The organism is Defluviimonas sp. D31, from assembly GCF_033436765.1.
Taxonomy (GTDB): domain Bacteria; phylum Pseudomonadota; class Alphaproteobacteria; order Rhodobacterales; family Rhodobacteraceae; genus Albidovulum.
Genome location: NZ_JAWQFN010000007.1, coordinates 109,483 through 163,538, shown reverse-complemented (window position 1 = coordinate 163,538; position 54,056 = coordinate 109,483). Strand labels below are relative to the sequence as shown.

The following is a 54,056-nucleotide window of genomic DNA, read 5'->3' as shown; positions in this document are numbered from 1 at the left end:
CTCTATTTCAAGCTGCCGATCATCCAGGAGGTGGTGCGCTACGACGACCGCATCCTCGGGCTTGACGTCGATCCCCTGGAGATCACGCCGCTCGACGACCGCCGGCTGGTCGTCGACGCCTTCGCGCGCTACCGGATCGCCGATGTGCGGCGCTTCCGCCAGGCCGTCGGCGCCTCGGGCGTGACGCTCGCGGAGAACCGCATCGACACCATCCTGCGGGCCCAGACCCGCGAGGTGCTGGGTTCGGTCACCTCGTCCGAGATCCTTTCGGCCGACCGCGCCGCGCTTGCCGCCTCGATCCGCGACGCCTCGCGCTTCGAGGCAAACTCGCTTGGCGTCGAGATCATCGACGTGCGGCTGAAGCGCACCGATCTGCCCGAGCAGAACCTCGACGCGACCTTCGCGCGTATGCGCGCAGAGCGCGAGCGCGAGGCCGCCGACGAGGTGGCGCGCGGCAACGAGGCGGCGCAGCGCGTGCGCGCCCAGGCCGACCGGACCAAGGTGGAGCTTGTCTCGGACTCGCAGCGCCAGGCGGAGATCATCCGAGGCGAGGCCGACGCGGAGAGGAACGCGATCTTCGCCCAGGCTTACGGCGCGGATCCGGAGTTCTTCGACTTCTACCGCTCGCTCGCGGCCTACCGGCAGTCGCTGCTGGAAGGCAACTCGACGATGGTCATGGCGCCGGACAGCGAGTTCTTCGACTACCTGAAGTCGGCCGAGCGCAAGTAGGCGATGTCGGGCCTCGCGCTTATCCTGCTGGCCCTCGGGCTGGTCCTGACGCTGGAGGGGCTGGTGCTTGCACTGGCCCCTTCGCGTATAGACGAGCTCCTCGAGCTGATCCGGCGGATGCCGGTCGAGACGCGGCGCAATCTCGGTCTCGCCGCCTTGGCGCTGGGCCTCGCGCTCATTTGGCTTGCGAGCGGGCTGTCCGGCTGAGAGAATTGTCATTGGCAGCCGGCCGGGGGCGATCACGATCAGTTGAGCCGCCGCGAGCGGGTTTGAATTTGGGCGTGTGCTACATAGCTGAATGATGCGCACGGGTCGGACGGGGCGGTGCATCGTCCCGGCCGCAAGAAGCACAAGGGAGTTTGGAGTGGAACCTCAGGCGATGACTCTTCAGCCGTCCGGAACGCGGCCGTGGACGGCGGCAGGAATGATCTGGGCCACGGTGCTTGCGGTCGCGCTGGCCGCCGGCCCGGTCGGACCAGTGGAGGCGCGCGGCGCGCCGGAAAGCTTTGCCGAACTGGCCGAGCAGGTGAGCCCCTCGGTGGTGAACATCACCACCTCGACGACGATCGCGGCGCCGACGGATGGCGGGCCGATCGTGCCCGAAGGCTCTCCCTTCGAGGATTTCTTCCGCGAGTTCGGCAACCCGAACGGGCCGCGCGGGCCGCAGCGGTCGAATGCGCTCGGCTCGGGCTTCGTGATCTCGGCGGATGGTTACATCGTCACCAACAACCACGTCATCGAGGGCGCCGACGAGATCTCGGTCGAGTTCTTCTCGGGCGGAAAGCTCGACGCGACGCTGGTCGGCACCGACCCCAAGACCGACATCGCGCTTCTCAAGGTCGAGAGCGACGAGCCCCTGGCCTTCGTGAACTTCGGCGATTCCGACGTGATGCGGGTCGGCGACTGGGTGATGGCGATGGGCAACCCCTTGGGACAGGGCTTCTCTGTCTCTGCCGGCATCGTCTCGGCCCGCAACCGCGAGCTGTCGGGCACCTATGACGACTTCATCCAGACCGACGCGGCGATCAACCGCGGCAACTCGGGCGGCCCGCTCTTCAACATGGACGGCGAGGTGATCGGCGTGAACACCGCGATCCTGTCGCCCAACGGCGGCTCGATCGGGATCGGTTTCTCGATGGCCGCGAACGTGGTGTCGAAGGTCGTGGGCCAGCTCCAGGAATTCGGCGAGACCCGGCGCGGCTGGCTCGGCGTCCGGATCCAGGACGTGACCCCGGACGTGGCCGAGGCGATGGGCCTTGCCGATGCCAAGGGCGCGCTCGTCACCGATGTGCCGGACGGCCCGGCCAAGGACGGCGGCATCCAGTCCGGCGATGTGATCACCGCCTTCGATGGTGCGGATGTCACCGATACCCGCGAACTCGTGCGGCGCGTGGCCGATGCAGATGTCGGCAAGGCGGTGAGCGTCGTGGTGCTGCGCGACGGCGAGAGCCACGAGCTTTCGGTCACGCTCGGCCGCCGCGAGCTTGCAGAGGGCGAGCCGGTGCCGGCGGTGGCGGGCAAGGAAGAACCGGCCGAGAAGGACATGCTCGGCATGACGCTCGGCGTGCTGACGGACGAGCAGCGCGACCAGATGGGGCTCGCGGCGGATGCGGCGGGGCTTCTCGTCTCCGATATCGACCAGACCAGCGAGGCCTACGAGAAGGGCCTGCGCGCCGGCGACCTCATCACCGAGGCGGGCCAGCAGAAGGTGGCGTCGATCGAGGATTTCGAGGCCCGGATCGCCGAGGCGAAGGAGGCGGGGCGCAAGTCGCTGCTCTTGCTGATCCGCCGTGAAGGTGACCCGCGCTTCGTGGCGCTGTCGGTCGAGTGAGCCGAGCGGATCCGGGAAACGAGGGAAGGGCGCCGGCGGGCGCCCTTTTTTGTCTCTGACCTTCAGCGGGGGACGGAGGTGCTGCGGGCCACAGTGAGGATGTAGAGCGCGAGGCTCACCACGACGATGACGCCGCCGAGGATCATTGGCGGCGTCATCGCCTCACCCGCGCCGATCCAGACCCAGGCGGGGCCGAGCACGGTTTCGAGCAGCATCAGTAGGCTCACGTTCGCTGGCGCCGTGTGGCGCGTGGCATGGGTCAGGGCGAGGAAGGAGGCGGGCAGGATCACCGCGCCGGTGACCGCGACCGCCCAGATCTCTCCGCTCAGGAGCGATCCGGCCGGCGCGGCGGCGATGCCGATCGAGCCGGCGAGCAGCGCGCCGCAGCCGACCAGCGGCATGATCGGCAGGCCGTGCGCCCGGCGGATGATCGCGAAGGCCAAGGCAAGGAGCGCCGCGACCCCGAGGCCCGCCGCCGCCCCGACGAGCGCGGCGCGGTCGAACCTGAGGCCCTCGCCGTCCCCGAAGACCGCGATGCCGATCCCGGCGAGCACCGCGACGGTCGCGACCCAGGTGGCGGCGCGGGTGGGCTCGTCGCCGAGGAGACGGCCGAGGACGGCCGAGAAGATCGGCATTGTGGCGATACCGAAGAGGACGACGGCCACCGGCGCGTGGCCGATGCCGAGGCTGAAGAGCGTCGCGTTGAGGCCGTGGCAGAGGATGACGCCAAGGCCGGAGAGGCTGAGGATGGCCCGGATGTCCGCGCGGCGGCGGCCACCGGCCGAGATCAGCCAGAGGCCGAGCAGAAGGGTGCCCATCAGCATCCCGCGCCAGGCCACCATCGGAAAGCCCGACATCCCCGACCAGCGCATGAAGAGCGTGTCCGGGGTCAGGACAAGAGCGCCGAAGGCGGCGAGGCCGATACCGAAGAGCGGGTGGCGGGACATGCGGGTTCCGGGCCTGACTGTACCATGGCTAGGCGAGCGGGCACCTACTGTCCATCGCCGCGGCGTTATTGCGCCGCCGTGAGCGGCGGCTGCGAGACCGCCGGAGCTGCGGATTCGGCAAGGATCTCGCCGAAGAGCCATTCGCGGAAGGCGAGGATGCGCGCATCCTTGGCGCGGCGACGCTCGTAGGCAAGCGAATAGATGGTCCTCACCGGCGATAGAATGTCGAAGAGCTGGACGAGGTCGCCGTCCCGCAGAAGGTCGATCAGAAGTTCTCGGTAAGCCAGTTCGACACCCGCATCACTCAGGGCGGCGGTCGTCGAAAGTTCGCAGTGTGAGAAGACTGGCCCGCCTTCCGGGCAGTATGTCGGCAAGCCGGCGACACCGAACCACTCCGCCCAGCCGTCATCGGTCTCGTCACGCAGAAGAACGTGGCGGGCAAGGTCGCGCGGCGCTTTGAGGTCGGGATGCGCCGCGAGATAGGCGGGGCTGCAGACCGGTGTGCGGGTCGAGGCGAAGAAAGGCTCAATCACCGCGCCCTCGACCGGCGCATCGCCCCAGTGGATGATCACGTCAAGCGCGCCGTGGCGGAAATCGGTGGGCGGCAACCCGGTCTCGATCTGCACTTCCAGCCCGGGGCAGGCCCGCATGAATCGTGGCAGCCGCGGGATCAGCCAGCGTTTCGCGAACCATTCGGTCATCCTCAACCGGATCACGCCCTGCGCCGCCTCGCCCGTGATCGCGCGGGTGCTGGCGTCCAGTTCGTCGAGCAGCGGTCCGATACGCGCGAGGTACCGCTCTCCGGCCCGCGTCAGACGCACCGCCTGCGGTCCGCGCGTGAACATCGGCCGGTCAAGGTAACTCTCGAGCAACCGGATCTGGTGGCTGATCGCGGAGGCGGAGACGCAGAGTTCCTCGGCCGCTGCCTTGAAGCTGCCGAGTCGGGCCGCGGCTTCGAAGGCACGCAACGCGGGGAACGGGGGCAGCTTGCGTCTCATCCGGGTGAATTTACCTCACATGCAGGTGAAATCTCTTCGTTTGGAGGCGTTCCGCAACTGATCCTATCCTTTCCGCTCGGATATCGCAAAACGGGAGGGAAGGTCATGGCTGTGCGGACCATTCAAGAGCGATGGCGCATCGGTATCGCCCCGGCGGTCGCGTTGACGCTTTTCGGAGCCCTCGCCGGGATGGCGGTGGCGCGGATGTCGGGGCCGACAGAGCACAAGGGCCTGACGATCGGGAAGCTCGGCGTGATCGAGGAGGAGATGCTGCGGCGCCAGATTGGCCTCGAGGGATATTTCATGCAGCTCCGCGCGATCACCATCGCGCCGGGCGGCCAGATCGCCGAGCACTCGCATGAAAAAAGACCGGGGCTCGTAAAGGTCATCGACGGGGAGGCTATCGAGGGCCGCGCGTCGGGCGAGACGGTCTTCGCAGGGGAGGGTGCCGAGGCGATCATCGAGGACGGCGACACGGTGCACTGGTTCTACAACCGGACGGACGCGCCCGCGACGGCGATCGTCTGCGACCTGACGCCGGTCTCCTGATTGCCGCGGTCACGGTCGCCCGTCGGCCCGCGCCGCCTCGGCCCGGAGGGCCGGCGCGCCGGGCGGGGCGAGCAGCTCGTCGAGCATCGGCGTGATGTCCTCGATCGCCTCGGCCACGACATGGACCACCTCGGCCTCGCGCTGCAGCCGCCCGGTCACGCGCAGGAGCCGCCCGGCGATCACCGCGCGGCGGAAGCGCTGGAAGACCTTGGCCCAGACGACGACATTGGCGACGCCCGTCTCGTCCTCGAGCGTGAGGAAGACCACCCCCTTCGCGGTGCCGGGCCGCTGCCGCACCAGCACCAGCCCGGCCACCGTCACCCGCGCGTCGGCGGGCGGCTCGTTGAGCCGCGCATGGGGCAGGGCGGCGGGGGGACGCGGCCAGTCCTCTAGCGGGTGGTAATCGGTGAGCATAGGAACAAAGATAGAACATTCGCCCAGTCCCGGCAAGGGCCGCTCAACTTCCGGGACGGTTTCCGAACCGGCTGTGGAACTCCGTCGTCCGGTTGCGGTGGGGATAGGGCTCGGACGGCACCGCGACGCCGAGATGGGCGCAGAGCGGCGCCCAGCCGTCGCCGATCCGGTGGACGAGAAGCCGGCCCGGCGGCACCGTCGCCATCACCTCGGCGACATGCGCCTCGTAGGTGGCGATCGCATGGGCGCGGTCGTCCGGCCGGCCGCCGAAAACCTGCTCGGCAATCAGCGCCACGCCGAGCGAGTCGGGATCCTCCGAACTGCGGATCACGTCGAGGATCGTCCGCTCGAAACTCGCCCACCAGCTCTCGGCGCTGCGCCAGGTCAGGAGCACCCGCGCCTCGGGATAGGCGGCGATGATTTCGCGCCAGTAGGCGGCCGAGGGCCAGTCCACGCAGGAGCCGAAACCGGAGAAAAGGCGCGGCCAGTCCGGCGCCGCGCCACATGCCAGGGCGCGCCAGAGCCGCTTCTGTTCAGGGTCGTTCAGAACCTCCGCCATGTGGTGGCAGGGACCCGCGCCGAGGCGGTTGAGCGCCTCACGCATCGAATCAGTTCCGGTGCGTCCGAATCCGGTGCCGATGACCCTGAGCATCCCGACCTCCCCGGCGGCTGACATGCCACCAAGTCTACATGGATTCGCGCAAGGGGTGGAGCCGGACGGCATGAGCCGCTAGAAGCGCAGAAACGCTCTCTTTCATGGACCGAGTCGATGGCGAAGATCACCTATGTCGAATTCAACGGAACCGAGCATGTCGTGGACGTGGCCAAGGGGCTGACGGTCATGGAAGGCGCACGCGACAACGGCATTCCCGGGATCGAGGCCGATTGCGGCGGCGCCTGCGCCTGCTCGACCTGCCATGTCTATGTCGATGCCGCCTGGGTCGAAAAGCTCCCCGCGAAGGATTCGATGGAGGAGGACATGCTCGATTTCGCCTACGAGCCGGATCCGGCGCGCTCGCGGCTGACCTGCCAGATCAAGGTCACGGACGCGCTCGACGGGCTCAAGGTGTTCATGCCGGAAAAGCAGATCTGATGCTGCGCGCGGCGCTGGCGCTGGTTTGCGCCCTCGCCGCGACACCGCTCGCGGCGCGCTGCACAGAAGGCGACGGTGACTGGGTGCGCCGGGCCTGCTACGAGGCGCCGCGAACGACCGGCCTCTATGGCCACGACATCCTCGGCGCCACGCCGGAATGGTCTGGGATCCGGGTGACGCTCGGCCCGCGCGGGCGCCGGGCGCTTGACCACCGCGGCGGCACGCTCGCCTTCGAGACCCCGGACGGCACGCTTTTCGAGGATATCGCCCCGCGGCTCGCCGACCTCGACGGCGACGGACGGCCCGAGCTGATCGTCGTCCAGGCCGACCACCGGAAAGGGGCGCGTCTGGTGGCCGCGGGTCTCGGCGGCAGACCCTACGCCGCGACGCCCTTCATCGGCCAGAGCCACCGCTGGCTTGCGCCGGTCGGTGCGGCCGATCTCGACGGCGACGGCAGGGTCGAGATCGCCTATGTCGAGACCCCGCATCTTGGCAAGACGCTCAAGATTGTCCGGCTCGACGGCGACCGGCTTGCGAGCGTGGCCGAAGCGTCTGGTTTGACCAACCACCGCATCGGCGATCCCTTCATCCAGGGCCGCATCGCCACTTGCGGCGGCCACCCGACCATCCTGACCGCCGATGCCGACTGGAGCCGGATAGTGGGCACGACGCTTGCCGCAGGCAGACTCGTTCACCGCGACCTTGCCCCCTACAACGGCCCGTCAAGCTTCGACCGGGTGCCGGGCTGCGATTGACCCGCCGTCGCTTTCTGTCTGAAGGGCATTAGCCATGTCTGGAAACCGAGGTGGTCCGCGATGCAGGACAAAACGCACTCCGGCTTCAAAGCGGCGCTACCAAAGTAGCAGGATGCGGACTCACCGACAGAATTCATAGAGACACCCTACATTGCGCGTCTCTAGAATGGCCTGCAGCAACTAAGCACGGAGAATCTTCGATGCAGCCGTCTGGTATCTTGCGCGAACTTCTCGGAAGGTTGCCCCGGGATATTGTGATTGATCCTGGAGCGCCGAGTTACGAATCTTTACGGCGTGTCTGGAACGACATGATCGACCGCCGACCAGCGGCAATCATCCGTCCAGGCGACGTGGTGCAAGTTTCAGAAGCTGTCCGACTGGCGGCAGCCACTGGCCTTCCTCTCGCTGTACGTTGCGGTGGCCACAGCTTTCCAGGCTTTTCGACCTGTGATGGCGGCATTGTTCTCGACCTCTCAAGGATGAACACTGTTTCGGTCGACCCGAATTCGCGACTGGCGATTGTCGGCGGCGGTGCTCTCCTAAGAGACGTTGACAAAGCTACTGCGAAATACGGCCTCGTAGTTCCCGCCGGAGTAGTCTCACATACCGGTGCGGGTGGCTTGACACTTGGTGGAGGCATGGGCTGGACCTCCCGGCGGTTTGGGCTGACGATTGACAATCTCGTTTCTGCACAAGTCGTGACCGCAAACGGCGACATTCTCGAAGTCAGCGACTCCTCCCATCCCGACCTTTTCTGGGGTTTGAAGGGAGGTGGTGGAAACTTCGGGATCGTTACGAGGTTCCAGTTCCGACTCCATCCGCTAGGTCCAATTGCAGTTGGAGTTTGGAATTATGCACCAAACAGGGTCACAGCGGCTCTGGAAGGCCTCTCTGCACTCGCCAAACGTGCGCCGCGCTCGCAGACCCACAGCATAGGACTGACTAAATCGGGGCTCCGCGTCACAGCGTTCCACAGTGGACCCGACGGTCTGGGATATGAAAGCCTAGTGCCGTTCGGCAACCTAGCGGGACCCGGAGAAGGCGGTCTTGAAGACCTGGACTTCCTGACCTTGCAAAGCCGGAGCGACGATTTCGTACGATGGGGGAGGCGCTACTACGGCAAGGGCGGCTTCTTTAGTGCTTTGGAGTCGGTGAGTATCCGAGAAATGGCTGATCTAAGCATAAGTGCTCCTAACGAGGACTCCGAATTTTACATGATCCATCTTGGAGGTGCGGTGTCCGATGTCTCTGACGATGCAACAGCGTACACAGGACGCCGCGCTCAGTTTTTTTGGTTAGCGCAAGCGATCTGGGACGACGCTAGGGACGACGAGCAGTGCATTTCCTGGGGGCGCCAGGCGGGCCAAAGGCTCGATGTTCTGTCTCAAACCGGAAATTACATAAACGAGCAGAGTGATGTTGGTCAGGCAGTCGCCGAGAGAGCCTATGGAAAGACCAAATATGATCGGCTTGCTGCATTGAAAGCTGAATATGACCCAAGCAACCTGTTTCGCCTGAACCAGAATATCGCTCCGGCGCATCGTGTATCCGAACCGAATACAGAGCAAGCTCTTTGAAATTTGTGCAAAAGCACTAAGGGCTCAAACCGGACCAACACCGTTTCGCGACATGGTTGAAAGTCCGGGGGCCGGGGACCTTCCGGTTCGCCCGGCGCGGGCGGGCGCTCGCCGGGAAATCGTCTCACACCCGGCGTATCGGCCGAGGCGCAGCCGAGGCCGAACTCCGGCTCAGAGCGCCCGCCAACCGATATCGCGCCGGCAGAACCCGCCCGGCCAGTCGATCGCATCGACCATGCCGTAGGCCCGGTCCCGCGCCTCGGCAAGGCTCGCCCCCCGCGCGGTGACGTTCAGGACCCGCCCGCCGGAGGCCACGACCGAACCGTCGCGCTCCGCCGTCCCGGCATGAAAGACCATGTGGCGCGAATCCTCCGGCAACTCGTCGAGCCCCCGGATCTGCGACCCCTTGGCATAGGCGCCGGGATAGCCCGCCGCCGCCATAACCACCGTCAGCGCGTGATCCGCGGCCCAGGTCACCTGCATCTCGCCCAGCCGCCGTTCGGCGCAGGCATGAATGAGATCGAAGGCCTGTGCACCCAATCGCATCATCAGGACCTGGCACTCCGGATCGCCGAAACGGACGTTGTACTCGACGAGCCGCGCCCGCCCGTCCTCGATCATGAGGCCGGCATAGAGAACGCCCTGGAACGGCGTGCCGCGCCGCGCCATCTCGGCAACCGTGGGTCGCACGATCTCCGCCATCGCCTGGTCGAGCACCGCCTCCGAGAGGACCGGCGCCGGCGAATAGGCCCCCATGCCGCCGGTATTGGGCCCGGTGTCGCCGTCGCCCACCCGCTTGTGATCCTGCGCCGTCCCCACCGCGAGCACGTCCTTGCCGTCGCAGAGAACGAAGAGCGAGGCCTCCTCGCCGTCCATGAACTCCTCGATCACCACCTCGGCGCCGGCTTCCCCGAACTCGCCGCCGAACATGTCGGCGACGGCGGCCAGCGCCTCCGCCTCGGTCATCGCCACGATCACGCCCTTGCCGGCGGCGAGCCCGTCGGCCTTCACCACGATCGGTGCCCCCTGGACCCGGATGTAATCCTCGGCCGCCGCGCGGTCGGTGAACCGCGCGTAGCCCGCTGTAGGCGCGCCGGAAGCGTCGCAGATCTCCTTGGTGAAGCCCTTCGAGGCCTCGAGCCGCGCCGCCGCCGCGGACGGCCCGAAGGTCAGGATCCCCGCGGCGCGCAGCGCGTCCGCCACCCCCGCCGCCAGCGGCGCCTCGGGCCCGACGATGACGAAATCGACCGCGTTCTCCTCGGCGAAGGTGACCACCGCCGCGCCGTCGAGAATGTCGAGATCGGCGCATTCGGCCAGCATCGCGATCCCGGCATTGCCCGGCGCCACGATCAGCCGGTCGCATTTGGGATTCTGCTTGACCGCCCAGGCCAGGCTGTGTTCCCGCCCGCCGCCGCCGAGAATGAGAATGTTCATGTCCGCCCCCGCTTGGCCTTGCCTGCCTGGCGTTCTAAGGTCGCCCCGCAGAGGATACAAGCGGACCCATGGACATCTTCGAAAACGACGAACAGGGCGGCAACGCCCCCGAATTCACCGTCTCGGAAATCTCCGGCGCCGTAAAGCGCGTGATCGAGGGCGAGTTCGGCCATGTCCGGGTCCGCGGCGAGATCGGCCGCGTCTCCCGGCCCTCGTCGGGCCATGTTTATTTCGACCTCAAGGACGACCGCGCGGTGATCGCCGCGGTCTCTTGGAAGGGCCAGGCCGCCCGGCTCTCGGTCCGGCCCGAGGAGGGGATGGAGGTGATCGCCACCGGCCGCCTCACCACCTTCCCCGGCCAGTCGAAGTACCAGCTCATCGTCGAGGACATCGCGCCCGCCGGCATGGGCGCCCTGATGCTGATGCTGGAAAAGCGTAAAGCGGCCTTGGCCGCCGAGGGCCTCTTCGCGCCCGAACGGAAGCAGCCGATTCCCTACCTGCCCGAGGTCATCGGCGTCGTCACCTCGCCCTCGGGTGCAGTGATCCGCGACATCCTCCACCGCCTGCGCGACCGTTTCCCGCGCAAGGTCCTGATCTGGCCGGTGGCGGTGCAGGGCGAGAAATGCGCCCCCGAGGTCGCCGCCGCGATCCGGGGCTTCAACGCGCTCACCCCCGGCGGCGCGATCCCGCGCCCCGATCTTCTGATCGTCGCCCGCGGCGGCGGCTCGCTGGAGGATCTCTGGGGCTTCAACGAGGAGACCGTCGTCCGCGCCGCCGCCGAAAGCCGGATCCCGCTGATCTCCGCCGTCGGCCACGAGACCGACACCACGCTCATCGACCACGCCGCCGATCGCCGCGCGCCGACGCCCACGGCGGCGGCCGAGATGGCGGTGCCGGTCCGCCTGGAGCTCCTCAGCTGGACCGCCGACCAGGGAGCCCGGCTCTCGCGCGCGCTGACCCAGCGCCTCGACCAGCGCCGCCAACGCCTCGCCGACCTCTCCCGCGCGCTCGGCCGGCCCGAGACGCTGCTCGATCCCGCGCGGCAGGGCCTCGACCTCTGGTCCGACCGGCTCGGCCCCGCGCTCCACGCCGCCGCCACCCGCAAGCGCGCCGGCTTCAATTCCGTCGCCGGCCGTCTCCATTCCGGCATCCTCGCCGGGCTCGTCGCCCGCGAACGGCGCCACTTCGTCACCTTCGCCGAGCGCCTCGCCCCGGCACTCGCCCGCCTCACGCGCGACGCGGCCCGCGAGAACAGCCGCCGCCGCACCGATCTCGACACGCTAGCGCGGCGTCTCGCCACCGCCGAACGCCTGCGGCTCGACGCGCTCGCCGAACGGCTGGCCACCGCCGACCGCATCCGCCAGACGCTTGGCTACACCGAGACGCTGAAACGCGGCTACGCGGTGATCCGCACCGAAGGCGCCGTCGTCACCACGAGGCAGGCCGCCGAAACCGCCGCCGCGCTCGAGATCGAGTTCCAGGACGGACGCCTGCCGGTCCTCGCCGGATCCGCGCCGAAACCGAAACGCGCGAAATCCGAGCCGCCCGATCAGGGCAGCCTGTTCTGACCCAAGCCCTTCTTCATTGGCCAAATACCCTGGGGTCCGGGGGTGAAACCCCCGGCGGGTCGGCCGAGGCGCAGCCGAGGCCGAAACCCTGCTCACACCCCGACATTCGGCCCGAGGCACTGCATCGGCTCGGGGCTCTGTTCGACCGCGATCAGCGGCAGCCCCTCCGGATCGCCGCGAAACCGCGCCACGAGGCCCTGGTCGCTGTCCCAGAAGGTCCAGCATTGCGGCGCGGGGTTGTCCTCGTAGACGAAGCAGATGAAGCCCCCTTCCTCGTACCACTCGCCCTTGCGGCAATCGTCGCCGAGAAACGCCCAGACCACCTTGCGGCCCGGCAGGTACTGCTCGACGCCGTAGGGCTGGCCGCCGGAATTGTAGTAGAGCGTCCGCCCCACCGTGAGCGCGTCGAACCCGGCCGCATCGAGCGGTGCGCCGGGCTCGGCCGCGACGGCGGGCGCCGTGGCGAACGAGATCGCAAGAAGCAGGGCGGCCCAGCGCATGGCAAGCCTCCTCGACCGGGGCGGTGCCCGTTCAGAATGGCAGATGCCGGCGCCGCCGGCCAGCCCCCGGAGCTCAGTCGCCGGCAAGGCCGAGCCGGGCAAGCCGCCGGTCCATGATCCGGTGCCACAGCGGCGGCACGAGCGCGATCGTCGCCATCACCGGCAGCGAATAGGGCAGGAGCGGCGCCTGCCCGCCGGCCGACAGCCTGAGGTCCGGATAGCGCCGAGCCGGGTGGGAATGGTGGTCGGCATGGCGCGGCGCGTTCAGCATCATCAGCCCAGAGACCGGATGCGGCGCGTCCCAGCTGTGCCGGATGCCGGCCGGCTCCAGCGCGCCGGACGGCAATTCGCGGCGCAGGAGCCCGTAATGTTGCACATAATCCGAAAGCAGGAGCTGGACCTGCGCATGGGCGCAAAGCAGCAGATAGGCCAGGAGCCCGTCGAGGCCGAAGGCGGCGAAGATCGCGACGACCCAGAGGGTGCCGCCGGCGATGTAGACCGCGTAGGGATGCGGATCGAGAAGGCTCTGGCCCTGGCGCGCCGCCCGGCGATGCGCCTCCATCTCGTATCCGGCGACGAAGGCGCCGGGCCAGGCGCGCGCCGCGAAGAGGTAGAAGCTCTCGCCCGCCGCCGCGGTGTTGGGATCGTCGGTCGTGGCCACGAACCGGTGGTGGACCAGCCGGTGGGCCGAGGTGTGATGGCCAAAGAGCAGCGAGATATAGACCCACATCCCGGTCCGGAAGAGCCGCTTCTCGGTGCGGTGGATCAACTCGTGCGCGTTCGAGTTGGAGACCTGCCCGAACCAGAGCCCGAAGGCGAGCAAGGTCGCCACCCCGTCGAGAAATCCGAGCCCCGTCGCCCCGGTCAGCACCCAGACCGCGAAGGGCAGGAGCAGGAAATGCAGACCCGCGAGCAAGAGCGACAGCCGGTCGGCCATCCTCGCGGTCACGGGCCCGGGCGCGGAAAGCCCGCGCCGCAGCGCGACCTCGTCGATCGCATGGAGCAGGCCCGTCATGCAGAGCAACGCGGCAAGGCACCAGAGCCCGCCGAAAAACCCGGCGAGGACGAGCACCGGAACCGGCGCCAGCGTCGCCACGAGGAACGGCCGCAGCGGTCGCCACGGCGCCCAGGCCGCGCGGACCCGCCCGGCGAGCGTTGCCGCCGCGCCAGCAGGTGCGGTCCCGGTCGGGGCACCCGCCACCGTAGCGGCGACCGCCTCATCCAGCGCCGTACCCGAGCTTCCCCGGGCCTCAGCCGGGTCCGAAGCGTCGCTGCCGAGCTCCGCGCCGTCTGGTTCTTCCCGTGGTATTCGGTCCGGAAGCTTCACCGTCATGGCCGGTGCGTCTCTGCCGTCCGTTTCCAATGCGGTTGCGGCTCGAACTGGTTCCGCCTTGCCCGTCAGCGCCGAGAGTACGGCCTCCATCGTCGCTGCATCGTCGTGCGCCTCGTCCGGCCCGGCGGCAAAGCCCGCCAGAGCCGGGCTGGCTTCGGGCGTCGAAGGTCCGACTCCCGGAGCGTTTCTGTGGCGTCGCGGCCAGGGAAAGCGGACCAGATGTTTCATCTGGGCCTGAATACGGGAAATTCTTGGCAAAATCTTGGCGGTCGCGACACATTCGCGCAATTTCGCCCCGCTTTCCTGCCGAAGGCAGGCGCGTTCCGCGCCCACCGGAACGCCGTCTTCGCGGCCGCGCGGCAGCTGACCCTTCCATCGCGTGCCCGAAAGCACTAGGTGGAGGACAGCGCAAGATCAGCCGGGGCTGCCGATGTCATTCTTCAACAAGCTCAAGGACAAGCTCTTCAAATCCTCCTCGAAGCTCGAAGAGGGGCTGGACGCGATCGTCGCCGAAGCCGCAGAGCCGACCCGGCCCGACCCCGATCCCGCGCCGGAGCCGCAGCCGGAACCCTTCCCCGAGATCGTGCCAGAGCCCGACCTGCCGCCCGCCCCGGAACCGGCTCCGCGCGAGATTCCGCGCCCCGACCCCGAGACCCCGTCCGCGCCGCCCGACGAGTCGCCCGTGCCGCCGTCCGAGATCCCGGACCCGGCACCGGGCGAGATCCCCGGACCCACGCCGCCCGAACTGCCCGAGGGCCTCGCGGGCGTCGCCGTGGCGGCACCCGCCACGCGTCCGGGGTTTCTCGGCCGGATCCTCGGACGCAGCGCGCCCGCGGCTCCGCGCCGGGTGCTCGACGATGCGATGCTCGAAAGCCTCGAGGAACTGCTGATCCAGTCCGACATGGGGGTCGAGACCGCGCTCCGCGTCGCCGCGAACCTCGCCGAAGGACGCATGGGCCGAAAGCTCTCGGTCCCGGAGATCCAGGGCCTTCTCGCCGCCGAGATCGCCCGGATCATGGAGCCGGTGGCCCGGCCGATGCCGCTCTATCCGACCAGGCCGCAGGTCGTTCTGGTCGTCGGCGTCAACGGCTCGGGCAAGACCACGACGATCGGCAAGCTCGCGAGCCAGTTCCGCGCTGCCGGCAAGAAAGTGGTGATCGCCGCCGGCGACACCTTCCGTGCGGCGGCCGTCGAGCAGCTCCAGGTCTGGGGCGACCGCGCCGGCGTCCCGGTGATGACCGCGCCCGAGGGCTCCGACCCCGCGAGCCTTGCCTTCGACGCGATGACGCGGGCGCAAGCAGAGGGGGCCGACCTCCTGATGATCGACACGGCGGGGCGCTTGCAGAACCGCCAGGACCTGATGGAGGAACTGGCCAAGATCGTCCGCGTGATCCGCAAGAAGGACCCGGACGCGCCGCACAACACGCTCCTCGTCCTCGACGCGACGACGGGCCAGAACGCGCTTTCCCAGGTCGAGACCTTCCGCAAGCTCGCCGATGTCTCGGGCCTCGTCATGACCAAGCTCGACGGCACCGCCAAGGGCGGCGTCCTCGTGGCCCTCGCCGACCGCTTCGGCCTGCCGATCCACGCGATCGGCGTCGGCGAGAAGATCGACGACCTCGCGCCCTTCGATCCCGAGGACTTCGCCCGCGCGCTGGTTGGTGCCGAGGCCTGATTCACCAGATGCGCCGTCCCCGTTCATCTTGCCCCGGATATCCTGGGGGTTCGGGGGTAATGCCCCCTGCACGGCAGCGGGCATGAGCGCCTGGTTCGTCTCGCTCGAAGGCACCGAAGCCGGGCGCCACATGGCGCTCGGCCTGGCGCTCATGGCGGCCTTTCTCCATGCGCTTTTCGGGGCGCTCCAGAAGGGCCGCCACGACCCCTGGCTTTCCCGCGCCGTGATCGACGCGAGCTATGGGCTGATCGCCGCGCCCTTCGCGCTCTTCGTCGTGCCATGGCCCGAGCCGCATATGTGGCCGATCTTCGCCGGCGCCTTCCTCATCCATATCGGATACAAGATCGCCCAAGCGCTCACCTACAGCCGCGGTGCCTATGCGGTGGTCTATCCGGTGGTGCGCGGCACCGGCCCCTTCTTCGCGGTGATCGGCGCGGGCCTCATCTTCGGCGAGCATTTCACCGCCGGCCAGTGGGCCGGCGTCGGGGTGCTGATGGCGGGGATCTTCGGGCTCGCGGTCTATAACCTCCGCACCATCACCGTCGACCGCGAGACGATGGTGCCCGCGCTCGGCTGGGCGGTGGTCACCGGCGGCTTCGTGGCGCTCTACACGACCTATGACGCATACGGCATCCGCGCCACCGCCGACCCCTTCACCTTCCTTGCCTGGTTCTTCCTGATCGACGGCATCTTCATGCCGGTCTATACGTGGCGCCGCTGGCGCTACTTGCCGTCGTCGGAATTCGTGCCCCTTCTGCAAAGGGGAGTCATCGGCGCCTTCGTCGCCTTCTTCAGCTTCGGGGCGATCCTTCTGGCGACGAGGATCGGCAAAGTCGGCGAGGCGGCGGTGCTGCGCGAGACCTCGACGGTCTTCGCCGCACTCATCGCCTGGGTGATGCTCGGCGACCGGGTCGGACCGCGCCGGCTCGCATTGATGACCTTGATCGCGGCGGGGGCCGTGATCGTGAAACTGGCAGGATGAGGCGCATGGCCGGCAAAAAGATCAATACTTGGCTGAAACTGGGTCTGGAGATCGGCCCCGTGATCGCTTTCTTCGCGGCCTTCACCCGGCTCAAGGACCAGACGGTCACAATCAACGGCACCGAATACGGCGGCTTCATCCTTGCCACCGCGGGCTTCGTGCCGCTTCTCATCCTGACCACGCTGATCCTCTGGCGGCTCACTGGTCGGCTTTCGCCGATGCAGGTCGCGACGCTGGTGCTTGTCGTCGTCTTCGGCGGGCTCTCGGTCTGGTTCAACGACGAGCGCTTCTTCAAGATGAAGCCGACGCTGATCTACCTCCTCTTCGCCGGGATCCTCGGCTGGGGGCTGATGCGCGGCCAGTCCTACCTCGCTCTGGTGCTCGAAGACGCGGTGCCGCTCGAACACGAGGGCTGGATGATCCTGACCCGGCGGCTCACCGCCTTTTTCGGCGGGCTCGCGATCCTCAACGAGGTGATCTGGCGCACGATGTCGGACGCGGCCTGGGTCAATTTCAAGACCTTCGGCCTGACGGCGGCGATCTTCCTCTTCTTCATGGCGCAGGGCGGCGTCTTCAAGCGCTACGGGATCGAGGAGAAGGACGGGCGATGAGACCGGCGCGCGCCGCGGGCGTGCGTCGTCGCGGCCGCTCCGGGCCGCCCGATCCTTCTGAGCGCTCCGCGCATCTGGCCCAGCAGCGGAAGATGACTGATCAGGCTCAGTGACTCCGCCGAAAATCGGCCTACGATATTGCCTCTGAGAGGCGATCGGGTGGTCGCGCGAGCCGCGCCGCCTTGGCCGGAGCGAGCAGATGGTGAAGCTCGGACACATTCCCGACATGGGTGCAGCGCTTCTGCTGGGGTTCGTTGCGGCGCTTCAGCCGTTGAGCGCCCAGGAAAGCGGCACGTCGTTTGACCACGATTTCGCCGTGCGCGTGATCCGCGCGCGTTGTGTGGCCTGCCACAGCCCGATCCTGATGATGGCGTTCGTCAACCGATATGTCGAACAGGCCGGATACGACGGTTTGACGAGCTTCCTTGCGAAGCACCATGCGCCCGATGAGGAGGGGCGGGCGGCGATCGTCGAGTTCTTTTCCGGGCTCCCTGTTTTCAATCGGACGCCGGCTACACCGGACTAACCTTAGGGCTGGCTGGCACGCTGCTGAAACAGGATTTCCTGAGCCTCGCGGTCGGACTGCAGGTCGCTGCGCTTCTCGGCGGCCACGGCCATGCCGCGCTGGACGGCGGGGCGCGCGGTCATCATCTTGAACCAGCGCAGCATGTCGGGCTTGTCGTCGAGCACCTGCTGCTGGAATTCCCAGCGGGCGGCCCAGGGGTAGATCGCGAAATCGGCGATCGAGAGGAAATCGCCGCCGACGAACTCGTGTCGCGCGAGCCGGCGGTCGAGCACCGCGTAGAGCCGGGCCACCTCGCGCCAGTAGCGGTCCTGGGCATAGGGAACCACTTGCGGCGGATCGAAATTCGGCGCGTATCCGAGGAAGTGGTGCGCCTGCCCGGCCATCGGGCCGAGGCCCCCCATCTGCCACATCAGCCATTCCTCGACGGCGATCCGCTCGCGCTCGGTCGAGCCGTAGAAGCGGCCGGTCTTGCGCGCGAGATACATCAGGATCGCCCCGGATTCGAAGACGGACACAGGCGCGCCGCCCGGCCCGTCAGGATCGACGATCGCGGGCATCCGGGCATTGGACGAGATCGCGAGGAATTCGGGCGCGAACTGCTCGCCCTTGCCGATGTTCACGAGGTTGACGTCGTAGGGCAGGCCCATCTCCTCGAGCGCGATCGTAATCTTCCTGCCGTTCGGCGTGGTCCAGTAGTAAAGCTCGATGGAGTTGGTCATCCGCGGTTCCTTCGTTTGCCGCACTCTATCTGGTCCGCGCCGCCGGGCCGATCAATGCGAAGGGGGATGTGCGCCGGCAAACAGATAGCCTTACTTGTAGTCGTTGAGCTGGTCGAGCATGGCGAGATGGTGGCGCACCTTCCAGTAGCAGGACCTCTCGGTCGGCTCCGTGCAGATTAGCCGGTGGCCGTCGACCATCACCTTCCAGCGCGTGCCGGCGGCGTCGAGCGGGTGGATCGGGTAGCTTTCAGGGCCGATCCGGATCACGCCGAGAGTGGGCTGTTCGGTGGGGGTGCAGGCGGCGAGCGCGAGCATCAGGGCGGCGAGGCGGGTGGCGGTCGGCATCGGTTTTCCTCCGGGAATTGCCGCAGTTGAACCCAGCCAGACCGGGGCCGCAAGGGCCGGTCGGCGGTTGACCCGGACGGCGGTTCGATGTAAGGGGCGCGCGTGGCGATTTGTACCGGATTGCGGGCCACGTTAAACATGCCGCTAAAGAGGTCGGAGGGTCGCGGCCCCCACCTGTTCCGGTGGGGGTTTTTTGTTGCCGGAGGAACGGCCATGGACGACTGGAAGACACGCACGAAGCTGATCCACGCGGGCGCCCGCCGCAGCCAGTACGGCGAGATGTCCGAGGCGATCTTCCTCACCCAGGGCTTCGTCTACGACAGCGCCGAGCAGGCCGAGGCCCGCTTCATCGAGACCGGCCCGGACGAGTTCATCTACGGCCGCTACGGCAACCCGACCGTGCGCATGTTCGAGGAGCGCATGGCCGCGATCGAGGGCACCGAGGACGCCTTCGCCACGGCAAGCGGCATGGCGGCGGTCAACGCGGCGCTGACCGCGATGCTGAAGGCGGGCGACCATGTCGTCGCGGCGCGGGCGCTTTTCGGCTCTTGCCTTTACGTTCTGGAAACGCTCGGCCGCTTCGGGGTCGAGGTGACGCTGGTCGACGGCACCGACCTCGGCCAGTGGCGGGCGGCGATGCGCGAGGGCACGAAAGCCGTCTTCCTCGAATCGGTGTCGAACCCGACGCTCGAGGTGATCGACGTGCGCTCGGTCTGCGAGATCGCCCATGCGGTGGGCGCCACCGTGATCGTCGACAACGTCTTCGCGACGCCCACCTTCTCGAAGGCGGTGGAACTGGGCGCCGATGTGGTTGTCTATTCGGCGACCAAGCATATCGACGGCTCGGGCCGCTGCCTCGGCGGCGTGATCTGCGGGACCGAGACCTATATTCGAAAGGTGCTCGAGCCCTATCTCAAGCATACCGGCGCGGCGATGAGCCCGTTCAACGCCTGGGTCATGCTGAAGGGGCTGGAGACGCTTGACCTCAGGGTGCGCGCGCAGGCCGGGAATGCGCTGGCGGTGGCCGAGGCGCTGTCAGGGCATGCCAAGCTGGAGCGGGTGATCTATCCGGGCCTGAAGGGCCATGCCCAGCACGATCTCGCGATGGCGCAGATGGGCGCGGGCGGCACGGTGGTGACGATCGAGGTGAAGGGCGGTCAGGCGGCGGCGTTCCGGTTCCTGAACGCGCTGGAGATCGTGAAGATCTCCAACAACCTCGGCGACGCGAAAACGATCATCACCCATCCGGCGACGACCACCCATCAGCGGCTGCCGGCCGAGCAGAAGGTGCTTCTGGGGATCACGCCGGGGCTCGTGCGGCTCTCGCTCGGGATCGAGGACGGGGGTGACCTGCTGGCCGACCTCATGCAGGCACTCGAAGCGGCCTGAGGTCGCGAAAACGTCACGGGTTACCGTGTAGGATTGGACAAGGGACGGCGTGATCCCGCATAATGGACCATCCCGCGCGGGGCCGGGGTTCTGAGGAACGTGCGATGAATTTCCTGGGCGATATCAATCCGGAGCCGAACAGGGCCGAGGCCGAGCGGGCCTTGGCGGTGCTGCGCGCCTGGGCGGAGCGTGCCGACCCGACCGAGGTGGCGCGGCTCGACCCGGCCATCGCGCGGCTTCTGCCGGGGCGTGAGGTCGGCAACTATCCCGACCTGTCGCGGACCTATCCCGACGGCTTCCGGCCCGACGCCGACTACCGCGCCTCGATGCCGGACCTTCAGAACGGACCGTCGAGCCTCATCGTCGGGGCGCAGGCGCCGATCCAGCATGTCGGCATCTCTAACTTCCGCCTGCCGATCGTGTTCCACACCCGCGACGGCGGCGACATCACGCTGGAGACCTCGGTGACCGGCACCGTCTCCCTGATCGGCGAGAAGAAGGGCATCAACATGAGCCGCATCATGCGGTCCTTCTATGCCCATGCCGAGCGGAGCTTCTCCTTCTCCGTCCTCGCCGCCGTGCTCGAGGATTACAAGAAGGACCATGACAGCGTCGATGCGCGGCTGATGATGCGCTTCTCCTTCCCGGCGCGGGTGCAGTCGCTGCGCTCGGGGCTGACCGGCTGGCAGTATTACGACATCGCGCTCGAACTGATGGAGCGCGAGGGGCGGCAGAAGCGGATCACCCATCTCGACTACGTCTATTCCTCGACCTGCCCGTGCTCGCTGGAGCTTTCCGAACACGCCCGCCAGGCGCGCGGCCAGCTCGCCACGCCGCATTCGCAGCGCTCGGTGGCGCGGCTCTCGGTGGTGGAGGAGGGCGGCAAGCGGCTCTGGTACGAGGACCTGATCGACCTCGCCCGCGCGGCGGTGCCGACCGAGACCCAGGTCATGGTGAAGCGCGAGGACGAGCAGGCCTTCGCCGAACTGAACGCCGCCAACCCGATCTTCGTCGAGGACGCGGCGCGCAGCTTCGCCGAGCGGCTTCTGTCCGACGACCGTATCGGCGATTTCCGCGTGGTGGCGAGCCATCAGGAGAGCCTGCATTCGCACGATGCCGTCTCGATCCTGACCGAGGGACCGACCTTCGTCGCCGAAAGCATCGACCCGCGGCTCTTCGCCTCGCTGCACAAGCCGGGCTGAGGGCCAGGTCAGCCTCTTCGATGAAATCGTGCTCGGCAACTTGGCTGGGGCAGGGATCTATGTGCAGATATGGGCGTGGCTGCAAGCTGCCCTGATCGGCTTCGCGTCCTAAGCCGTGAATGACGAATGACACGCCTCGAGATGGTTTACGCCACCCTCTCGGCGAGAACGAAGCCAAGCCTCATGAAACCGCTGGACCAAGTATGTCCGCGCGGGTCTGGACGCGACTTCAAGGCCGCACGATCTAGTTGCAGCCTTCCGCCAATTCGCAAACGGCGCCGGCGCCCGCACCAATTACCGCGCCCGTCACCGGGTTGTTGCCCGTCACCGCGGCAGCGGTTGCACCTATGCCAGCCCCGAGTCCCACCGTTTTCGCCGGAGTATCGCAAGCCGCGAGTCCCAAAGTCGCAACCGCGAGGATGATGTACATGCGCTGCATTCTCTATCCCTTCTCAGCCATTTAGAAACACAAAGTCATTATGAGCACGATGCCGGTTCCCGCTCGTAGGAAGGCCAGCTCTCGTCGCTGCCAACGGAAATAAATCTAGCATACTACGTTCGCGTTTTGGAAATGTGATCTTCGTCCAGAGATGCGAATGGTCGTCGAGAGGGAAGTGCACATAGGGCCAAGGATCGGGGTCTTTCGTGGACAGCCGATCCCGTCTTTCAGACGAACACCTCCCGAGGACATTCAAGAGCATGCTCCGCGCGTCGAGGACGCGCCTCCGGGTCGGTGAGGGCGTGGCCGGGCGCGACGGCGGCGACTCGTCGCTTGAGGATCGCCCCGCGCTGCGCTCATTCAGCGCGCGACTAGCAGAGCGGACGCTTGACAGTTTCCACGCCCGCGATCATGGCTCGCGTCACCATGGTCGATTTGCGCCCCGTCGGTTATGTTCTCGGTCTCATCGTCACCGCGCTCGGGGCGACGATGGTGGTGCCCTTCCTGACCGACTTCTATCTCGGCAACGGCAATGCCCATGCCTTCAGCGCCGCCGCGCTTGCCTGCCTGATCTGTGGCGGGCTGACGGCGCTGGCGTGCCAGAACCACGCGAGCCGAAGCCTGTCGGTGCGGCAAGGCTTCCTGCTCACCGTGGGGATCTGGCTCGCGGTGCCGTTCTTCTCCGCCCTGCCGCTGATGATCGGCGCGCCCGAGGTGAGCCTCCTTGATGCCTATTTCGAGGCGGTCTCGGGCATCACCACGACCGGCGCCTCGGTTTTCGTCGGGGTCGACGACCTGCCGGCGGGCGTGCTGGTCTGGCGGGCGATGCTGAACTGGCTCGGCGGGCTCGGCATCGCCTTCATCGCGATGATCTTCCTGCCGGTGATGCGGGTGGGGGGCATGCAGTTCTTCCGCTCGGAGGGCTTCGACACCTTCGGCAAGGTGCTGCCGCGCGCGACTGACATCGCGGGGCAGCTCTTCTTCGTCTATTCCGGCCTGACCATCGCCTGCATGTTCAGCTACCACCTCGCCGGCATGGTGTGGTTCGAGGCAATCCTGCACGCGCTCGCCACGATCGCGACGGGCGGCTTCTCGCCGCGCGCGTCCTCGTTCGTGGGCTACCCGCCGGCGGTGGAATATACCGCGGCCCTGTTCATGGTGCTCGGCAGCCTTCCCTATATCCGCTACGTCCAGCTGGTGCGCGGCAGCGCGACGCCGCTCTGGCGCGACGCCCAGGTGCGCGGCTATCTGCGCTGGATCGCGATGGCGGTGGGCGCGGTCACGATCTGGCGCGTCGCGACCTCCAGCCAGGGGCTCGAATCGAGCTTTCGCGAAGCCCTGTTCAACCTCATCTCGGTGATGTCCTCGACCGGCTTCGGCTCGGGCAGCTTCGCCGGCTGGGGCAGTTTCGCGATGATCGTGGCGATGTGGATCGGCATCATCGGCGCCTGTTCGGGGGCGAGTGCGGCGGGGCTGTCGGTGTTCCGCGTGCAAGTGATCCTCGCGGCACTCCGGGCCGAGATCGCCCGCATCCACGCCCCGCACCGGGTCGCGCTGGTGCGCTACGAGGGGCGGACGGTCGAGAAGGACACGATGGACGCGATCATCCTCTATCTCGGCGCCTATATCATCACCTTCGGGGTCATCGCGGTGCTGATCATGCAGACCGGGGTCGACTTCGAATCCGCGATCTTTGCCTCCTGGACCTCGATCGGCAACATCGGCTACGGCTACGGCCCGATGCTGGCCGAGACCGGCACATTCATCGACTTCCCCGACCCGGCCAAGGTGCTGATGATCCTCGCGATGATCATGGGGCGGCTGTCGCTGCTGTCGGTCTTCGTGGTGATGCTGCCGCGGTTCTGGGAGGCCTGAGCGGGCCGCCGCTTGACAGGCAGGGGGCGGCGGGCCAAGGCTCCGGCATGCACGATCTGCGCCCCGTGGGATATGTCATCGGCCTGCTCGCCGCCGTTCTCGGGGCGACGATGGCCGTGCCTATGGCGGTCGATCTGGCCTATGACAACGGCCACTGGCAGGCGTTTCTGCAAAGCGCGATCATCACGATCATCATCGGCGCGGCACTGGCAATTGCCTGCGCGAGCGGTGTCGGCCCGCGGCTGACGCTTCAGCAGAGCTTTCTTCTGGCCACCGGGGTCTGGGTCGCGCTGCCCTTGTTCGGGGCGCTGCCGTTCCTCTTTGGCGCGACCGGGGCGCGGCCGGTCGATGCCATCTTCGAGGCGATGTCGGGGCTGACGACGACCGGGGCCACGGTCTTCGTCGGGCTCGACAGGTTTCCCGAGGGGCTCCTGTTCTGGCGCTCGATGCTGCAGTGGTTCGGCGGCGTCGGCATCATCGTCGTGGCGATGGTGTTCCTACCCGAACTGAAGGTCGGCGGCATGCAGATCTTCCGATCGGAAGGCTTTGACACCGGCGGCAAGGTGCTGCCGCGGGCGGCGCAGATCGCGGCGCAGATCATGGCGATCTATGTCGCGCTGACGGTGGTCTGCGGGCTTGCCTATGTCGGCGTCGGCATGACCGGCTTCGAGGCTGTCAACCACGCGATGACGACGCTCGCGACAGGCGGGTTCTCGACCTCGGACGCCTCGTTCGGGCTGTTCCAGGGGGCGCCGGAATATGTCGCCTCGGTCTTCATGATCGTCGCGAGTCTGCCCTTCGTGCGCTATATCCAGTTCGTCGCGGGCAGCACCCGGCCGCTACTCGACGATCCCCAAGTGCGCGGCTTCGGCTGGACGCTCGCAGCACTTGTCGCGGTCATCTGGTCCTACCGCGTCATCGTCCGCGGCGACGGGCTGGAGCACGCCTTCCGCGAGGCCCTGTTCAATGTCACATCGATCATTACCGGCACCGGCTATGCCAGCGTCGACTACCAGCTCTGGGGCCATTTCCCGATCGTGCTGTTCTTCTTCATCGGCCTCATCGGCGGCTGCGCCGGATCGACCTGCTGCTCGGTGAAGATCTTCCGCTACCAGCTTCTCATCGCCGCCATTTCGGCGCAGGTCCGGCGCATCCACTCGCCGAGCGGGGTGTTCACCCCGCACTACGACGGTCAGCCGGTGACAGAGGAGGTTCTGTCCTCGGTCATGGCGTTTCTCGGACTCTTCGTGGTCGGTCTCGGGCTGGTCTCGGTGGCGCTCGGGATGACCGGGCTCGACTTCATCACCTCGGTCTCGGGCGCAGCGACGGCGATCGCCAACATAGGGCCGGGCCTTGGCGAGATCATCGGGCCTGCGGGCAACTTCGCCGCGATCAACGACCCGGCGAAGTGGATCCTGACCGTGACGATGCTGCTTGGCCGGCTCGAACTACTGGTGGTTCTGGTCCTGTTCCTGCCGCGGTTCTGGCGGATCTGAGGCTCAGGGCCAGCAGGACACGAGCACCGTCATGTCGCGGCCGAGCATCGTCAGGTCCTCGGGCGCGAGCGCCGGGGGCGTGCCCGCCGCAGCCGGCTCGGCTGCCGCGAGCCCGGCCGCGGCCAGCGCGGTGCGGATCGCCTCGGCCCGGAGCGCGATGCCGACGTCGTCCGGCAGCACCCGCCCGGCGTCGGAGCCACGCGGCAGGAGCATGCCGATCACCCCGCCGGTGGCATCGAGGACGGGGCCGCCGGCATCGCCTGCAAGCGTCGTGACCGACAGTCGCGCCTTCGTGGCCTCGCCCTGCAGGCCGCTGAGATCGGCAAGCGTGCCGAAGCTCAGCACCGCTTCGTCGAGCGCGCCCTCGTAGGAATAGCCCGCGACCGCGATCTCGGTCCCGATCTCCGCCGGACGGTCGGCGAAGCGCGCATGGGCGCGCGGCGCGAGCGTCTCGCGCGGCTTGAGGATCGCGAGTCCGAGCCCGGCGTCCTGCAGCACCGTATCGGCCGGGTGATCGTCGAGCGTGACCCGGCCGCACTCGGCCAGAACCTCGTCGGTGGTCGCGACGAGGCCGGCGGCGCTGACATAAAAGCCCGAGCGTGCGCGGATCGGTGTGCGGATCTCGAGCCCGGCCATCAGCGCGGAATGGTCCTCTGCCAGCCCCGCGCCGGTCGTATCGTCGAGCGTGGCGCTGCCGAAGGGCCGGAACGAGGCCTTCATCGCCTCGAGCGCCTTCGCCGCCCGAGCGCCATCCTCAGGCTTCCAGGCCAGCGAGAAGCCACGGATCACCCCGCCGGAAAGGTCGGCCTGGGTGTAGGACTGGATCCGGTCGTTCCTGCCGGTGAGCACGAAGCCGGTGCGGCCAAGTTGGCGCTCGCCCCCGGGCGGCACGATATCGAGCGTCTGAATCATGTCGAAAAGGCCCGCGAGCGCCTTCTCGTCGCCGGGCTGTGAGATCAGGAGCGCGCGGAACCCCGATCCGTCCTTCTCGCGGTACTGGACGAAGGGCGGCTGGTAACGGTCGAATTCGACCAGCGCGGCGGGCAGGGCGATCTCGATCCCGGCCTCCTCCTCGCGGATCGCCTCGAGCCCGAGGGCGGTGCGCTCGGCCTGAAAGGTCTCGACCAGCGCCTTACGCTGGGCGGTGGTGAGGATGCCGGTCGGCTGGTAGCCCTGCGCCGACTGCCAGGCGGCCATCGAATTGCGGGTGCCGGCGCCGAAGGCGCCGTCGATCGCGCCGGCATAGACGCCTTCCCACTTGAGCGCCTCCTGGATCTGCTGCCTTTGCTCGGGCGCGAGGAGGGACTCCGAATAGCGCGCCTCGGTCGGGCTTTCGTCGGGCAGGGCCTCCGGGGTTGTCACGGAGGGCGCTGTCGGCACGGTAGGCGCGAGGGCTGCCGCACCGGTCGGCCAAAACCGCTCGCGGTAGCGGTCGCCGAAGGCGATGTAGCTGTCGCCGGGGATCAGCCGCTCCTGCTTGAGAAGCCGGAGCTGGCGGTCCGCCTCGGCCGCCTCGAAAGGCCCGAGCGCGATCGCGTACCAGCCGGTCGGGAGCGCGAAGCCGTTGACGTTCGGAAAGACGCCGGAATAGGCGCGGGCGCGCTCCTGGCCTTCAAGCAGGGTCGGCTGTGCCTCGATCTGGACCCAGACGTCCTGAGCCACGGCCGCGACCGAAGCCGCGAACCAGATCACCATTCCCACCAGCCAGCCCGCAAGACGCATGCGCTCAACCTCTTCCACGTTTCTTATCGGAACGAATCCGCCCCCGAACCTAGCAGGCTCACCCGCCGCGTCACGCCACAATCGCCCCGGCGCCGATTGACCGCCCCGCGGCTGTTGCCTATTGAGAACGCGTTTTTACGCCCGAGAAGGCCCGACATGACCGCGACCGCCCCCCGTTCGTTCCAGGAAATCATCCTGCGCCTGCAAACCTACTGGGCCGGCAAGGGCTGCGCCGTGCTGCAGCCCTACGACATGGAGGTCGGCGCGGGCACCTTCCACCCGGCCACCACGCTGCGCGCGCTCGGCTCGCGCCCCTGGGCCGCGGCTTACGTCCAGCCCTCGCGCCGCCCGACCGACGGCCGCTACGGCGAGAACCCGAACCGGCTCCAGCACTATTACCAGTACCAGGTGCTGATCAAACCCTCTCCCGCGAACCTGCAGGAGCTCTATCTCGGCTCGCTCGCCGCGATCGGGATCGACATGGGCCTGCACGACATCCGCTTTGTCGAGGACGACTGGGAAAGCCCCACCCTCGGCGCTTGGGGTCTTGGCTGGGAGGTCTGGTGCGACGGGATGGAGGTCAGCCAGTTCACCTATTTCCAGCAGGTCGGCGGCCATGACTGCAAGCCGGTCTCGGGCGAACTCACCTACGGGCTCGAGCGGCTCGCGATGTATGTGCTTGGCATCGACCATGTGATGGACATGCCGTTCAACGATCCCGCGAGCCCGATCCCGCTGAAATATGGCGACATCTTCCGCCAGACCGAGCAGGAATATTCGCGCTGGAACTTCGACCAGGCCGATACCGACATGCTGCTCCAGCACTTCAAGGACGCCGAGGCCGAATGCGAGCGCATCCTTGCCGCCGGGGAGACTGACGGCGCCGGGCGCCGCATCGTCATGGCGCATCCCGCCTATGACCAGTGCATCAAGGCCAGCCATCTCTTCAACCTCCTCGACGCGCGAGGCGTGATCTCGGTGACTGAGCGGCAGGCCTATATCGGCCGGGTCCGCGCGCTCGCCAGGAAATGCGCCGATGCCTTCGTCACGACCGAGGCGGGCGGCGCCTCGGAAGGCCGGGCGGCGTGAACGGAAAGATCGTCGCGGGGTTCATCGTGGTAACGGCGCTTCTGGCGGGCATCGCCCTCTACTACATGCAGGAATACGCGTTCTACGCGCCGGTGGAGCCCGCCTCGGCCGCGGCCGAGATCCGGCTGACGGCGCTCTCGGGCGCGGTCGAACCGGTGCCCACCGACGCCTTCGAGGGGATCGACGCCGACAGCTCGCCCCTGCGCTTCCGCGCCTGCTTCCACACGCCCCTGTCGCTCGCCATGCTGACCGAGACCTTCGCGGACTACCCCGGTGCCGAGCCGCTGATCGGCCCGCGCCAGTTTCCCTGTTTCGACGCCGAGCGCATCGGCGCCGACCTGAACTCCGGCGCGGCGCTCGCCTTCCTGTCGGAAAAGAACATCCACCCCGGTGTGGACCGCGTCGTCGCGGTCTATGCCGATGGCCGGGCCTATGCCTGGCACGAACTGAACGAAAGCGCGGAGAAGTAAATGCCCGATCTCCTCATCGAACTCTTCTCCGAGGAAATTCCCGCCCGGATGCAGGCGAAGGCCCGGACCGATCTGAAGGCGCTCGTCACCGACGGGCTCGTCGCGGCGGGGCTGACCTACGCCGGCGCGCATGCGCTCTCGACGCCGCGCCGGCTGGTGCTCGCCGTCGAGGGGCTGACGGCGGAGAGCAAGTCGGTGCGGGAGGAGCGCAAGGGCCCGGCGACCACCGCGCCCGAGCAGGCGGTGCAGGGCTTCCTGCGCTCGACCGGGCTCACGCTGGATCAGTTGGAAGTGCGCGACGCCGGCAAGGGCCAGGCCTATTTCGCGGTGATCGAGAAGCCGGGCCGCAAGGCCGCGGAGATCGTCGCCGAGGTGCTGGAGGCGACGATCCGCAATTTCCCCTGGCCGAAGTCGATGCGCTGGGGCACGGGGGCCTTGCGCTGGGTGCGGCCCTTGCACTCGATCCTCTGTCTTCTATCCGACGAAAGCGGGGCCGAGGTCGTGCCGCTCGACATCGACGGCATCCGCTCGGGCAATACGACGCGCGGTCATCGCTTCCTCGCGCCGGAGGCATTTTCGGTAAGCTCCTTCGAGGATTATGCGGCGAAGTTGAAGCGCGCGAAGGTGATGCTCGACCCCGAGGAACGGGCCGAACACATCTGGCACGATGCCACCAACGCCGCCTTCGCGGCGGGGCTCGAGGTGGTCGAGGACCGCGGCCTTCTGACCGAGGTCGCGGGGCTCGTCGAATGGCCGGTGGTGCTGATGGGTCGGATCGGCGAGGCGTTCCTCGGCCTGCCGCCCGAGGTGCTGCAAACCTCGATGAAGGAACACCAGAAGTTCTTCTCCTGCCGCAACCCCAAGACGGGGCGGATCGAGGGCTTCGTCACGGTCGCCAACAACGACCCCGCCGACCACGGGGCGACGATCCTGAAGGGCAACCAGAAGGTGCTCTCGGCCCGGCTCTCGGACGCAAAGTTCTTCTGGGAGAACGACTTGCGGACGGTTCGTGATGTGGGGCTCGAAGGCATGGCCGACGGGCTGGCACATGTGACCTTCCACAACAAGCTCGGGTCGCAGAAGGACCGCATCGGGCGGATCGAGGCGCTGGCGCGCGAGATCGCACCCTTGGTCGGCGCCAAGCCCGACCTCGCGGCGGAAGCCGCGCGGGTCGCCAAGGCCGACCTGCAATCGGCGATGGTCGGCGAATTCCCCGAGCTTCAGGGCACGATGGGTGTCTACTACGCCAAGGCCGCCGGCCTGCCCGAGGCGGTGGCCGATGCCTGCAAGGCGCACTACCAACCGCTCGGCCCCTCGGACGCGGTGCCGACCGAGCCGGTCTCGGTCGCCGTGGCGCTCGCCGACAAGATCGACACGCTGACCGGCTTCTGGGCGATCGACGAGAAGCCCACCGGCTCGAAGGACCCCTTTGCGCTGCGTCGGGCGGCGCTGGGCGTGATCCGGTTGGTGCTGGGGAATGAAATCAGGCTGAAGTTGACCGATCAAACCAATACCGGCCTTACGCGTCACTTTAAACAAGCCGTTGGGGAGGCTGCACTTTCCGAACACATCGAACTAGCGAAGGTCTCGGATCGGTTTGGCCTCGATCTCGAGTATCTTACGAAGCTGGTCGAAGATGCGGACCAAGATTCTGCGCTTGGCATCGATGTTGTTAGTGCGCCTAATTTTGTTCGCGCGATTTCGGAAAAGTATTCGGAAGAAAAATCCACGGACCTCCTCGCCTTCTTCCACGACCGCCTCAAGGTCCACTTGCGCGACGAGGGCATCCGCCATGACGTCATCGACGCCTGCCTCGCCATGCCCGGCAACGACGACCTGACGCTTCTGGTGAATCGCGCCGAGGCGCTCGCGGCCTTCCTCAAGACCGATGACGGCGAGAACCTGATCCAGGGCTTCAAGCGGGCGAACAACATCCTGACGCAAGCCGAGGAGAAGGACGGGGTCGAATACTCCTTCGGCGCCGATCCGAAATTCGCGGAGGACGCGTCCGAACGCACGCTCTTCGCCGCCCTCGACAAGGCCGAGGCGGCCATCGCCCCGGCGATGGAGGCGGAGAACTTCGCCGCCGCGATGTCGGCGATGGCGTCCTTGCGCGCCCCCATCGACGCCTTCTTCGAGGCGGTGCAGGTCAATACCGACAATCAGGTGGTGCGGCGCAACCGGCTGAACCTGCTCTCGCGGATCCGGACGATCTGCCTGAGCGTGGCGGATCTCACGAAACTGGAAGGGTGAGGCGCGCCCGGACGATCTTCCGGTGGAAGATCGTCAGCGCCGAACGCCCGGAGCGCAAGCGAAGGGCCGGTTGCACGTGGCAGGCCCTCCCGGCCCGCCGCTTGCGCGGCGTGCGCTCGAGGCTTCAATCGCTCCACCGGAGCGATTGACCGGGCCGTGCGGCCCGACCGCCTCTCACCCCTCGGCGGTAAACTGCGCCGCGGCCACGCTCCAGCCCTGCGGGCCGTCCACCAGCACCGCCGAGAGGATCGCGCCGACCCGGCCCGCATCCGAGCCGTCGGCGTTGACGATCCCCGAGAGCACATAGCGCTGCATCACCTGCGCCGCGCCCGGCGCGACGGCGCGGATCTTGGTGCGCCCGGTCACGAGCTTGGCGCGCGCGAAGGCGCCGGCCATCTCGCCCGCCAGCGTCTCCTCGACGGCCTTCCGCCCCTCGGCCCAGTGGCCGGTCAGCGTGAGGAAATCCGCGTCCTCGGCGAAGAGCGCGGCGATGGCCTTCGCGTCGCGCGCCGACCAGGCATTGGCGAAGCTGCGCGGGAAAGCTTCAGGGGCGGGCAGGGTCATTGGCTCACCTCGACCACCTTGCCGGGGTTGAGGATGCCGTCGGGATCGAGCGCCCGCTTGATCCGCGCCATGACCTCCCAGGCCTCGCCATGCTCCATCTCCATCAGATCCTTCTTGCCCATGCCGACGCCATGTTCGCCGGTGATCGTGCCGCCAAGCCTCAGCGCGCGTTCCGCCATTCTGTGGGCGAGCGCCTTGGCGGTCTTCAGCTCCGCCGCGTTGCCGCGCTCGATCAGCAGCACGGAATGGAAATTGCCATCCCCGACATGGCCGATGATCGGCCCGGTCAGCCCGCTCTCAGCGATATCCGCCCGCGTCTCCCGCACCGCCTCGGCGAGGCGCGAGATCGGCACGCAGATGTCGGTGACAAGGCCCATCGAACCGGGACGGAAGGCGAGGCAGGCCGGGTAGGCGCCATGGCGCATCTTCCAGAGCCGGCTCCGGTCCTCGGTCGTGGTCGCCCAGTCGAAATGCGCCCCGCCCATCTCGGCGACGATCTCCCCGAACCGTTTCGCATCCTCGGCGGCGGAGAGGTCGGAGCCGTGGAACTCGACCATCAGATGCGGCTTTTCCGGCAGGTCCGTGCCATTGGCCGCGTTGAAGACGGCAGCACCCGTCTCGTCCACGAACTCGATCCGGGCCATCGGGATGCCCATCTGGATTGTCGCGATGACGGTCCGGACGGCGGATTCGAAATCGTCGAAGGCGCAGACGGCGGCAGAGATCGCCTCGGGCTGGCCGTGGAGCTTCAGGGTCAGTTCGGTGATGATGCCGAGCGTGCCCTCGGAGCCGACGAAAAGCCCGGTAAGGTCATAACCGGCCGAGGATTTGCGCGCGCCCGAGCCGGTGCGGATGACGCGGCCATCGGCGAGCACGACCTCGAGCCCCATGACATTGTCGCGCATCGTGCCGTAGCGCACCGAGGTGGTGCCAGAGGCGCGGGTCGCGGCCATGCCGCCTAGCGAGGCATCGGCGCCGGGATCGACCGAGAACATCAGCCCGGTCGCGCGCAGGTCCGTGTTCAGCGCCTCGCGGGTGAGCCCGGGCTGGACGACCGCTTGCATGTCCTCGGCGCGGATCGAGAGGACCCGGTTCATGCGGCTCATGTCGAGGCTGACACCGCCCCGGACCGCGAGCGCGTGGCCCTCGAGCGAGGTGCCGGTGCCCCAGGCGGTGACCGGGCAGCCGAGCCTCGCACAGGTGGCGACGATGCGGGAGACTTCCTCGGTCGTCTCCGGGTAGGCCACCGCGTCGGGCGGTGTTTCGGGGAACCAGGTCTCGCTCCGGCCGTGGGCCTCGCGTTCGGGCTTGGACCGCGAGAGGCGATCTCCTAGAAAGGATGCAAGTTCGGCAAGTGCTGTGTCGTGGGGCATCTGGTCCTCGGGACGGGCGCCGGGACCCTAGGCCAAGCGGGCGGGCCGGGGAAGCCCTGACGGGGACGGCTCGCGGAAAAGTGCCGGGTGGAAGACGATACTCCGAACTGGATCGGCCGCCAGGCCGCCGCGATCCGCGCCGAAGTGGCACGGGGGCTCGCGGTGATGCGGACGAAGGGGCCGAGCCAGGTCCAGTTCTGGTTCATCGCGCTGGCGATCGGGATCGCGGCCGGCACCGCCGCGCTATTCTTCCGCAAGGGGATCGGCTGGCTCCAGACCTTCCTTTACGGCAGCGACGATGTCCGGCTCGCCTCGGTCGCGGGCGAACTGCCGTGGTGGTGGGTTCTGACGGTGCCGATCCTCGGCGGGCTCGTCGTCGGGCTGATCCTCGACCGGTTCACGCCGGACGGACGGGTCCGCGCGGTCGCGGACGTGATCGAGGGCGCGGCGCTGAAGGAGGGGCGGGTCGAGCAGCGCGCGGGTCTCGCCTCGGCGGCGGCCTCGCTGATCACGCTCGGCTCGGGCGGGTCGTCGGGGCGCGAGGGGCCGGTCGTGCATCTCGCGGCCGTGATCTCGACCTGGGTTTCGGACCGGATCGGCGCCAACGGGATCACCGGGCGCGACCTTCTCGGTTGCGCGGTAGCCGCGGCGGTCTCGGCCAGCTTCAATGCGCCGATCGCCGGGGCGATCTTCGCGCTCGAAGTCGTGCTGCGGCATTTCGCGGTCCATGCCTTCGCGCCGATCGCCATCGCCTCGGTCGCAGGCACGGTGATCAACCGGCTGGAATTCGGTGGCGTCACCGAGTTCATGCTGCCGGCAGAGGGCGGGCTTGCCTTCTATGTCGAGCTGCCGGCCTTCCTGCTCCTCGGCCTCGTCTCGGGGCTGGTCGCGGCGGTGCTCATGCGCTCGGTGATCTTCGCCGAGGACATCGGCAACCGGGTGCAGGCTGCGACCGGGCTCCCGCGCTACCTGCGGCCGATGCTGGCGGGCGCGGTCCTCGGCGCCATCGCGATCCCGTTTCCCCATATCATCGGGGTTGGCTACGAGACGACTGCGGCGGCGCTCACCGGACAGATCGGTCTCTCGACCGCGATCGTCTTCGCCATCGTCAAGGTCTTTGCCGTAGCGGTGACTTTGGGCGGACGCATGGGCGGCGGCATGTTCTCGCCCGCGCTCGTCGTGGGCGCGCTGACCGGTCTCGCCTTCGGCCTGATCGCGACCGGCGTCCTGCCGGACGTGTCAGGCGCGGAGACGGTCTACGCGCTCGCCGGCACCGGCGCGGTGGCGGCGGCCGTGCTGGGGGCGCCGATCTCGACCACGCTGATCGTCTTCGAGCTGACCGGCGACTGGCAGACCGGGCTGGCGGTGATGACGGCGGTATCGCTGTCGACCGCGCTCGCCTCGCGGCTCGTCGCCCGCTCCTTCTTCCTGACCCAGCTCGAACGGCGCGGTGTGCATCTAGCGGCCGGTCCGCAGGCCTATCTGGCCGAGACGATCCGGCTCGGGACGATTCTGCGCCCGGTGGATCATGTCCGCGCGGCTCCGGAGGCGGCCTGCAGGGACCTGATCGGGCAAGGCGTCGTCCTTGGGGCAACGCAGACACTCGAAGCGGCGCTCAGGCTCTTCGAGAAGACCGGCGCGGATTTCGTGCCGATCACCAAGCCGGATGCCGAGACCGGTGAGCCGGTTCTGCTCGGCGCTGTGTTCCAGACGGATGCGCTCAAGGCCTATGCCGCAGCACTTGCCGAAACGGCGGCCGAGGAGCACAGCTGACCGGACGGCACCCGAATTTTCTACGAAAATTCGTTGATTTTTCGCAGAAAATCGAGGTCAGAGTCGCTCGACGGTTACCTTGTCCAGGGAGAAGGCGAGATGGCCCGCGATCGCCTCCATCCCCGCGACCGGGGATTCGTAGCTCCAAGCCGCGTCAGCGATCGGGCCGCTCTTGGCGGCAATCGTGTAGTGGCTGGCCGTGCCGAGGACGGGGGAGGCCGTCTGCTTGTTGCTGCGGTCGAGGAAGGCCATGGCGATATCTTCGCGCGGAAAGTAGATCACGGGCGCGCCGCCGGGACCGCTGAGTTCGAGCGCACGGGTGCTCTCGCCGATCACTGCGCCAGCGGCGCGCACGACCCAGGTGCCCTCCGCCATGTAGATCCGCATCTGGTCTGTCATCTCATACCTCCATCTGGCCCGATCGGGGCCCAATCCTCGCCGAACAGTCCTTCAGGAATGTGTCAGACCGGTTTCGTCGCCGTCGCAAGCCAGTCGCGCGCGGGCACCGAGACTCGCGGACCGATCCGGTCCGCGACCTCCGCGTGGTAGGCATTGATCCACGCCCGTTCGGCCTCGGTCAAGGCCTGGGCGTCGATCAGGCGGACGTCGATCGGCACGAAGGTCAACGTGCGGAAGGCAAGCATCTTGCGATGGGCGTCGCCGCCCGGCAGGGGCGCTGCCTCTTCGACAAGGATCAGGTTCTCGATCCGGATGCCGAAGGCGCCCTCGCGGTAGTAACCGGGTTCGTTCGAGAGGATCATGCCGGGCTCGAGCGGCACCTCGCCGGTCCGCGACAGCCGCTGCGGCCCCTCGTGGACCGAGAGATAGGCGCCCACACCGTGGCCGGTGCCGTGGTCGAAGTCCTGACCGGCGAGCCAGAGGTTGTAGCGCGCGATGGAATCGAGATGGGCACCGGCCACGCCCTTCGGCCAGCGCAGGCGCGAGATCGCGATCATGCCCTGCAGCACGCGGGTGAAGGCGGCCCTGGCCTCGGGGTCCACTGGTCCCACCGAGACGGTGCGGGTGATGTCGGTCGTGCCGTCGAGATACTGGCCGCCGGAATCGATCACCACGATCTCGCCGGGCTTCAGTGGCCGGTTGGTCTCCTCCGTCACCCGGTAATGCATGATGGCGCCGTTGGGGCCCGCGCCGCAGATCGTCTCGAAGCTGATCTCCTTCAGCGCGTTCGTTGCGCGTCGGAAGCCTTCGAGCGCGCGGACCACGTCGATCTCGGTCAGCCCGCCCTGCGGCGCCTCGGCGTCGAGCCAGGCGAGGAACTCGACCATCGCCGCGCCGTCCCTGAGATGCGCCTCCTCCATCCCGGCGATCTCGGCGGCGTTCTTCTTCGCTTTGGGCAGGAGGCAGGGATCGGCGCCCCAGGCGATCTCGATGCCGGCGGTCTCGAGCTCCAGCGCCACCTGCAGGGGCGCGGTGGCGCGGTCGAGGCGGACCGGGCCGGTGAGGGTGCGCAGGGCCGGGGCGAGGGCTGCGGGCGGGCGCAGCGTGACGTCGGGGCCGAGATGGGCGCGGACCGCGTCGGAGAGCTTTTCGGGCGCGATGAAAAGCGTGAGCCGCCCGGTCGCGTGGAGGATAGCGAAGGCCTGCACGACCGGGTTCCGCTCGATGTCGGAGCCGCGGATGTTGAGAAGCCACGAGATCGAATCGGGCAGCGTCAGCACCGCCGATTCCTGCCCCGCCGAGGCCAGTTCGGCGCCAAGCCGGATGCGCTTGGCCTCGGCCGTCTCGCCGGCATGGTCGAGGGGCTGGATCGCCACCGGCCCGAGCGGCGGTGCGGGGCGGTCGGCCCAGATCAGGTCGACGAAGTTGCGCTCGGGGCAGAGCGCGATGCCGCTGCCCTTGAGTGCGGCCTCGATCTCTTCGATCTCCTTTTTCGTGTGCAGCCACGGGTCGAAGCCGATGCGGCCGCCGTCGGGAAGCTGGTCCTTGAGCCAGTTGCCCGGCTTCACTTCGGGCCAGGGAACCGGGGTGAAGGCCCCGGTATCGACCTGCGATTTCACCTGCGTCCGGTAGCGGCCGTCGACGAAGACCCCGGCGATTTTCCGCAGCGCGATGCAGAATCCGGCCGAGCCGGTGAAGCCGGTGAGCCAGGCGAGACGGGCGTCGGCGGGGGCGACGTATTCGCCCTGATGGGCATCCGCGCGCGGCACGATGTAGCCGTCGAGACCGGCCTCGTCGATCACCGTGCGGAGGGCGGCAAGGCGGGGCGGGCCCTGTTCCGGGCGGGCGGTGGACTTGAAACTCTGGAACATGGGCACACTCTCCCAACGCCGTCCGAAAGGGGCGGCATGCGTCTGATTTGCGTCTGTCTTCCGTACAGCAAGCGTGCAGCTTTCGTACAGACGCTCGTGAGAGGTAGGGGCGGGGCTCAGCCCGCCTTCTTCATCCCCATCACCCGTGCCCGCGCCCTGGGGTCGGTGTCGAAAAGCGCGGCGAGCTGTTCGGTCATCGCGCCCGCCAGCTGCTCGACATCGGTGATCGTCACCGCGCGCTGGTAGTAGCGGGTCACGTCATGGCCGATGCCGATGGCGATCAGCTCCACCGCCTTGCGCTTCTCGACCATCGCGATCACGTCGCGCAGGTGCTTCTCGAGGTAGTTCGCCGGGTTGACCGACAGGGTCGAATCGTCGACCGGCGCGCCGTCGGAGATCACCATCAGGATCTTGCGCTGCTCGGGCCGCCCGATCATCCGCCGGTGCGCCCATTCCAGCGCCTCGCCGTCGATGTTCTCCTTCAGGAGCCCTTCCTTCATCATCAGCCCGAGGTTGGGCCGGGTCCGCCGCCACGGCGCGTCGGCGGGCTTGTAGATGATGTGGCGCAGATCGTTGAGCCGTCCCGGCTGCGCCGGCCGCCCGGCCGCGAGCCAGCGTTCGCGGTTCTGGCCGCCCTTCCAGGCGCGGGTGGTGAAGCCGAGGATCTCGACCTTGACCTGGCAGCGTTCGAGCGTGCGGGCGAGGACGTCGGCGCAGATCGCGGCGATCGAGATCGGCCGGCCCCGCATAGAGCCGGAATTGTCGATCAGGAGCGTCACGCAGGTGTCGCGGAACTCGGTGTCCTTCTCGACCTTGAACGACAGCGGCGTCGTCGGGTTGGCGACGACGCGGGCGAGGCGGCCGGCGTCGAGGATGCCTTCCTCGCGGTCGAACTCCCAAGACCGGTTCTGCTGCGCCTGAAGCCGCCGCTGGAGCTTGTTGGCGAGCCGCGAGACCGCGCCCTTCAGGGGTTCGAGCTGCTGGTCGAGATAGGCGCGCAGGCGTTCGAGCTCGGCCGGCTCGGCCAGGTCCTCGGCCTTGATTTCCTCATCGAAATCCGTGGTGTAGACGGAATAGTTCGGATCGGCGTCGGAATGCGGCGGGGGCGGGGGCGGCTCCAACGGGGCCTCGCCCTCGGGCATCTCGGCGTCGTCGCCGTCCTCCATCTCGGCCATGTCATCCATGGTGACTTCGGCCTGGGACTGGTCGTCCTGTTCGTCCTGGGACTGCTCGGGGCTGGCTTCCGATTCCTCGGACTGGTCCTCGCCTTCCTCGCTCTCGGGGCTTTCCTGCTCTTCCTCCTGGGCCTCGTCGCCCTCGGATTCGTCCTCCATGTCCGGGTCGTCGCCGAGCTGGTCGCCGTAGCCGAGATCCTTGATCACCTGCCGGGCGAGGCGGGCGAAGGCGGCCTGGTCGGCCAGCACGTCGTCGATACGGTCGAGCGTGCCGCCGGCCTGCTCCTCGATGAAGGGGCGCCAGAGCTCCATCACGTTCTGGGCGCCGCCGGGCATCTTGCGCCCGGTCGCGAGGTGGCGGACGAGATAGCCCGCCGCCTGCGCCAAGGGTGCCTCCTGCGCGGAGCGGATCTGGGAATAGCCCTTGCGCTCGGCCTCCGCGCCGATCTTGGCGTCGATATTGCCGAGCGTGCCCGGCATGGCCCGCGCGCCCACCGCCTCGCAGCGGGCGGTCTCCATCGCCTCGAAGAGGTCGCGCGCCATCTGGCCCTGGGGCAGGTATTTCGCTGCGACCTTGGCGTCGTGGTGGCGGTGGCGGAGCGCGAAGGCGTCCGCCGTGCCGCGGGCGATCAGCACTTCCTCGCGCGTCATCCGGCGCGAGACCTGCGGCAGCCGCATCGTGTCGGCGGTCATGCCCGGCGGATCGACGGAATAGGAGACCGTCAGGTCAGGGTCGTCGGCCATCGTCTTGGTGGCCTCGGCCAGCGCCTTCTTGAACGGATCGGCGGGGTTGTCGGAGCGTTGGGTCATCGCTTTTCCGGCGGTCCTGCGTAAGGTGGGTTTGAACCCACATCCCGGTAAGGCGGGTTGGAACCCACCTTACTTCAGCTTTGAGTTACCGTATGCTCTGGCTCGCCGCGCTCTCGGGGAGTTCCTCGTCGAAGCAGCGCTGGTAGAACTCGGCCACGGTCTGGCGTTCGAGCTCGTCGCACTTGTTGAGGAAGGTGAGCCGGAAGCCGTAGCCGGTGTTGCGGAAGATCTCGGCGTTCTGGGCCCAGTTGATCACCGTCCGGGGGCTCATCACCGTCGAGAGGTCGCCGTTCATGAAGGCGGTGCGGGTGAGGTCGGCGACGGTGACCATCTGGGAGATCGTCTTGCGGCCCTTCTCGGTGTTGTAATGCGGGTTCTTGGCCAGAACGATGGCGCTTTCGGCGTCGTGCGAAAGGTAGTTCAGCGTCGCCACCATCGACCAGCGGTCCATCTGCGCCTGGTTGATCTGCTGGACGCCGTGGTAGAGCCCGGTCGTGTCGCCGAGGCCCACGGTGTTCGAGGTCGCGAAGAGGCGGAACGAGGGGTGCGGCGTGATGATCTCGTTCTGGTCGAGGAGCGTCAGCTTGCCGTCATGCTCCAGCACGCGCTGGATCACGAACATCACGTCGGCGCGGCCGGCATCGTATTCGTCGAAGACGATGGCGACGGGGTTCCGAAGCGCCCAGGGCAGGATGCCCTCGTGGAACTCGGTCACCTGCTTGCCGTCGCGGAGCTTGATCGCGTCCTTGCCGATGAGGTCGATCCGGCTGATGTGGCTGTCAAGGTTGACCCGTACGCAGGGCCAGTTCAGATGCGCGGCGACCTGCTCGATATGGGTCGACTTGCCGGTGCCGTGATAGCCCTGGATCATGACGCGGCGGTTGTAGGCGAAGCCGGCGAGGATCGCGAGCGTGGTGTCGGGGTCGAACTTGTAGGTCGGGTCGATCTCCGGCACGCGGTCGGTCTTCTCGGGAAAGCCCTTGACCTTCATCTCGGTGTCGATGCCGAAGACCTCCCGGACGGAGATTTCCTCGGTGGGTTTCGCTATCGTGTCGAGCATCTTGTCCGCCATGTCCTGACCGCGCGTCGGCCCCCGGACGCGCCACGGCGCTTTGATGGAGCATAACGTCCGGGCGCGCAAGAGCGGCGGCGAAATCCGGGCGTCCGATTGCGACATCACGCGATTGCGACCGGGTTTCGCGCAGGTTTTACCCGGCGGCCGCGCGATCCGGGGCATGATCGGCTCTGACGATAGGGATGACGCAGGGAGACTTGGGATGCCGACACGCAGGGGAATGCTCGCGCTCGGCGCGGCGGGGCTGGCGTTCTGGGCCGGCGCCGGGCGGATCACGGCGGCCGAGGGCTTCGAGATCACGCGCAGCGAGGCGGAGTGGAGGAAGCTCCTGACCCCGGCGCAGTACCGGGTGCTGCGCGAGGAGGCGACCGAGCGGGCCTATACAAGCCCGCTGAACGACGAGAAGCGCGCGGGCACCTATTACTGCGCGGGCTGCGACCTGCCGCTCTATTCCTCGGAAACGAAATACGACAGCGGCACCGGCTGGCCCTCGTTCTGGGAGCCCTTGCCGGACGCGGTCGGCACGAAGCCGGACTGGGGGCTCCTCGGGCGGCGGACCGAGGTCCATTGCCGCCGCTGCGGCGGCCATCTCGGCCATGTCTTCGACGACGGGCCGAAACCGACCGGCAAGCGTTATTGCATGAACGGGCTGGCGCTGGTGTTCAGGGCGGCGTGACCGGGCGCCGGCGAGGCGCGACGGGCGCTCCTCGGGCAACCGGCCGGCTCCGATCCTGTCCCGTGCGGAACAGCGCCGGGATCTGTCACGCCTTTCCGGTCCGTCAAGCGTCAGCCCGGGTGGCGCCCGGTCTTGAGCCAGGCCGCGCAGTCGGGGCCGAGTTCCAGAAGCGCCCGGGCCTCGTAGCGCGCGCTTTCCGCCTCGCTCAGGACCGACTGCCAGCGCCCGTTCGCGCCCCTGTTGATGAAGGTCGGCGCGCCGCCCTCCCAGAAGGCGCCGCCGAGCGGCACGACCGTAGGCGCATGGGCCTTCATGTAGTCGAAACTGCAATGGTCGAGGATGGCATCCCATTTCGCGGGATCGACCGCGATCCCGAGGAAGTCCGCAATCTTGCGGATTTCGCCCGGCATGTCGGCCTTCAGCGCCTCGAAATGCGTGAAATGTACGTTCGGCAGGTGGCGCACCGCCCACCAGGTCCGGATGTTGTCCCAGTAGGGCCAGAAGGGATGACCGTCCCGCTGCATCCAGTCGGCGAAGTAGGCGCGGATCGACGCCGGGGGGCGCCCGATCGCGGGGCCGACGCGGCCCGGCGTCTCGTTCAGCACCTCGTACCAGAAGTCGTTGGCGGTGGCGTGGTGGTTGTACATGCTCCACGCGACGTCGCGCCCGTCGCGGCCGATATAGATGTACCGGGCGCTCGGCGAGAAGACGAGCGCATCGACCGGCAGATGGGTCTTGACGAAGCGCCGGTGGGTCTGCGCCTCGAGCGCGGCGAGCTTCTCTTCCCGCGCGGGCACACGGAGGTCGAGCCAGGGCGACATGGCGGCCACGTCGAGCCCCTCGGTGCCCTGGAAGATCAGCTGGCAGACGATCTGCTGCGTCCAGGTCGTGCCGGACTTGGCATAGGTCGAGATGACGATGTCGTCGTCGCGGAAACGGAAGTCGTTCCAGATCGTCGAATCCGTGTGGTGGTTGTGCATTTACCGTGTCTTCACGGGGTAATAGGGGAAGTGGTAAGTCACGGTGTTTCCTCTCTCGGGGCGATGGCGCGGGCCGCGCCGGGTAGTGGATTTGTGCCGGACCTGTGCAGAATCGGGAATTCGGGATAATGATGAACCGTTCTGCATTTCCGCAGTGGCTGGCATGTTCGACTGGAACGACGTCCGCCTGTTTCTCGCCGTAGCCGAGGCCGGATCGACCCGTGCCGCCGCGGCAGCACTTCGGCTCAACCAGACCACGGTCAGTCGGCGGATGGATGTTCTGGAGCACCCTTTGGGGCTCGCGCTGTTCGAGCGGACGCCGCAGGGCTTCCGCCTGACCGAGGCGGGACGGCTGCTCGCGGCGGCGGCGGAGCCGATGCAGAGCCAGGCCGAGGATCTCGCGCGGCTCGCGAGGGGATTGAAGCGGACGCTTGCGGGGCAGATCCGCGTCACCGCGCCCGAGGTCGTCTTCAACCACCTCGTCGCGCCGATCGTCGCCGAGTTCCGGCGCGACCATCCCGACGTGAAGATCGAATACGACAGTTCGGAAAACGTGCTCGATCTTCTGCGCGGTGAGGCGGATGTCGCCGTCCGCGCATCGGACGGCGGGATCGACGAACGGCTCTGGGGCTTCGGGGTCGCCGATGTCGGCTGGATCGCCTATTGCAGCCACGACTACGCCGCCCGCAATGGCGTTCCCGCTTCGGCAGCGGATCTTGGAAACCACGCCGTCGTGGCCGTCGGCGGGCGGGTCGCGGAACGGTGGGGCTCGCTGTGGTTCATGGCCCATGCCGATCCCGCGCGGGTTTCCGGGGTCTCGAACACGATCATGAACCTCACGGGCGTCCTGCGCGCGGGCGTCGGGGTTGGAGCCTTGCCCTGCTTTCACGGCGACGGCGAGCGCGACCTTCAGCGATGCTTCGCGCCGCCGCCCGAGATGGTCAGCCATCTCTGGCTGATCACGACGACGGAGAAGCGCCGCGTGCCCCGCGTCGCGGCCTTCATGACGATGGCGGCCGGGCGGCTCAGGGCGCGGCGGCGCGCGTTGCGCGGCTGAGGGCGCTCAGTCCTTGAAGTTGCGGCTGTCCTTGATCTGGTCCCAGGCCCAGACGACCTCCTGCAGCCGATCCTCGTCCGAGCGGTCACCGCCGTTCATGTCGGGATGCAGGTCCTTGACGAGGCTCTTGTACTGCTTGCGGATCTCGACCTTGGTCCAGCTGTCCTTCGCCTCGAGGATCTCGAGCGCCTTGCGTTCGGTCGGCGGCAGCTTGCGGCCCACCGCGGCGCGACCGGGGTTCTGGGTGGCATTGGCGCCGAGGATCTCCATCGGATCCTCGATGCCGAGCCGTGCCCAGGCACGGTCCTCGGTGCCCTTCTTGGCGAAGGGCTTGGTCTCGCGGCCCCAGACCCGGTCCTTGTCGAGGAATTTCTGGAACTCGTCTTCGGTCGTGCCCTGGAAGAAGTTCCACTTCAGGTTGTACTCGCGGATGTGCTCCTTGCAGAACCAGAAGTACTCGTCGAGCTGGTCGGGCGACTTCGGCGCACGGTACTGGCCGGTTTCGGTGCAGCCGGCATGTTCGCATTCGCGGCTCGACGTCTCGAAGGCGCCGGACATGCCGCGACGGCCCTTGGTGCGCTTCTTCTTGTCTGAAGCGGCAGAGATATCGAAACCGAAAGGGTCGGGTCTGGTCATGGTGTCTTCGTCTATTGCCTTTCCGACTCGGGGTGCCAATTTTAGGGCATTTCGCGGCGCATTGAAGGGGGCAGGTGAAAAAATGGCGGTGAGGGCGGAAATCCACGCGCGGCTCGAGGCGGCCTTCGCGCCGGAGCGGCTGGAGGTCATCGACGAGAGCGAGTCCCATCGCGGCCACGGCGGCTGGCGCGAGGGCGGCGAGACCCATTTCCGCGTGGTGATCCGCGCGCCGGCCTTCGCGGAGATGGGAAGGGTCGCGCGGCACCGGGCGGTCCATGCCGCGATCGGGCCCGAACTTGTCGGCCGGATCCACGCGCTGGCGATCGACGTCGCGGGTTAGACCGCCCTCACCGAAAGGCGCGGCGCCGGGGCCGGACGGCCCCCCTCCCCCACGAGGGGGGAGGGAAGCGCAAGGGTCCGGCGGGGGCGGTTCAGCCGAAGGCGAGGACGGCGAAGACCACCGCGAGCGTCGAGGCGCCGAGCATCAGCGGCGAGAGCAGGCGGGCGAGGGCGGCGACCTCGGGGCCGGGCCTCAGCGCCCGGACCTGCAGCGTCAGCATCGCCCCGGTCAGGACGACAGCCGCGGCGATCTTGAGCCAGAAGAAGAGCCCGAGCGTCAGGCCGTCGGCTTCGGCGCGGGTGGCGAGCGCGATCCCGGTGGCCCAGAGCACGAGGACCGCGAGGAAACCCGCGCGGCTGATCCGGAGCGCGATCCGTCCGCCGAGCGCGGGGTCGGCCTTGGCAGCGGTCCAGCGCACGATCAGCGTGGCGACGCCGCCGCCGAGCCCGACCGAGAGCGCAAGCAGGTGGACGATCTTCAGGATCGCGATCATGGGCGCCTCCAGCATCTGTGGAGCGCGAGTATCGCCGTGAAATGGCGCGGACACAATCGCCAGAGGGGCGTCAGTCGCGATTGGCGTCGCTGCCCGGCACACGCGCCTCGCCCTCGTGGCGCAGACGCGGCGCCCGGCCGGTGGGGGCATCGACCGCGAGAAGCCGGCGCGGCGCCTCCTCGGCTTGCTTTTCGCCGCGCGGGCGGCGGAAGACGAGGACCGAGTGGTAGACCGTGGTGCGGCGGGTGATGCCGGCGCGTTCCTCCGACGGCAGCGTGTCGGCGCGGACATATTCCCAGCCGTCGCGGGCGAGGTCGTTCATCAGCTGCGCCAGCGCATGGGCGAAGCGGTCGCCCGGCGTCTTGAGCCCCGGCGCCTTCTCACCCCGGTTGGGGGCGGGGACGACCTTGTATTCGAAAGTCTGCATCTGGGCCTCTTCGCACCTCGGGCGGGACCTGCGCCACTTAGCCGAAGCGAGGCATTTCGGCAAGGGTGACGGCGAGGCAGGCTTCGGGTGGTCGGCGGAAATCCTCGCAGGAAAGTCCGGTAACCGTTTGAAAAAAATCGCTTTTGCGCCGTCGGTGGTGGGTCATTCCGGGTGCCCGGTTCGGTCTCGGACCACGCGGCAGCGCATCAGGTGAAAAGCCTTGGCGAGCCCGGCCTTGTGAAGCGCGGCGCCGAGGTTCGGGCTGACGAAGAAGCCGGTATCCACCAGCTCGTCGCCCCAGATATCGGCACCTTCGAGCGCGTTCGGAGTGACCGCGATGTCATCGTCCTTTGCCCAGAGTTCGGGGCTGAACCCATGCTGGGGATGGCCGTGGATATTCCGGCTCTCCTCGATACTCAGCGCGTTCTTCTTCGCGCCGAAATTCAGCGCCCAGAACTGCCCCGGCACCGGCGTCACCCCGTCGCGCCGCACCAGTTCCAGCGGATAGAGCCCGCCACCGCCCAGATCATGGGCGCGCAGCACCGCCGCAGCCTTTTCCGTCACGCAGAGAAAGCCGTTGATCTTGAATAGATTGGGCAATCGTTTGATCTTGTGGCCCACTTGCTCGATGGCCTTCTGCGGCAGAAGGTCGGGGGCCAGATGCCCCCCTCCCCGATGGGCCATTGCATTGTCCTCACGCACTGCTGCCGGAACGACCCGGTCTTCCATCGTGAACTTGGAACTGATCTGCGATTTCTGCGGCGCCACGCTCAGCCAGACTGTCTCGGTCATCGTCACTCTCCCGGTGCCGGATCCGCTGTCCGGTTCCCGGTCTGTGACCGAAGGAGCGGGCGAAAGTGTGGCGCGCGGGCCGGAAATCCGGCCCGGATTGACGGGGAGTGTCGCCGGGATGCGGGGGCTGGCTCGGGCTCAGAGCCCGAGCTTTTTCGCCACCAGCTCGTTGACCGTGGCCGGGTTGGCCTTGCCGCCGGTGGCCTTCAGGACCTGGCCGACGAACCAGCCGGCGAGCTTCGGGTTGGCCCGGGCCTTTTCCACCTGCGCGGGGTTGGCGGCGATCACCTCGTCCACCGCGGCCTCGATGGCGCCGGTGTCGGTGACCTGCTTCATGCCGTGCTTGGCCGCGACCTCGGCCGGGTCTCCGCCCTCGGTCCAGAGGATCTCGAAGAGGTCCTTGGCCATCTTGCCGGAGATCTCGCCCTTGGCCATGAGGTCGAGCACACCGCCGAGCTGGGCGGCCGAGATCGGGCTCTCGGCGATCGCGTGGCCTTCCTTGTTGAGGCGGCCGAAAAGCTCGTTGATGACCCAGTTCGCGGCCTGCTTGCCGTCGCGGCCCTTGGCCACCGCCTCGAAGAAGGCGGCGTTCTCGACTTCCGCCGTCAGCACGTTGGCGTCGTATTCGGTCATGCCGTAGTCAGTCACGAACCGTGCCTTCTTGGCGTCGGGAAGCTCGGGCATCGACTTTGCGATACCGTCGACCCAGTCCTGCTCGATCTCCAGGGGTAGCAGATCGGGGCAGGGGAAGTAGCGGTAGTCATGCGCCTCTTCCTTCGAGCGCATCGAGCGCGTCTCGCCCTTGTCGGGATCGTAGAGCCGGGTTTCCTGCACCACCTTGCCGCCGTCCTCGATGATCGCGATCTGGCGGCGCGCTTCGAATTCAATGGCTTGCTGGATGAACCTCATGGAGTTCATGTTCTTGATCTCGCAGCGCGTGCCGAGATGCGAGAAGTCCTGCGTCGCCTGATATTTCTCGTAATCGCCCGGCCGGCAGACCGAGACGTTGACGTCGGCGCGGAGGTTGCCGTTCTGCATGTTGCCATCGCAGGTGCCGAGGTAGCGCAGGATCTGGCGGAGCTTGACGACGTAGGCCGCCGCCTCCTCCGGCCCCCGGATGTCGGGGCGCGAGACGATCTCCATGAGTGCCACGCCGGTGCGGTTGAGGTCGACGAAGGACATGGTGGGATCGAGGTCGTGGATCGACTTGCCGGCATCCTGTTCGAGGTGGATGCGCTCGATCCGGACGCGGCGGGCGATGCCCGGACCCATGTCGACGATCACCTCGCCCTCGCCGACGATCGGGTGGTAGAGCTGCGAAATCTGGTAGCCCTGCGGCAGGTCGGGGTAGAAGTAGTTCTTGCGGTCGAAGGCGGAACGCAGGTTGATCGCGGCCTTGAGGCCAAGGCCGGTCTTGACCGCCTGGGCGACGCAGAACTCGTTGATGACGGGCAGCATGCCGGGCATGGCGGCGTCGACGAAGGCGACGTTGGAATTGGGCTCGGCGCCGAATTCGGTCGAGGCGCCGGAGAAGAGCTTGGCCTTCGAGGAGACCTGGGCGTGGACTTCGAGGCCGATCACCAGCTCCCAGTCCTCCTTGGCGCCGGAAATCACCTTGGGTTTCGGGGTCTCAAAGGTCAGGTCGAGCATGGGCTTGGTCCTTCGGCTGTCCGGCCCGCTTTCTAAGGTAGCGTGCGGGGGGCGACAAGGGTTCCCGTGCCTGCGCTCATGCGAGGAGCGCGTCCCGCCGCGTCGCCCATAGACTCTGGCGCCTGGCGACCGGGGCGGGGCCGAGCGCGAGGGCGAGGGCGATATGGTGCATCGGGGCTCCTTTCGGCGTCCCAGCCATAGCCGATGCGGCCGTCACGCCGGGGTCACGATGCGGCGAGCGTCCGGTCCGGGCGGCCCCGCCGGGTCGATTCGAGGCGAGAGATTCGGAAGGGGCGGCGCGGGCCGCGACGGCGGAATGTGGCGGCCGCCCCGGCATGAAAGGCAAAAGCATCCACAGCCAGGGCGGCGGCGCGGCGCATGGGCAAGGGCAGACGCGGGCGGCGCAGGGCGGCGCGGAAAGTCCAAGCAGGACTGGCTCGGATGCATCCTGACGGCGTCCGGCCCCGGAGCGGGGCCGCAGCCGAAGCGGGGGAATTCAGGCGGTTATCCGCCGATGCTCATGCGCGTTGGTTGCGCGAGGACGGGTTTTGAAGAAACTGCCCGGCGCCGGCACGAGGGTCCGGTGCAACATGGCTGCCGATCCGATGGCATCGTTCCCGCCCCTGGCCCGCCCGCTGGCCTTCGTTCTCGCCCTGCTTCCGGCTGCCTGCGTGGAGTCCGGCGGCACGGTCGATCAGGCCGCGTTCCTCCCGGCGATGCGCTGGGACCACCGGCCGGAGGCAGCGGAATGGACCGCGGCGACGCTCGAGGCGCTGAGGGCGGAGGGGGCGGTTCTGGCCTCGACGGTGCCGGCCGACATCGAGACCTTCTGCCCGAACTACGTCGAGGCGACGATGCCCGAGCGGCGGGCGTTCTGGGCGGGTCTCTTCTCGGCGCTGGCCAAGCATGAGAGCACCTGGAATCCCAAGGCCAAGGGCGGCGGCGGCCAGTGGATCGGCCTGATGCAGATCGCGCCGCAGACCGCGCGGGCCTATGACTGCGACGCGGCCGATACGGCCGGGCTGACCGATGGCGGCGCGAACCTCGCCTGCGCGGTCAAGATCGCGGCGCGACAGGTCGGGCGCGACGGGGCCATCGTCTCGGACGGCACCGGCGGCTGGCGCGGCGTGGCGCGCGACTGGGCGCCGATGCGCTCGGCCGCGAAACGCGCCGACATGGCGCAGTGGACCAGCCAGCAGAGCTATTGCGGGAATACCGACGCCTGAGGCGGCGCGCTTCGGTCAGCAGGCCTGCGTCGGAACGCCGCGGCGCATGAATTCGCGGATCAGCCGCTTCGGATCGAGATCCTCGACGCCCGAAAGCGTGATCGCGCGGCCGCCGCGCAGCGTCAGGGTGCAGACCGTGCGGCCCTCGGGATTGCGCGCGATCGTGACGCCGATGAGATCGGTGAGCGCGGCGCTCTCGGTGCCCTTCTCGGTGAACCAGTCGATCCGGGTCTGGCCGAGCCGGAATCCGGTGGCCGGGTTGAGGATCAACCGGCGCAGGACCAGCGCAAGATAGACTACCGCGAGACCAAGGGTCAGCGCGCCGAGATCGTACTTCACGGCCGCATAGGCCGCGGCCATGCCGACGCCGAGCGCAAGATAGGTCCGGGGGCGCCGCCCCTGGCTGCGTTTCATGAAGGAATCGCTTGGCAACGTCAGACTCCACCCACCACAAACCAAGCATATCACAGCGGAGGCGCGCGATGCATGGCGGCATTCCCGACCTTTTGCGACATTCCGCGACGTATACAGTGTTATTTTTCGGTCGGGATTGGTGTCGGAAGCGTCACCAATCGGAACCGGGTCGGCGCGCGGCATGGGCGATTCGCGGCTCAGCGCCCGCCGTTGATGTCGAGGACCGTTCCGGTGACGCAGGAGGCCTCGTCCGAGGAGAGCCAGACGATGGCCTTGGCGATCTCGTCCGGCCGGCCGGGGCGGTCCACCTGGACCGTCTCGGCGGGGGTGCCGGTCCCGACCGTTCCGGGGCGGATCGAGACGACGCGGATGCCCTCGGCCGCGACCTCTTCGGCGAGGCCCTTCGTCAGGATGTCGAGCCCGGCCTTGGCCGAGGCGTAGTCGACATATCGCCCGGCCGCGCCGAGCCGGGCGGCGACCGAGGAGACGTTGACGATGACGCCGCCCTCGCCGCCGTGCCGGGTCGACATGCGCCGCGCGGCGAGGCCCGCGAGGAGGAAGGGCGCGGTGAGGTTGACGGCGAACATGCGGGTGAGCCGCGCGGGCGTGATCTCCTCGACGCGGGCGGCGGCATCGGTGATGCCGGCATTGTTGACGAGGGCGTCAAGGCGCGGGAAGGCCGCGCCGCAGGCCGCCATCAGCCCCTGCGGCGCCATCGGTTCGGAGAGATCGGCCTGCAGCACTTCGGCCCGGCCGCCGGCCTCAGCCACGGCGCGGGCGGTGGCTTCGGCCCCGGCGCGGTTCCGGTGGTAGTGGACCGCGATGTCCCAGCCGGCCTTCGCCATCAGCCGGGCGGTTTCCTGCCCGACCCCGTCCGCGGCGCCGGTGACCAGCGCGGCCCTACGCATCGGCACCGAGGATCCGGGTCACCATCTCGCGGGTGTCGCGCGACAGGCTCGGGTGGTGGAGGATGCGGGTAAGCTCGGTCCGGATCAGAGCCTTGCGGTCGGCGTCGTAGCGGGCCCAGGTCTCGAAGGCGGTGGACATGCGGGCGGTGGTCTGGGGGTTGACCGGGTCGAGCTTCAGAAGCCAGTCGGCGTAGAAGCGGTAAGCCGCGCCCGAGGCATCGTGGAAGCCCGCATGGTTGGCCGAAAGCGCCCCCATCAGCGCGCGGAAGCGGTTGGGGTTCTTCCAGTCGAAATCGGGATGCTGGGAGAGCCGCTCGGCGGTCGCGGCGGTCTTGTCCGGGGCGGAATGGAGGAGCTGGATCATGAACCACTTGTCGATCACGAGGCGGTTGCCGTTCCAGCGGTCGTAGAAGGCGTTCAACGCCGCCTCACCGCGCCCGGCCTCGATCAGGCAGGCGAGCGCGCCGGCGGTCTCGGTCATGTTGCCGGCATCGGCGTAAAGCGCCGCCGCGCGGTCGCCGCCGTCGATCCGGTTCAGGAGTCCGAGGCAAGCGAGCCGGAGCGCCCGGCGGCCGGCCGAGGCGGCGTCGGGCGAGAAGGCGCCCGGCGTCGCCATCGACGCGTAGGTGCCGGCGAGCGGGGTTTCGAGCCGCCGGGCGATGGCGGTGGCGAGGCGCTTGCGTTCGCCGTGGATGCGGGCGGGATCGGGCACCCGTCCGGCATCGTGGAGCGTCTGGGCGAGGTCGTCCTCGGACGGGAGCCGCAGGCAGAGCGCGCGGAAGGCGGGGTCGAGCGTCTCGTCGCCGAGAAGCCGGCCGAGCCCGTCGATGAAGCCGCCGTCTGGCTCGGCCCCGCCGGCGATCATCGTGAGCAGCACGTCCTTGGCGAGCGCGCGGCCCGCCTCCCACCGGTTGAAGGGATCGGTGTCATGGGCGAGGAGGAAGGCGCGCTCGGCCGGCTCCACCGTGCGGTCGAGCACCACGGGGGCGGAGAAGCCGCGCAGGAGCGAGGGGACGGGCCGGGCGGCGAGCCCCTCGAAGCGGAAGCTCTGGGTGGCCTCGGTCATCTCGAGCACGGTCGTGGGCACGACCTCGTCGCCATTGGGGTTGAGAAGGCCGACCGCGATCGGGATCACGCGCGGCGCCTTCACGTCCTGTCCGGGCGTGGGCTGGATCTTCTGGGCGAAGGTGAGCGTGTAGGTTCCGTCCAGCCAGTCCTCCGTGACCGCGAGGCGCGGGGTGCCGGCATCGGTGTACCAGCGCTTGAACTGCGTCAGATCCCGTCCGGTCGCGTCCTCGAACACCTTGAGCCAGTCTTCGATCGTGGCGGCATCGCCGTCGTGGCGGTCGAAATAGAGGTCAAGCGCCTTGCGGTAGCCGTCCTCGCCGACGAGACGCTTGAGCATGCCGATGACCTCGGCCCCCTTCTCGTAGACGGTTGCGGTGTAGAAATTGTTGATCTCGAAATAGCTGTCGGGGCGGACCGGGTGGGCCAATGGGCCCATGTCCTCGCGGAACTGGCGGGCGCGCAAGGTCAGCACGTCGTCGATCCGCTTCACCGGCGCGGAGCGCATCTCGGAGGTGAACTGCTGGTCGCGGAAGACCGTCAGCCCCTCCTTCAGGCAGAGCTGGAACCAGTCGCGGCAGGTGATGCGGTTGCCGGTCCAGTTGTGGAAGTACTCGTGGGCGATCACCCCCTCGATACGTTCGAAATCTGCATCTGTGGCGGTCTCAGGGCTCGCCAGAACGAGTTTTGAGTTGAAAATGTTCAACCCCTTGTTCTCCATCGCGCCCATGTTGAAGTCGTCGACGGCGACGATGTTGAAGACGTCGAGGTCGTATTCGCGCCCGTAAGCCTCCTCGTCCCACTTCATCGAGCGGATCAGGCTGTCCATCGCGTAGGGGCAGCGGTCCTGGTCGCCGTCGCGGACCCAGATCGCGAGATCGACCTTGCGGCCGGACATCGTGGTGAAGCTGTCGCGCACCGCGGCGAGGTCACCCGCGACGAGGGCGAAAAGATAGGCGGGCTTCGGCCAGGGGTCGGTCCATTCGGCCCAGCCCTCGCCCTCGGCGGTCGGGTTGCCGTTCGACAGCAGCACCGGCATGTCCGACTCGATCCGCACCCTGAAGGGCGCCATCACGTCGGGCCGGTCGGGGTAGAAGGTGATCTTGCGGAAGCCCTCGGCCTCGCACTGGGTGCAGTACCTGCCGCCCGACATGTAGAGACCTTCGAGCGCGGTGTTGCCCCTGGGGTCGATCTCGACCTCGGCCTCCCAGGTGAAGGGGCCCTGGGGCAGCGCGGAGGCGGGAACCGTGAGGCCCGCGCCGTCGATCGTGGGCGAGAGCGGGCGGCCGTCGACCGCGGCCGAGATCAGCGTCAGCATCTCGCCGTCGAGGCGCATGTCGTGGCGGCCGGGGCGCTCGGGGTTGGGCGCGAAGCCGATCTTCGCGATGACGCGCGTCGCCGCGGGCGCGAGGCGGAAGGTCAGCTCGACCCCGGTCACGGTGAAGGGGTAGGGCTGGTAGTCGGCAAGCAGCGTCGGCTGCGGCGCGGCGTCTTTCATGGGGCACTCCGGCAGGACTTTGCGCGGACGTTAGGCCTTCCCTTCGGGCGCCGCAACCGGTGCCCGGCTTGCCCCGACGTAGGCCGCGAGCTTGCCGAGCGTCTCCTGGCCAAGCTCCACCGCGCCGAAGCCCTTCGCCGCGTCATATTCCGCCGCCGTCGCGAAGATCATCGTCAGCGTGACCCGGGTGCGGCCGCCGTGATCCTCGAACCTGACCGAGGCGTCGGCGTGCTTGGGACCGTTCTCGCCCCAGTGCAAGGTGTAGTCGATCCGGGCGCGGGGGACGTGGCGGGTGTAGCGGTGGTGGTTGGGATAGACGGTGCCGTCCGGCCCGATCATGTCGAAGACCCATTCGCCGCCCTCGCGGAGGTCGATGCGCGCGGTGCGGCAGGAATAGCCGTTCGGCCCCCACCATTGCGGCAGCGCCGCGGGATCGGTCCAGGCGGCCCAGACCGTGTCGAGGGGCGCCGCGATGTCGCGTTCGAAGACCATCATGCGCCCGGACAGCCGTATCAGGTTGTCAAGGCCGGCGCCGAAGCCCTGCCGGTAGCCGGTCTCCATGTCCTCGGCCGCCGAGGAGAGCTGAACCGTCACCCGAAGGCGGCTTCCGTCGGCCTCGGGCGCGATTTCCGCCGTGACGAGCGCGGTCGAGAGGGTGTGCCCGCCGGATTGCAGGACCTCGTAGTTGACGCTGTGGCGCGGCGGCGCGAGCAGGAGCCAGCCGACCTCGCAGCGGATGTCGGGCTGCCCTTTCGCACGGCAGAGGGATATCTCGCGGCCTCCGACGCGGGTGTCGGCCTGAAGGAAGTCGACGGTCACCTCCGCGCTCGGGGCGGCCCAGAGGGCGCGCATGGAGGGGTCGGTCCAGGCCTGCCATAGCGTGGCTGGCGGCGCGGCCACCTTGCGTTCGAACGCAAGGGTCGAAAAGCTGGCCGGGGCGGTCATGTCATCAGCCCCCGCGCGTAGGCCTCGAGCTGGTCGGCGACGGTGCCCCAGCCCTCGTGGAAGCCCATTGCCCGGTGCGCCTCGGCCTTCTCGGCCGAGCGGTGGCGACCGATGGCGGTGTAGGTCGTGCGGCCTTCGCCGGCGTCCTCGAAAAGGACGATGGCGGTCATGAAAGGGTCGGGCGCGGGCTTCCAGCCTTCGGTGTAGCCATCCGTGAAGACGAGCTTCTCATTCTCGATCACCTCCAGATAGACGCCGTTGTTCCGCATCTCCTGCCCGTCGACCTCGAAGGTCGTCTCGAAGGCGCCGCCGGCGCGCGGATCGAGGCGGCAATGGGTGACGCGATGCGGGCGTGGCACGAAGAAATGCGGAAGGTGCCGCTCCAAGGTCCAGCATTCGAAGAGAAGCGCGCGCGGGGCGGCAAGCGTCCGGGTCAGGACGAGGTCGAGATCGGGATCGAGGTCAAGGGTCATCGCGCTTTTCCTGCATGAGGGTCTGGACATAGGCATCGAGGCGGTCGAGCCGGCCTTCCCAGAGCGCGCGCTGCTCTTCGAGCCAGGAGCGCACCGGCGTGAAGGCGCCGGGGACGAGGGTCACGGTGCGGCTGCGGCCGTCCTTCGCGGTCGTGACGAGGCCCGAGTTTTCGAGCTTGCGGACATGGCCGAGGAACGAGGGCAGCGCCATGTCGAACGGGGCGGCAAGCTCGGTCACTGTTGCGGGGCCGCGCGCCAGCCGTTCGAGGATCGCGCGGCGGGTCGGATCGCCGAGCGCCTGGAAGAGAAGGTCGAGCTGGCCCAGGGAGAGGTTCATCTGCATCTCTATACTTAGTAAGATGCCTAAGTATCCCGGGCCCGCGAGTCGCGCAACGAAAACTCAAGAGTGTCCGCAAATCGTGCCCGTCCGCTTTGCGGACTAAGCTGTCGTTCACTAATGTGAAGTTAATGGCGGGTTTTCTCAGAGGAACCGAATTTTGGAAATTCTTGCAACGAGCTCAAGCTAACCTGCCTCGGAACGCATGCTCGCGAAGTATTGTGATCAGTGGTCGATCTGCGACGTGATCTCAGTTCTTTCACTCCGGATCATGACCGACATTGCGCAGCAGGAGCCATGCGATACCGGCGAAGGCGAATTCGAGCACCATGTAGAGGGTCAGAAGAGGTTGCGGCCACCCGTCAACGACGAGGCTCAGAAGGCGGCCCAAAGCCAGGCCGGCCATGAAGATCAGGAGGCTCCAGAGTGCCGGAATACGAAGATCCGCGCGAAATGCGCCTGTGATCCAAAAGCCGACCAGCGCGAGATAAAGCCCCATCACCGCGCGAAAGATGTGGCGGGTGTTGACACCATCGGCATCGATACCAAACAGCCAAGGCAGGCTGGCGCCCGGAGCG

Annotated in this window: 54 protein-coding genes and 1 riboswitch (2 of these 55 only partly in view); of the genes, 24 read left to right on the top strand and 30 right to left on the bottom strand. The window is 67.9% G+C overall.

Annotation, left to right across the window (positions count from 1 at the left end):
• The 3 genes from R5H32_RS13935 to R5H32_RS13925 form a co-directional block, all read left to right on the top strand.
• Nucleotides 1-729 carry the 3' portion of a protease modulator HflC gene (locus R5H32_RS13935; RefSeq protein WP_318339289.1) on the top strand. It extends 141 nt beyond the left edge of the window, so the window shows 729 of its 870 coding nt (coding positions 142-870); the start codon falls outside the window, past its left edge; its stop codon occupies nucleotides 727-729.
• Nucleotides 730-732: 3 nt separating this feature from the next.
• A complete protein-coding gene (locus tag R5H32_RS13930; protein WP_318339288.1) occupies nucleotides 733-936 on the top strand; it encodes a DUF2065 family protein in 204 nt (67 codons plus the stop codon).
• 172 nt (nucleotides 937-1,108) lie between these two features.
• Nucleotides 1,109-2,560: a DegQ family serine endoprotease gene (locus R5H32_RS13925; protein ID WP_412099024.1), complete on the top strand. Its 1,452-nt coding sequence runs from the start codon at nucleotides 1,109-1,111 to the stop codon at nucleotides 2,558-2,560.
• A 62-nt stretch (nucleotides 2,561-2,622) separates the two neighbouring features.
• On the opposite strand, the gene R5H32_RS13920 is transcribed toward R5H32_RS13925, so the two are convergent.
• Nucleotides 2,623-3,507, bottom strand: a complete 885-nt coding sequence (locus R5H32_RS13920) for a DMT family transporter (protein ID WP_318339286.1) — start codon at nucleotides 3,505-3,507, stop codon at nucleotides 2,623-2,625.
• Between the two features lie 65 nt (nucleotides 3,508-3,572).
• Nucleotides 3,573-4,505, bottom strand: coding sequence for a LysR substrate-binding domain-containing protein (locus R5H32_RS13915; protein WP_318339285.1), 933 nt, complete (start codon nucleotides 4,503-4,505; stop codon nucleotides 3,573-3,575).
• Between the two features lie 105 nt (nucleotides 4,506-4,610).
• Here R5H32_RS13915 and R5H32_RS13910 point away from each other — a divergent pair, with 105 nt between their 5' ends.
• Nucleotides 4,611-5,054, top strand: a complete 444-nt coding sequence (locus R5H32_RS13910; protein WP_318339284.1) for a cupin domain-containing protein — start codon at nucleotides 4,611-4,613, stop codon at nucleotides 5,052-5,054.
• Between the two features lie 9 nt (nucleotides 5,055-5,063).
• Here the strand turns inward: R5H32_RS13910 and R5H32_RS13905 are convergent, their stop codons facing one another.
• Together R5H32_RS13905 and R5H32_RS13900 are read right to left on the bottom strand one after the other, a co-directional pair.
• Complete coding sequence (locus R5H32_RS13905; RefSeq protein ID WP_318339283.1) at nucleotides 5,064-5,468, bottom strand: OB-fold nucleic acid binding domain-containing protein; 405 nt, start codon at nucleotides 5,466-5,468, stop codon at nucleotides 5,064-5,066.
• Between the two features lie 43 nt (nucleotides 5,469-5,511).
• On the bottom strand, nucleotides 5,512-6,144 hold the full coding sequence (locus tag R5H32_RS13900) for a sulfotransferase family protein (protein ID WP_318339282.1): 633 nt from the start codon (nucleotides 6,142-6,144) through the stop codon (nucleotides 5,512-5,514).
• 93 nt (nucleotides 6,145-6,237) lie between these two features.
• Between R5H32_RS13900 and R5H32_RS13895 the strand changes: the two genes are divergently transcribed.
• The 3 genes from R5H32_RS13895 to R5H32_RS13885 all read left to right on the top strand — a co-directional run bounded on the left by R5H32_RS13895 (nucleotide 6,238) and on the right by R5H32_RS13885 (nucleotide 8,893).
• On the top strand, nucleotides 6,238-6,561 hold the full coding sequence (locus tag R5H32_RS13895) for a 2Fe-2S iron-sulfur cluster-binding protein (RefSeq protein ID WP_263334413.1): 324 nt from the start codon (nucleotides 6,238-6,240) through the stop codon (nucleotides 6,559-6,561).
• A complete protein-coding gene (locus tag R5H32_RS13890) occupies nucleotides 6,561-7,316 on the top strand; it encodes an FG-GAP repeat domain-containing protein (RefSeq protein ID WP_318339281.1) in 756 nt (251 codons plus the stop codon). Before R5H32_RS13895 ends, R5H32_RS13890 begins: the two co-directional genes overlap by 1 nt.
• A gap of 200 nt (nucleotides 7,317-7,516) precedes the next feature.
• Nucleotides 7,517-8,893 carry an FAD-binding oxidoreductase gene (locus R5H32_RS13885; RefSeq protein ID WP_318339280.1) on the top strand — a complete coding sequence of 459 codons (1,377 nt, stop codon included), beginning with the start codon at nucleotides 7,517-7,519 and terminating at the stop codon, nucleotides 8,891-8,893.
• A 171-nt stretch (nucleotides 8,894-9,064) separates the two neighbouring features.
• On the opposite strand, the gene purD is transcribed toward R5H32_RS13885, so the two are convergent.
• Entirely contained in the window at nucleotides 9,065-10,327 is a 1,263-nt protein-coding gene (gene purD / locus R5H32_RS13880) for a phosphoribosylamine--glycine ligase (protein WP_318339279.1), read from the bottom strand.
• Nucleotides 10,328-10,395: 68 nt separating this feature from the next.
• On the opposite strand from purD, the gene xseA reads away from it, so the two are divergent.
• Nucleotides 10,396-11,895 (top strand): exodeoxyribonuclease VII large subunit, encoded by a 1,500-nt coding sequence (xseA, locus tag R5H32_RS13875; RefSeq protein WP_318339278.1) that lies wholly within the window; start codon nucleotides 10,396-10,398, stop codon nucleotides 11,893-11,895.
• Between the two features lie 92 nt (nucleotides 11,896-11,987).
• Here xseA and R5H32_RS13870 read toward each other — a convergent pair whose 3' ends face one another.
• Both R5H32_RS13870 and R5H32_RS13865 read right to left on the bottom strand, forming a co-directional pair.
• Nucleotides 11,988-12,395, bottom strand: coding sequence for a hypothetical protein (locus tag R5H32_RS13870; protein WP_318339277.1), 408 nt, complete (start codon nucleotides 12,393-12,395; stop codon nucleotides 11,988-11,990).
• 73 nt (nucleotides 12,396-12,468) lie between these two features.
• Nucleotides 12,469-13,956 (bottom strand): alkane 1-monooxygenase, encoded by a 1,488-nt coding sequence (locus R5H32_RS13865; protein WP_318339276.1) that lies wholly within the window; start codon nucleotides 13,954-13,956, stop codon nucleotides 12,469-12,471.
• Nucleotides 13,957-14,158: 202 nt separating this feature from the next.
• On the opposite strand from R5H32_RS13865, the gene ftsY reads away from it, so the two are divergent.
• The 4 genes from ftsY to R5H32_RS13845 all read left to right on the top strand — a co-directional run bounded on the left by ftsY (nucleotide 14,159) and on the right by R5H32_RS13845 (nucleotide 17,522).
• Nucleotides 14,159-15,403: a signal recognition particle-docking protein FtsY gene (gene ftsY, locus R5H32_RS13860; protein WP_318339275.1), complete on the top strand. Its 1,245-nt coding sequence runs from the start codon at nucleotides 14,159-14,161 to the stop codon at nucleotides 15,401-15,403.
• Between the two features lie 82 nt (nucleotides 15,404-15,485).
• Complete coding sequence (locus tag R5H32_RS13855) at nucleotides 15,486-16,385, top strand: EamA family transporter (RefSeq protein WP_318339274.1); 900 nt, start codon at nucleotides 15,486-15,488, stop codon at nucleotides 16,383-16,385.
• Between the two features lie 5 nt (nucleotides 16,386-16,390).
• Complete coding sequence (locus tag R5H32_RS13850) at nucleotides 16,391-16,996, top strand: inner membrane-spanning protein YciB (protein ID WP_318339273.1); 606 nt, start codon at nucleotides 16,391-16,393, stop codon at nucleotides 16,994-16,996.
• A gap of 199 nt (nucleotides 16,997-17,195) precedes the next feature.
• Nucleotides 17,196-17,522: a hypothetical protein gene (locus R5H32_RS13845; RefSeq protein WP_318339272.1), complete on the top strand. Its 327-nt coding sequence runs from the start codon at nucleotides 17,196-17,198 to the stop codon at nucleotides 17,520-17,522.
• 2 nt (nucleotides 17,523-17,524) lie between these two features.
• Here R5H32_RS13845 and R5H32_RS13840 read toward each other — a convergent pair whose 3' ends face one another.
• Both R5H32_RS13840 and R5H32_RS13835 read right to left on the bottom strand, forming a co-directional pair.
• On the bottom strand, nucleotides 17,525-18,241 hold the full coding sequence (locus R5H32_RS13840; protein WP_318339271.1) for a glutathione S-transferase N-terminal domain-containing protein: 717 nt from the start codon (nucleotides 18,239-18,241) through the stop codon (nucleotides 17,525-17,527).
• A 90-nt stretch (nucleotides 18,242-18,331) separates the two neighbouring features.
• Complete coding sequence (locus R5H32_RS13835; RefSeq protein ID WP_318339270.1) at nucleotides 18,332-18,586, bottom strand: hypothetical protein; 255 nt, start codon at nucleotides 18,584-18,586, stop codon at nucleotides 18,332-18,334.
• Nucleotides 18,587-18,678: 92 nt separating this feature from the next.
• Nucleotides 18,679-18,755: riboswitch (SAM riboswitch) on the top strand.
• 44 nt (nucleotides 18,756-18,799) lie between these two features.
• Between R5H32_RS13835 and metZ the strand changes: the two genes are divergently transcribed.
• On the top strand, nucleotides 18,800-19,975 hold the full coding sequence (metZ, locus tag R5H32_RS13830) for an O-succinylhomoserine sulfhydrylase (protein ID WP_318339269.1): 1,176 nt from the start codon (nucleotides 18,800-18,802) through the stop codon (nucleotides 19,973-19,975).
• Nucleotides 19,976-20,079: 104 nt separating this feature from the next.
• Nucleotides 20,080-21,177, top strand: coding sequence for a GTP cyclohydrolase FolE2 (folE2, locus tag R5H32_RS13825; RefSeq protein ID WP_318339268.1), 1,098 nt, complete (start codon nucleotides 20,080-20,082; stop codon nucleotides 21,175-21,177).
• 244 nt (nucleotides 21,178-21,421) lie between these two features.
• Here the strand turns inward: folE2 and R5H32_RS13820 are convergent, their stop codons facing one another.
• Nucleotides 21,422-21,616 (bottom strand): hypothetical protein, encoded by a 195-nt coding sequence (locus tag R5H32_RS13820; RefSeq protein WP_318339267.1) that lies wholly within the window; start codon nucleotides 21,614-21,616, stop codon nucleotides 21,422-21,424.
• A 411-nt stretch (nucleotides 21,617-22,027) separates the two neighbouring features.
• Between R5H32_RS13820 and R5H32_RS13815 the strand changes: the two genes are divergently transcribed.
• Together R5H32_RS13815 and R5H32_RS13810 are read left to right on the top strand one after the other, a co-directional pair.
• Nucleotides 22,028-23,491: a TrkH family potassium uptake protein gene (locus R5H32_RS13815; protein WP_318339266.1), complete on the top strand. Its 1,464-nt coding sequence runs from the start codon at nucleotides 22,028-22,030 to the stop codon at nucleotides 23,489-23,491.
• 47 nt (nucleotides 23,492-23,538) lie between these two features.
• Nucleotides 23,539-24,987 (top strand): TrkH family potassium uptake protein, encoded by a 1,449-nt coding sequence (locus R5H32_RS13810; RefSeq protein WP_318339265.1) that lies wholly within the window; start codon nucleotides 23,539-23,541, stop codon nucleotides 24,985-24,987.
• A 3-nt stretch (nucleotides 24,988-24,990) separates the two neighbouring features.
• On the opposite strand, the gene R5H32_RS13805 is transcribed toward R5H32_RS13810, so the two are convergent.
• Complete coding sequence (locus R5H32_RS13805) at nucleotides 24,991-26,727, bottom strand: serine protease (RefSeq protein WP_318339264.1); 1,737 nt, start codon at nucleotides 26,725-26,727, stop codon at nucleotides 24,991-24,993.
• Between the two features lie 138 nt (nucleotides 26,728-26,865).
• Between R5H32_RS13805 and R5H32_RS13800 the strand changes: the two genes are divergently transcribed.
• From R5H32_RS13800 to glyS, 3 genes are read left to right on the top strand one after another with little or no spacing between them, the layout of a single operon-like run.
• Complete coding sequence (locus R5H32_RS13800; protein ID WP_318339263.1) at nucleotides 26,866-27,798, top strand: glycine--tRNA ligase subunit alpha; 933 nt, start codon at nucleotides 26,866-26,868, stop codon at nucleotides 27,796-27,798.
• The gene (locus tag R5H32_RS13795) at nucleotides 27,795-28,268 is read left to right on the top strand and encodes a DUF6446 family protein (protein ID WP_318339262.1); all 474 of its coding nucleotides are present in this window, start codon (nucleotides 27,795-27,797) and stop codon (nucleotides 28,266-28,268) included. Before R5H32_RS13800 ends, R5H32_RS13795 begins: the two co-directional genes overlap by 4 nt.
• Entirely contained in the window at nucleotides 28,269-30,521 is a 2,253-nt protein-coding gene (gene glyS / locus R5H32_RS13790; RefSeq protein WP_318339261.1) for a glycine--tRNA ligase subunit beta, read from the top strand.
• Nucleotides 30,522-30,695: 174 nt separating this feature from the next.
• Here glyS and R5H32_RS13785 read toward each other — a convergent pair whose 3' ends face one another.
• Together R5H32_RS13785 and R5H32_RS13780 are read right to left on the bottom strand one after the other, a co-directional pair.
• Nucleotides 30,696-31,085 carry an SgcJ/EcaC family oxidoreductase gene (locus R5H32_RS13785; protein WP_318339260.1) on the bottom strand — a complete coding sequence of 130 codons (390 nt, stop codon included), beginning with the start codon at nucleotides 31,083-31,085 and terminating at the stop codon, nucleotides 30,696-30,698.
• A complete protein-coding gene (locus R5H32_RS13780) occupies nucleotides 31,082-32,458 on the bottom strand; it encodes an FAD-binding oxidoreductase (protein WP_318339259.1) in 1,377 nt (458 codons plus the stop codon). The genes R5H32_RS13785 and R5H32_RS13780 overlap by 4 nt, the downstream gene beginning before the upstream one ends.
• Before the next feature lie 165 nt (nucleotides 32,459-32,623).
• Here R5H32_RS13780 and R5H32_RS13775 point away from each other — a divergent pair, with 165 nt between their 5' ends.
• A complete protein-coding gene (locus R5H32_RS13775) occupies nucleotides 32,624-34,231 on the top strand; it encodes a chloride channel protein (RefSeq protein ID WP_318339355.1) in 1,608 nt (535 codons plus the stop codon).
• A gap of 57 nt (nucleotides 34,232-34,288) precedes the next feature.
• On the opposite strand, the gene R5H32_RS13770 is transcribed toward R5H32_RS13775, so the two are convergent.
• From R5H32_RS13770 to cobS, 4 genes are all read right to left on the bottom strand, one after another.
• On the bottom strand, nucleotides 34,289-34,630 hold the full coding sequence (locus R5H32_RS13770; RefSeq protein WP_318339258.1) for a DUF427 domain-containing protein: 342 nt from the start codon (nucleotides 34,628-34,630) through the stop codon (nucleotides 34,289-34,291).
• Nucleotides 34,631-34,692: 62 nt separating this feature from the next.
• Nucleotides 34,693-36,501, bottom strand: coding sequence for an aminopeptidase P family protein (locus R5H32_RS13765; protein WP_318339257.1), 1,809 nt, complete (start codon nucleotides 36,499-36,501; stop codon nucleotides 34,693-34,695).
• A 116-nt stretch (nucleotides 36,502-36,617) separates the two neighbouring features.
• Nucleotides 36,618-38,486, bottom strand: a complete 1,869-nt coding sequence (cobT, locus tag R5H32_RS13760) for a cobaltochelatase subunit CobT (RefSeq protein WP_318339256.1) — start codon at nucleotides 38,484-38,486, stop codon at nucleotides 36,618-36,620.
• An 85-nt stretch (nucleotides 38,487-38,571) separates the two neighbouring features.
• Nucleotides 38,572-39,558: a cobaltochelatase subunit CobS gene (gene cobS / locus R5H32_RS13755; RefSeq protein WP_318339255.1), complete on the bottom strand. Its 987-nt coding sequence runs from the start codon at nucleotides 39,556-39,558 to the stop codon at nucleotides 38,572-38,574.
• Between the two features lie 205 nt (nucleotides 39,559-39,763).
• On the opposite strand from cobS, the gene msrB reads away from it, so the two are divergent.
• On the top strand, nucleotides 39,764-40,237 hold the full coding sequence (msrB, locus tag R5H32_RS13750) for a peptide-methionine (R)-S-oxide reductase MsrB (protein ID WP_412099022.1): 474 nt from the start codon (nucleotides 39,764-39,766) through the stop codon (nucleotides 40,235-40,237).
• Nucleotides 40,238-40,347: 110 nt separating this feature from the next.
• Here msrB and R5H32_RS13745 read toward each other — a convergent pair whose 3' ends face one another.
• Entirely contained in the window at nucleotides 40,348-41,217 is an 870-nt protein-coding gene (locus R5H32_RS13745) for a sulfotransferase domain-containing protein (protein ID WP_318339254.1), read from the bottom strand.
• 163 nt (nucleotides 41,218-41,380) lie between these two features.
• Between R5H32_RS13745 and R5H32_RS13740 the strand changes: the two genes are divergently transcribed.
• Entirely contained in the window at nucleotides 41,381-42,274 is an 894-nt protein-coding gene (locus tag R5H32_RS13740) for a LysR family transcriptional regulator (RefSeq protein ID WP_318339253.1), read from the top strand.
• Nucleotides 42,275-42,280: 6 nt separating this feature from the next.
• Here the strand turns inward: R5H32_RS13740 and R5H32_RS13735 are convergent, their stop codons facing one another.
• Nucleotides 42,281-42,910, bottom strand: coding sequence for a DnaJ domain-containing protein (locus tag R5H32_RS13735; protein ID WP_318339252.1), 630 nt, complete (start codon nucleotides 42,908-42,910; stop codon nucleotides 42,281-42,283).
• Nucleotides 42,911-42,992: 82 nt separating this feature from the next.
• Here R5H32_RS13735 and R5H32_RS13730 point away from each other — a divergent pair, with 82 nt between their 5' ends.
• Entirely contained in the window at nucleotides 42,993-43,250 is a 258-nt protein-coding gene (locus tag R5H32_RS13730; RefSeq protein ID WP_318339251.1) for a BolA family protein, read from the top strand.
• Nucleotides 43,251-43,341: 91 nt separating this feature from the next.
• On the opposite strand, the gene R5H32_RS13725 is transcribed toward R5H32_RS13730, so the two are convergent.
• The 4 genes from R5H32_RS13725 to gatB form a co-directional block, all read right to left on the bottom strand.
• Nucleotides 43,342-43,743: a hypothetical protein gene (locus R5H32_RS13725; protein ID WP_318339250.1), complete on the bottom strand. Its 402-nt coding sequence runs from the start codon at nucleotides 43,741-43,743 to the stop codon at nucleotides 43,342-43,344.
• Nucleotides 43,744-43,813: 70 nt separating this feature from the next.
• The gene (locus R5H32_RS13720) at nucleotides 43,814-44,170 is read right to left on the bottom strand and encodes a DUF4177 domain-containing protein (protein WP_318339249.1); all 357 of its coding nucleotides are present in this window, start codon (nucleotides 44,168-44,170) and stop codon (nucleotides 43,814-43,816) included.
• Between the two features lie 162 nt (nucleotides 44,171-44,332).
• A complete protein-coding gene (locus R5H32_RS13715) occupies nucleotides 44,333-44,962 on the bottom strand; it encodes an imm11 family protein (RefSeq protein ID WP_318339248.1) in 630 nt (209 codons plus the stop codon).
• A gap of 138 nt (nucleotides 44,963-45,100) precedes the next feature.
• Nucleotides 45,101-46,612, bottom strand: coding sequence for an Asp-tRNA(Asn)/Glu-tRNA(Gln) amidotransferase subunit GatB (gene gatB, locus R5H32_RS13710; protein ID WP_318339247.1), 1,512 nt, complete (start codon nucleotides 46,610-46,612; stop codon nucleotides 45,101-45,103).
• Nucleotides 46,613-47,217: 605 nt separating this feature from the next.
• On the opposite strand from gatB, the gene R5H32_RS13705 reads away from it, so the two are divergent.
• On the top strand, nucleotides 47,218-47,838 hold the full coding sequence (locus R5H32_RS13705) for a transglycosylase SLT domain-containing protein (RefSeq protein ID WP_412099026.1): 621 nt from the start codon (nucleotides 47,218-47,220) through the stop codon (nucleotides 47,836-47,838).
• Nucleotides 47,839-47,853: 15 nt separating this feature from the next.
• Here the strand turns inward: R5H32_RS13705 and R5H32_RS13700 are convergent, their stop codons facing one another.
• The 7 genes from R5H32_RS13700 to R5H32_RS13670 all read right to left on the bottom strand — a co-directional run.
• Nucleotides 47,854-48,252 (bottom strand): hypothetical protein, encoded by a 399-nt coding sequence (locus tag R5H32_RS13700; protein WP_318339245.1) that lies wholly within the window; start codon nucleotides 48,250-48,252, stop codon nucleotides 47,854-47,856.
• Nucleotides 48,253-48,449: 197 nt separating this feature from the next.
• Nucleotides 48,450-49,160: an SDR family NAD(P)-dependent oxidoreductase gene (locus R5H32_RS13695; protein WP_318339353.1), complete on the bottom strand. Its 711-nt coding sequence runs from the start codon at nucleotides 49,158-49,160 to the stop codon at nucleotides 48,450-48,452.
• The gene (gene pepN, locus R5H32_RS13690) at nucleotides 49,153-51,723 is read right to left on the bottom strand and encodes an aminopeptidase N (protein ID WP_318339244.1); all 2,571 of its coding nucleotides are present in this window, start codon (nucleotides 51,721-51,723) and stop codon (nucleotides 49,153-49,155) included. Before pepN ends, R5H32_RS13695 begins: the two co-directional genes overlap by 8 nt.
• A gap of 30 nt (nucleotides 51,724-51,753) precedes the next feature.
• A complete protein-coding gene (locus R5H32_RS13685; protein WP_318339243.1) occupies nucleotides 51,754-52,668 on the bottom strand; it encodes an SRPBCC family protein in 915 nt (304 codons plus the stop codon).
• A complete protein-coding gene (locus R5H32_RS13680; protein ID WP_318339242.1) occupies nucleotides 52,665-53,141 on the bottom strand; it encodes an SRPBCC family protein in 477 nt (158 codons plus the stop codon). The genes R5H32_RS13685 and R5H32_RS13680 overlap by 4 nt, the downstream gene beginning before the upstream one ends.
• Nucleotides 53,131-53,478, bottom strand: a complete 348-nt coding sequence (locus tag R5H32_RS13675; RefSeq protein ID WP_318339241.1) for a metalloregulator ArsR/SmtB family transcription factor — start codon at nucleotides 53,476-53,478, stop codon at nucleotides 53,131-53,133. The genes R5H32_RS13680 and R5H32_RS13675 overlap by 11 nt, the downstream gene beginning before the upstream one ends.
• Before the next feature lie 259 nt (nucleotides 53,479-53,737).
• Nucleotides 53,738-54,056: the 3' portion of a DUF4345 domain-containing protein gene (locus R5H32_RS13670; protein WP_318339240.1), read on the bottom strand. It continues 83 nt past the right edge of the window; only the last 319 of its 402 coding nucleotides appear in the window; its start codon lies beyond the right edge, outside the window; its stop codon occupies nucleotides 53,738-53,740.

What these genes read in the sequence shown, in the direction of transcription:
- R5H32_RS13930 (WP_318339288.1), top strand. Translation starts at nt 733, where the DNA reads ATGTCGGGCCTCGCGCTTATCCTGCTGGCCCTCGGGCTGGTCCTGACG.
- R5H32_RS13925 (WP_412099024.1), top strand. Translation starts at nt 1,109, where the DNA reads ATGACTCTTCAGCCGTCCGGAACGCGGCCGTGGACGGCGGCAGGAATG.
- R5H32_RS13920 (WP_318339286.1), bottom strand. Translation starts at nt 3,507, where the DNA reads ATGTCCCGCCACCCGCTCTTCGGTATCGGCCTCGCCGCCTTCGGCGCT.
- R5H32_RS13915 (WP_318339285.1), bottom strand. Translation starts at nt 4,505, where the DNA reads ATGAGACGCAAGCTGCCCCCGTTCCCCGCGTTGCGTGCCTTCGAAGCC.
- R5H32_RS13910 (WP_318339284.1), top strand. Translation starts at nt 4,611, where the DNA reads ATGGCTGTGCGGACCATTCAAGAGCGATGGCGCATCGGTATCGCCCCG.
- R5H32_RS13905 (WP_318339283.1), bottom strand. Translation starts at nt 5,468, where the DNA reads ATGCTCACCGATTACCACCCGCTAGAGGACTGGCCGCGTCCCCCCGCC.
- R5H32_RS13900 (WP_318339282.1), bottom strand. Translation starts at nt 6,144, where the DNA reads ATGTCAGCCGCCGGGGAGGTCGGGATGCTCAGGGTCATCGGCACCGGA.
- R5H32_RS13895 (WP_263334413.1), top strand. Translation starts at nt 6,238, where the DNA reads ATGGCGAAGATCACCTATGTCGAATTCAACGGAACCGAGCATGTCGTG.
- R5H32_RS13890 (WP_318339281.1), top strand. Translation starts at nt 6,561, where the DNA reads ATGCTGCGCGCGGCGCTGGCGCTGGTTTGCGCCCTCGCCGCGACACCG.
- R5H32_RS13885 (WP_318339280.1), top strand. Translation starts at nt 7,517, where the DNA reads ATGCAGCCGTCTGGTATCTTGCGCGAACTTCTCGGAAGGTTGCCCCGG.
- purD (WP_318339279.1), bottom strand. Translation starts at nt 10,327, where the DNA reads ATGAACATTCTCATTCTCGGCGGCGGCGGGCGGGAACACAGCCTGGCC.
- xseA (WP_318339278.1), top strand. Translation starts at nt 10,396, where the DNA reads ATGGACATCTTCGAAAACGACGAACAGGGCGGCAACGCCCCCGAATTC.
- R5H32_RS13870 (WP_318339277.1), bottom strand. Translation starts at nt 12,395, where the DNA reads ATGCGCTGGGCCGCCCTGCTTCTTGCGATCTCGTTCGCCACGGCGCCC.
- R5H32_RS13865 (WP_318339276.1), bottom strand. Translation starts at nt 13,956, where the DNA reads ATGAAACATCTGGTCCGCTTTCCCTGGCCGCGACGCCACAGAAACGCT.
- ftsY (WP_318339275.1), top strand. Translation starts at nt 14,159, where the DNA reads ATGTCATTCTTCAACAAGCTCAAGGACAAGCTCTTCAAATCCTCCTCG.
- R5H32_RS13855 (WP_318339274.1), top strand. Translation starts at nt 15,486, where the DNA reads ATGAGCGCCTGGTTCGTCTCGCTCGAAGGCACCGAAGCCGGGCGCCAC.
- R5H32_RS13850 (WP_318339273.1), top strand. Translation starts at nt 16,391, where the DNA reads ATGGCCGGCAAAAAGATCAATACTTGGCTGAAACTGGGTCTGGAGATC.
- R5H32_RS13845 (WP_318339272.1), top strand. Translation starts at nt 17,196, where the DNA reads ATGGTGAAGCTCGGACACATTCCCGACATGGGTGCAGCGCTTCTGCTG.
- R5H32_RS13840 (WP_318339271.1), bottom strand. Translation starts at nt 18,241, where the DNA reads ATGACCAACTCCATCGAGCTTTACTACTGGACCACGCCGAACGGCAGG.
- R5H32_RS13835 (WP_318339270.1), bottom strand. Translation starts at nt 18,586, where the DNA reads ATGCCGACCGCCACCCGCCTCGCCGCCCTGATGCTCGCGCTCGCCGCC.
- metZ (WP_318339269.1), top strand. Translation starts at nt 18,800, where the DNA reads ATGGACGACTGGAAGACACGCACGAAGCTGATCCACGCGGGCGCCCGC.
- folE2 (WP_318339268.1), top strand. Translation starts at nt 20,080, where the DNA reads ATGAATTTCCTGGGCGATATCAATCCGGAGCCGAACAGGGCCGAGGCC.
- R5H32_RS13820 (WP_318339267.1), bottom strand. Translation starts at nt 21,616, where the DNA reads ATGCAGCGCATGTACATCATCCTCGCGGTTGCGACTTTGGGACTCGCG.
- R5H32_RS13815 (WP_318339266.1), top strand. Translation starts at nt 22,028, where the DNA reads ATGGCTCGCGTCACCATGGTCGATTTGCGCCCCGTCGGTTATGTTCTC.
- R5H32_RS13810 (WP_318339265.1), top strand. Translation starts at nt 23,539, where the DNA reads ATGCACGATCTGCGCCCCGTGGGATATGTCATCGGCCTGCTCGCCGCC.
- R5H32_RS13800 (WP_318339263.1), top strand. Translation starts at nt 26,866, where the DNA reads ATGACCGCGACCGCCCCCCGTTCGTTCCAGGAAATCATCCTGCGCCTG.
- glyS (WP_318339261.1), top strand. Translation starts at nt 28,269, where the DNA reads ATGCCCGATCTCCTCATCGAACTCTTCTCCGAGGAAATTCCCGCCCGG.
- R5H32_RS13785 (WP_318339260.1), bottom strand. Translation starts at nt 31,085, where the DNA reads ATGACCCTGCCCGCCCCTGAAGCTTTCCCGCGCAGCTTCGCCAATGCC.
- R5H32_RS13780 (WP_318339259.1), bottom strand. Translation starts at nt 32,458, where the DNA reads ATGCCCCACGACACAGCACTTGCCGAACTTGCATCCTTTCTAGGAGAT.
- R5H32_RS13775 (WP_318339355.1), top strand. Translation starts at nt 32,624, where the DNA reads ATGCGGACGAAGGGGCCGAGCCAGGTCCAGTTCTGGTTCATCGCGCTG.
- R5H32_RS13770 (WP_318339258.1), bottom strand. Translation starts at nt 34,630, where the DNA reads ATGACAGACCAGATGCGGATCTACATGGCGGAGGGCACCTGGGTCGTG.
- R5H32_RS13765 (WP_318339257.1), bottom strand. Translation starts at nt 36,501, where the DNA reads ATGTTCCAGAGTTTCAAGTCCACCGCCCGCCCGGAACAGGGCCCGCCC.
- cobT (WP_318339256.1), bottom strand. Translation starts at nt 38,486, where the DNA reads ATGACCCAACGCTCCGACAACCCCGCCGATCCGTTCAAGAAGGCGCTG.
- cobS (WP_318339255.1), bottom strand. Translation starts at nt 39,558, where the DNA reads ATGGCGGACAAGATGCTCGACACGATAGCGAAACCCACCGAGGAAATC.
- msrB (WP_412099022.1), top strand. Translation starts at nt 39,764, where the DNA reads ATGCCGACACGCAGGGGAATGCTCGCGCTCGGCGCGGCGGGGCTGGCG.
- R5H32_RS13745 (WP_318339254.1), bottom strand. Translation starts at nt 41,217, where the DNA reads ATGCACAACCACCACACGGATTCGACGATCTGGAACGACTTCCGTTTC.
- R5H32_RS13740 (WP_318339253.1), top strand. Translation starts at nt 41,381, where the DNA reads ATGTTCGACTGGAACGACGTCCGCCTGTTTCTCGCCGTAGCCGAGGCC.
- R5H32_RS13735 (WP_318339252.1), bottom strand. Translation starts at nt 42,910, where the DNA reads ATGACCAGACCCGACCCTTTCGGTTTCGATATCTCTGCCGCTTCAGAC.
- R5H32_RS13730 (WP_318339251.1), top strand. Translation starts at nt 42,993, where the DNA reads ATGGCGGTGAGGGCGGAAATCCACGCGCGGCTCGAGGCGGCCTTCGCG.
- R5H32_RS13725 (WP_318339250.1), bottom strand. Translation starts at nt 43,743, where the DNA reads ATGATCGCGATCCTGAAGATCGTCCACCTGCTTGCGCTCTCGGTCGGG.
- R5H32_RS13720 (WP_318339249.1), bottom strand. Translation starts at nt 44,170, where the DNA reads ATGCAGACTTTCGAATACAAGGTCGTCCCCGCCCCCAACCGGGGTGAG.
- R5H32_RS13715 (WP_318339248.1), bottom strand. Translation starts at nt 44,962, where the DNA reads ATGACCGAGACAGTCTGGCTGAGCGTGGCGCCGCAGAAATCGCAGATC.
- gatB (WP_318339247.1), bottom strand. Translation starts at nt 46,612, where the DNA reads ATGCTCGACCTGACCTTTGAGACCCCGAAACCCAAGGTGATTTCCGGC.
- R5H32_RS13705 (WP_412099026.1), top strand. Translation starts at nt 47,218, where the DNA reads ATGGCATCGTTCCCGCCCCTGGCCCGCCCGCTGGCCTTCGTTCTCGCC.
- R5H32_RS13700 (WP_318339245.1), bottom strand. Translation starts at nt 48,252, where the DNA reads ATGAAACGCAGCCAGGGGCGGCGCCCCCGGACCTATCTTGCGCTCGGC.
- R5H32_RS13695 (WP_318339353.1), bottom strand. Translation starts at nt 49,160, where the DNA reads ATGCGTAGGGCCGCGCTGGTCACCGGCGCCGCGGACGGGGTCGGGCAG.
- pepN (WP_318339244.1), bottom strand. Translation starts at nt 51,723, where the DNA reads ATGAAAGACGCCGCGCCGCAGCCGACGCTGCTTGCCGACTACCAGCCC.
- R5H32_RS13685 (WP_318339243.1), bottom strand. Translation starts at nt 52,668, where the DNA reads ATGACCGCCCCGGCCAGCTTTTCGACCCTTGCGTTCGAACGCAAGGTG.
- R5H32_RS13680 (WP_318339242.1), bottom strand. Translation starts at nt 53,141, where the DNA reads ATGACCCTTGACCTCGATCCCGATCTCGACCTCGTCCTGACCCGGACG.
- R5H32_RS13675 (WP_318339241.1), bottom strand. Translation starts at nt 53,478, where the DNA reads ATGAACCTCTCCCTGGGCCAGCTCGACCTTCTCTTCCAGGCGCTCGGC.